Origin of the sequence: Streptomyces sp. NPDC008125 (assembly GCF_042957125.1) — a bacterium.
GTDB lineage: Bacteria > Actinomycetota > Actinomycetes > Streptomycetales > Streptomycetaceae > Streptomyces.
Genome location: NZ_JBIBHR010000011.1, coordinates 57,672 through 115,342 on the forward strand (window position 1 = coordinate 57,672; position 57,671 = coordinate 115,342).

43 protein-coding genes and 2 tRNA genes (2 of these 45 cut by a window edge) are annotated in these 57,671 nt (G+C 71.0%); 38 read left to right on the forward strand and 7 right to left on the reverse strand.

The genetic code is table 11. The features are described from left to right. On the reverse strand, positions 1-506 hold the beginning of the coding sequence (locus ACFZAX_RS19795; RefSeq protein WP_390963091.1) for an amino acid permease. The gene continues 916 nt to the left of window position 1, outside the view; 506 of the gene's 1,422 nt are visible here — the first part of the coding sequence; the start codon lies at positions 504-506; its stop codon lies beyond the left edge, outside the window. Between the two features lie 288 nt (positions 507-794). Here ACFZAX_RS19795 and ACFZAX_RS19800 point away from each other — a divergent pair, with 288 nt between their 5' ends. Beyond that, a complete protein-coding gene (locus tag ACFZAX_RS19800; protein WP_390963092.1) occupies positions 795-1,388 on the forward strand; it encodes a biotin transporter BioY in 594 nt (197 codons plus the stop codon). Positions 1,389-1,462: 74 nt separating this feature from the next. On the opposite strand, the gene ACFZAX_RS19805 is transcribed toward ACFZAX_RS19800, so the two are convergent. Continuing rightward, the gene (locus ACFZAX_RS19805) at positions 1,463-2,941 is read right to left on the reverse strand and encodes an amino acid permease (RefSeq protein ID WP_390963093.1); all 1,479 of its coding nucleotides are present in this window, start codon (positions 2,939-2,941) and stop codon (positions 1,463-1,465) included. Between the two features lie 145 nt (positions 2,942-3,086). Here ACFZAX_RS19805 and ACFZAX_RS19810 point away from each other — a divergent pair, with 145 nt between their 5' ends. The 3 genes from ACFZAX_RS19810 to ACFZAX_RS19820 all read left to right on the forward strand — a co-directional run bounded on the left by ACFZAX_RS19810 (position 3,087) and on the right by ACFZAX_RS19820 (position 5,987). After that, positions 3,087-3,575, forward strand: coding sequence for a ribose-5-phosphate isomerase (locus tag ACFZAX_RS19810; RefSeq protein WP_390963095.1), 489 nt, complete (start codon positions 3,087-3,089; stop codon positions 3,573-3,575). 207 nt (positions 3,576-3,782) lie between these two features. Continuing rightward, on the forward strand, positions 3,783-4,592 hold the full coding sequence (locus ACFZAX_RS19815) for a DNA-formamidopyrimidine glycosylase family protein (RefSeq protein ID WP_390963096.1): 810 nt from the start codon (positions 3,783-3,785) through the stop codon (positions 4,590-4,592). Between the two features lie 252 nt (positions 4,593-4,844). After that, positions 4,845-5,987 (forward strand): SpoIIE family protein phosphatase, encoded by a 1,143-nt coding sequence (locus ACFZAX_RS19820; RefSeq protein ID WP_390963097.1) that lies wholly within the window; start codon positions 4,845-4,847, stop codon positions 5,985-5,987. A gap of 552 nt (positions 5,988-6,539) precedes the next feature. Here the strand turns inward: ACFZAX_RS19820 and ACFZAX_RS19825 are convergent. After that, the gene (locus ACFZAX_RS19825) at positions 6,540-7,718 is read right to left on the reverse strand and encodes an acyltransferase family protein (protein ID WP_390963098.1); all 1,179 of its coding nucleotides are present in this window, start codon (positions 7,716-7,718) and stop codon (positions 6,540-6,542) included. Positions 7,719-8,243: 525 nt separating this feature from the next. Here ACFZAX_RS19825 and ACFZAX_RS19830 point away from each other — a divergent pair. Then, entirely contained in the window at positions 8,244-8,438 is a 195-nt protein-coding gene (locus ACFZAX_RS19830) for a hypothetical protein (protein ID WP_327175820.1), read from the forward strand. A 187-nt stretch (positions 8,439-8,625) separates the two neighbouring features. Here the strand turns inward: ACFZAX_RS19830 and ACFZAX_RS19835 are convergent. Beyond that, positions 8,626-8,699, reverse strand: a tRNA-Gly gene (locus ACFZAX_RS19835). A 224-nt stretch (positions 8,700-8,923) separates the two neighbouring features. Between ACFZAX_RS19835 and ACFZAX_RS19840 the strand changes: the two genes are divergently transcribed. The 5 genes from ACFZAX_RS19840 (at position 8,924) to clpX (ending at position 13,758) form a co-directional block, all read left to right on the forward strand. Then, positions 8,924-9,000 (forward strand) — tRNA-Pro (locus ACFZAX_RS19840). A gap of 148 nt (positions 9,001-9,148) precedes the next feature. Further along, positions 9,149-10,531: a trigger factor gene (tig, locus tag ACFZAX_RS19845; RefSeq protein ID WP_390963100.1), complete on the forward strand. Its 1,383-nt coding sequence runs from the start codon at positions 9,149-9,151 to the stop codon at positions 10,529-10,531. A gap of 390 nt (positions 10,532-10,921) precedes the next feature. Continuing rightward, the gene (locus ACFZAX_RS19850; protein ID WP_030077754.1) at positions 10,922-11,527 is read left to right on the forward strand and encodes an ATP-dependent Clp protease proteolytic subunit; all 606 of its coding nucleotides are present in this window, start codon (positions 10,922-10,924) and stop codon (positions 11,525-11,527) included. Between the two features lie 91 nt (positions 11,528-11,618). Then, positions 11,619-12,302 carry an ATP-dependent Clp protease proteolytic subunit gene (locus tag ACFZAX_RS19855; protein ID WP_390963309.1) on the forward strand — a complete coding sequence of 228 codons (684 nt, stop codon included), beginning with the start codon at positions 11,619-11,621 and terminating at the stop codon, positions 12,300-12,302. Between the two features lie 157 nt (positions 12,303-12,459). Beyond that, positions 12,460-13,758, forward strand: coding sequence for an ATP-dependent Clp protease ATP-binding subunit ClpX (clpX, locus tag ACFZAX_RS19860; RefSeq protein ID WP_327175817.1), 1,299 nt, complete (start codon positions 12,460-12,462; stop codon positions 13,756-13,758). 112 nt (positions 13,759-13,870) lie between these two features. On the opposite strand, the gene ACFZAX_RS19865 is transcribed toward clpX, so the two are convergent. Next, positions 13,871-14,956, reverse strand: coding sequence for a hypothetical protein (locus ACFZAX_RS19865; RefSeq protein ID WP_390963101.1), 1,086 nt, complete (start codon positions 14,954-14,956; stop codon positions 13,871-13,873). A gap of 136 nt (positions 14,957-15,092) precedes the next feature. On the opposite strand from ACFZAX_RS19865, the gene ACFZAX_RS19870 reads away from it, so the two are divergent. From ACFZAX_RS19870 to rfbD, 22 genes are all read left to right on the forward strand, one after another. Next, positions 15,093-17,714: a valine--tRNA ligase gene (locus ACFZAX_RS19870; protein WP_390963102.1), complete on the forward strand. Its 2,622-nt coding sequence runs from the start codon at positions 15,093-15,095 to the stop codon at positions 17,712-17,714. 122 nt (positions 17,715-17,836) lie between these two features. Further along, entirely contained in the window at positions 17,837-19,369 is a 1,533-nt protein-coding gene (locus tag ACFZAX_RS19875) for a glutamate ligase domain-containing protein (protein WP_390963103.1), read from the forward strand. A 6-nt stretch (positions 19,370-19,375) separates the two neighbouring features. Further along, positions 19,376-19,732, forward strand: a complete 357-nt coding sequence (locus ACFZAX_RS19880; RefSeq protein ID WP_390963104.1) for a DUF4233 domain-containing protein — start codon at positions 19,376-19,378, stop codon at positions 19,730-19,732. A 112-nt stretch (positions 19,733-19,844) separates the two neighbouring features. Continuing rightward, a complete protein-coding gene (gene ndk, locus ACFZAX_RS19885; protein ID WP_390963105.1) occupies positions 19,845-20,258 on the forward strand; it encodes a nucleoside-diphosphate kinase in 414 nt (137 codons plus the stop codon). A gap of 293 nt (positions 20,259-20,551) precedes the next feature. Continuing rightward, positions 20,552-21,571 carry a rod shape-determining protein gene (locus tag ACFZAX_RS19890; RefSeq protein WP_124268240.1) on the forward strand — a complete coding sequence of 340 codons (1,020 nt, stop codon included), beginning with the start codon at positions 20,552-20,554 and terminating at the stop codon, positions 21,569-21,571. Between the two features lie 122 nt (positions 21,572-21,693). Continuing rightward, positions 21,694-22,791 carry a rod shape-determining protein MreC gene (mreC, locus tag ACFZAX_RS19895; protein WP_390963106.1) on the forward strand — a complete coding sequence of 366 codons (1,098 nt, stop codon included), beginning with the start codon at positions 21,694-21,696 and terminating at the stop codon, positions 22,789-22,791. A gap of 11 nt (positions 22,792-22,802) precedes the next feature. After that, positions 22,803-23,462 carry a rod shape-determining protein MreD gene (gene mreD / locus ACFZAX_RS19900; RefSeq protein ID WP_390963107.1) on the forward strand — a complete coding sequence of 220 codons (660 nt, stop codon included), beginning with the start codon at positions 22,803-22,805 and terminating at the stop codon, positions 23,460-23,462. Between the two features lie 40 nt (positions 23,463-23,502). Further along, the gene (mrdA, locus tag ACFZAX_RS19905; RefSeq protein ID WP_390963108.1) at positions 23,503-25,674 is read left to right on the forward strand and encodes a penicillin-binding protein 2; all 2,172 of its coding nucleotides are present in this window, start codon (positions 23,503-23,505) and stop codon (positions 25,672-25,674) included. Next, on the forward strand, positions 25,674-26,867 hold the full coding sequence (rodA, locus tag ACFZAX_RS19910; RefSeq protein ID WP_390963109.1) for a rod shape-determining protein RodA: 1,194 nt from the start codon (positions 25,674-25,676) through the stop codon (positions 26,865-26,867). The genes mrdA and rodA overlap by 1 nt, the downstream gene beginning before the upstream one ends. Before the next feature lie 100 nt (positions 26,868-26,967). Continuing rightward, complete coding sequence (locus tag ACFZAX_RS19915) at positions 26,968-28,497, forward strand: CHAD domain-containing protein (protein WP_390963111.1); 1,530 nt, start codon at positions 26,968-26,970, stop codon at positions 28,495-28,497. A gap of 52 nt (positions 28,498-28,549) precedes the next feature. Continuing rightward, complete coding sequence (locus ACFZAX_RS19920; RefSeq protein WP_390963112.1) at positions 28,550-30,475, forward strand: TIGR03960 family B12-binding radical SAM protein; 1,926 nt, start codon at positions 28,550-28,552, stop codon at positions 30,473-30,475. Positions 30,476-31,345: 870 nt separating this feature from the next. Then, positions 31,346-32,125 carry a TIGR03936 family radical SAM-associated protein gene (locus tag ACFZAX_RS19925; RefSeq protein WP_390963113.1) on the forward strand — a complete coding sequence of 260 codons (780 nt, stop codon included), beginning with the start codon at positions 31,346-31,348 and terminating at the stop codon, positions 32,123-32,125. Between the two features lie 223 nt (positions 32,126-32,348). Next, complete coding sequence (locus tag ACFZAX_RS19930) at positions 32,349-36,620, forward strand: Rne/Rng family ribonuclease (RefSeq protein WP_390963114.1); 4,272 nt, start codon at positions 32,349-32,351, stop codon at positions 36,618-36,620. Positions 36,621-37,127: 507 nt separating this feature from the next. Beyond that, positions 37,128-37,448, forward strand: a complete 321-nt coding sequence (gene rplU, locus ACFZAX_RS19935; RefSeq protein ID WP_042812502.1) for a 50S ribosomal protein L21 — start codon at positions 37,128-37,130, stop codon at positions 37,446-37,448. A gap of 11 nt (positions 37,449-37,459) precedes the next feature. Then, positions 37,460-37,717, forward strand: coding sequence for a 50S ribosomal protein L27 (rpmA, locus tag ACFZAX_RS19940; RefSeq protein WP_014045902.1), 258 nt, complete (start codon positions 37,460-37,462; stop codon positions 37,715-37,717). A gap of 139 nt (positions 37,718-37,856) precedes the next feature. Then, positions 37,857-39,293 (forward strand): GTPase ObgE, encoded by a 1,437-nt coding sequence (obgE, locus tag ACFZAX_RS19945; protein ID WP_390963116.1) that lies wholly within the window; start codon positions 37,857-37,859, stop codon positions 39,291-39,293. 430 nt (positions 39,294-39,723) lie between these two features. Continuing rightward, the gene (locus ACFZAX_RS19950) at positions 39,724-41,223 is read left to right on the forward strand and encodes a D-ribitol-5-phosphate cytidylyltransferase (RefSeq protein WP_390963117.1); all 1,500 of its coding nucleotides are present in this window, start codon (positions 39,724-39,726) and stop codon (positions 41,221-41,223) included. Positions 41,224-41,356: 133 nt separating this feature from the next. Continuing rightward, on the forward strand, positions 41,357-43,402 hold the full coding sequence (locus ACFZAX_RS19955) for a hypothetical protein (RefSeq protein WP_390963118.1): 2,046 nt from the start codon (positions 41,357-41,359) through the stop codon (positions 43,400-43,402). 200 nt (positions 43,403-43,602) lie between these two features. Then, positions 43,603-44,781 carry a glycosyltransferase gene (locus ACFZAX_RS19960; RefSeq protein ID WP_390963311.1) on the forward strand — a complete coding sequence of 393 codons (1,179 nt, stop codon included), beginning with the start codon at positions 43,603-43,605 and terminating at the stop codon, positions 44,779-44,781. Between the two features lie 163 nt (positions 44,782-44,944). Continuing rightward, positions 44,945-46,015: a glucose-1-phosphate thymidylyltransferase gene (locus ACFZAX_RS19965; protein ID WP_390963119.1), complete on the forward strand. Its 1,071-nt coding sequence runs from the start codon at positions 44,945-44,947 to the stop codon at positions 46,013-46,015. Further along, complete coding sequence (gene rfbB / locus ACFZAX_RS19970; RefSeq protein WP_390963120.1) at positions 46,012-46,998, forward strand: dTDP-glucose 4,6-dehydratase; 987 nt, start codon at positions 46,012-46,014, stop codon at positions 46,996-46,998. The genes ACFZAX_RS19965 and rfbB overlap by 4 nt, the downstream gene beginning before the upstream one ends. Then, positions 46,995-47,879 carry a dTDP-4-dehydrorhamnose reductase gene (gene rfbD / locus ACFZAX_RS19975; protein ID WP_390963122.1) on the forward strand — a complete coding sequence of 295 codons (885 nt, stop codon included), beginning with the start codon at positions 46,995-46,997 and terminating at the stop codon, positions 47,877-47,879. The genes rfbB and rfbD overlap by 4 nt, the downstream gene beginning before the upstream one ends. Positions 47,880-48,062: 183 nt before the next feature. On the opposite strand, the gene rfbC is transcribed toward rfbD, so the two are convergent. Then, positions 48,063-48,662: a dTDP-4-dehydrorhamnose 3,5-epimerase gene (rfbC, locus tag ACFZAX_RS19980; protein ID WP_390963312.1), complete on the reverse strand. Its 600-nt coding sequence runs from the start codon at positions 48,660-48,662 to the stop codon at positions 48,063-48,065. A gap of 93 nt (positions 48,663-48,755) precedes the next feature. Continuing rightward, complete coding sequence (locus ACFZAX_RS19985; RefSeq protein WP_390963123.1) at positions 48,756-50,786, reverse strand: glycosyltransferase; 2,031 nt, start codon at positions 50,784-50,786, stop codon at positions 48,756-48,758. A 327-nt stretch (positions 50,787-51,113) separates the two neighbouring features. On the opposite strand from ACFZAX_RS19985, the gene ACFZAX_RS19990 reads away from it, so the two are divergent. From ACFZAX_RS19990 to ACFZAX_RS20015, 6 genes are all read left to right on the forward strand, one after another. Then, complete coding sequence (locus ACFZAX_RS19990) at positions 51,114-52,361, forward strand: acyltransferase family protein (RefSeq protein WP_390963124.1); 1,248 nt, start codon at positions 51,114-51,116, stop codon at positions 52,359-52,361. A 169-nt stretch (positions 52,362-52,530) separates the two neighbouring features. Beyond that, positions 52,531-53,658 (forward strand): glutamate 5-kinase, encoded by a 1,128-nt coding sequence (gene proB, locus ACFZAX_RS19995; RefSeq protein WP_390963313.1) that lies wholly within the window; start codon positions 52,531-52,533, stop codon positions 53,656-53,658. A gap of 122 nt (positions 53,659-53,780) precedes the next feature. Further along, positions 53,781-54,293 (forward strand): hypothetical protein, encoded by a 513-nt coding sequence (locus ACFZAX_RS20000; RefSeq protein ID WP_390963126.1) that lies wholly within the window; start codon positions 53,781-53,783, stop codon positions 54,291-54,293. Between the two features lie 159 nt (positions 54,294-54,452). Beyond that, a complete protein-coding gene (locus ACFZAX_RS20005; RefSeq protein ID WP_390963127.1) occupies positions 54,453-55,736 on the forward strand; it encodes a glutamate-5-semialdehyde dehydrogenase in 1,284 nt (427 codons plus the stop codon). A gap of 119 nt (positions 55,737-55,855) precedes the next feature. Continuing rightward, positions 55,856-56,455 carry a hypothetical protein gene (locus ACFZAX_RS20010; RefSeq protein WP_390963128.1) on the forward strand — a complete coding sequence of 200 codons (600 nt, stop codon included), beginning with the start codon at positions 55,856-55,858 and terminating at the stop codon, positions 56,453-56,455. Positions 56,456-56,706: 251 nt separating this feature from the next. Then, on the forward strand, positions 56,707-57,671 hold the 5' portion of the coding sequence (locus tag ACFZAX_RS20015; RefSeq protein WP_390963129.1) for a hypothetical protein. Its footprint extends 157 nt past the window's final position; 965 of the gene's 1,122 nt are visible here — the first part of the coding sequence; it begins with the start codon at positions 56,707-56,709; its stop codon lies beyond the right edge, outside the window.

Here is a 57,671-nt window from a genome sequence, read left to right on the forward strand (position 1 = left end):
AAGGCGACGATCGCGCAGACCTTCAGCGCGGCGAACCAGAACTCGAACTCGCCGAAGTTCCTCACCGCGGTGAGGTTGGCGGTGGTGAAGACCACCATGAAGAGCAGCACCCACGCCCACGGCTCGACCGCCGGCACCCAGCCGTGCGCGATCTGCCCCGCCGCCGTCGCCTCCACGGCCAGCACCACCACCAGCAGGAACCAGTAGAGCCAGCCCACGCTGAACCCGGCCCAGCGCCCGAGCGCGCGCTCCGCGTGGACGGAGAAGGAGCCCGAGGCGGGCATCGCCGCCGACATCTCCCCGAGCATCCGCATCACCAGCATCGCCAGGGCGCCCGCGATCAGGTAGGACACGATGATGGCCGGTCCCGCGACGGCGATCCCGGCGCCCGAACCGACGAACAGCCCCGCCCCGATCACCCCGCCGAGGCCGAGCATCGTCAGATGCCGTTGCTCGAGTCCGTGGGAGAGGGGCCCGGCGGGGGCGGGGGGTGGTGCGTCGCGCATGGGGGGTGAGGCCGCTCTGAGTCGATTTAGTGGGGAACCTACAGCGTCTCACGGAGCGAGACGCTGCCGGAAAACGTGTCTGTGCTGGACGTGCGGGAGTGATGAGGCTCACGCCGAGGCGCGGTTACCCTGGCGCCTTTGTGCGAACCTCACCACGTCATGGCCCGGCCCTTTGTGGGCGACACACGGTGATCAACGGCAGGCCCTTCGGCTAACGTCACCCGCAGGCTCGCCTTTTCGGCTCCAGCCCTCCCGTCCGTCCCGCCCACCCTCACCCGCGGAGTCCCGATGAGCACTGCTGCCGCCCCCGTCCGTACCGGAGTGGTCCTCGCCGACCTGCTGCCCGCGGTCCGGCACCGCGCCGCCGTCGACACGGCCCTCGTCATGGGCGGCGCGGCCCTCACCGGTCTCGCCGCGCAGATATCGGTCCCGATCCCCGGCTCCCCGGTCCCCGTCACCGGCCAGACCTTCGCCGCGCTCCTCATCGGCACCGCGCTGGGCGCCCGCCGCGGCTTCCTCTCGCTGGCGCTGTACGCGATCGTCGGCATGGCCGGTGTGCCGTGGTTCTCCGGCGGCACCTCCGGTGCGGGCGGCGCCACCTTCGGCTACGTCCTCGGCATGCTGCTCGCCGCCACCGTCGTCGGCGCCCTCGCCCGCCGGGGCGGGGACCGCTCCGTGCTGCGTACTGCAGGCACCATGGTGGTCGGCTCCGCCGTCACCTACGCCGTCGGCGTCCCGTACCTCGCCCTCTCCACCGGCATGTCGGCGAGCGCGGCCGTCGCGGCCGGTCTGACGCCCTTCCTCATCGGCGACGCCGTGAAGGCTCTGCTGGCGATGGGCGCGCTGCCCGCCTCCTGGAAGCTCCTCGGCCGCCGCGCCTGAGCCCTTCCCGTACGACCCCGAAAGGCCCGCCGGACGCGTTCCGGCGGGCCTTCCGCGCTGTCCGCGTACGGGCGTCAGTCCCGCACCGGCGCCCGGCGTCCGCGCCGGTCCCGTACCAGCGACACCGCGACCACCGCAGCCGCGACCAGCAGGGAGAGCAGCACCTGCTCGCGGCCCGCGTCGTCGGTCAGCATGTAGACCAGGACGAAAGAGATCATCGCGATCGTCGCCCAGGTCAGATACGGGAAGAGCCACATCCGCACGACCGGCTTCCCGGGCGACTCGCGCTCGATCATGGGGCGCATCCGCAGCTGGGTGAAGCAGATGACGAGCCAGACGAAGAGCGCCACCGCTCCCGAGGAGTTCAGCAGGAAGGCGAAGACGGTGTCCGGCCACCGGTAGTTGAAGAAGACCGCCACGAAGCCGAAGACCACCGAGGAGAGGATCGCCACCTGCGGGACGCCCCGCTTGTTCACCCGGGTGAAGGCGCGGGGCGCGTCGCCACGACCGCCGAGCGAGTAGGCCATCCGGGAGGCCGTGTAGAGGCCGGAGTTGAGGCAGGACAGCACGGCCGTCAGCACGATGACGTCCATCACCTGCCCGGCGTGCGGGATGCCGATGGAGTCGAGCGCGGCGACGTAACTGCCCTTGTCCACGATCGACGGGTCGTTCCACGGCAGCAGCGTCAGCACCACGAAGATCGAGCCCAGGTAGAAGACGGCGATCCGCCAGATGACGCTGTTGGTCGCCTTCGAGACGGCGCGCCGGGGGTCCGAGGACTCACCGGCGGCGAGCGTGACGATCTCGCTGCCCATGAAGGAGAAGACCACCATCAGCACCCCGGTCAGGATCGCCCCCGGCCCCTTCGGCAGGAAGCCGCCGCTGTCGGTGAGATGGGCGAACCCGGAACCCGGGTTGTCGGAACCGGGCAGTACCCCGAAGACCGCGAGCAGCCCGACGATCACGAAGGCGCCGATGGCGACGACCTTGATCCCGGCGAACCAGAACTCGAACTCGCCGTAACTGCCGACCGAGATCAGGTTCGTGGCGGTCAGCACGGACATCACGATCAGCGCCCACCCCCACTGCGGTACGGTCGGCACCCAGCTCTCCAGGATCGCGGCGCCCGCCGTGGCCTCCACGGCGAGCACGACCACCCAGAAGAACCAGTACAGCCAGCCGATGGAGAACCCCGCCCAGCGCCCGAGCGCCTGGTCGGCGTAGGCGGAGAAGGAACCCGAGCTGGGCCGCGCGGCCGCCATCTCGCCGAGCATCCGCATCACCAGCACCACCATCGTGCCGACCAGGGCGTACGAGACAAGGATCGCGGGACCGGCCGCGGCGATGCCCGCGCCGGAACCCACGAAGAGGCCCGCGCCGATCACCCCGCCGATGGCGATCATCGAGAGGTGCCGGTTCTTGAGCCCGGCCTTCAGCTCGCCGCCCGGTCCGCCCGCGCCACCGCTGCCGCCCGGTCCGCCCGCATCTCTGGTCCCGGCGGCTCCGCCTTCCGGCTCGCCGCCCGGCTCCGTCACCGTCGTCCCCGAGGTCATGGATGACTCCTCACGTGGTCCGGGCGGACCGCGAGGAACCGCCCCTGCCTCCGCGGCGGTTCCGGTGACGATCCGGCCGCCACCCCGCGAAGGGCTCCGACCCCGCTGACGGCTACCCTGCCGCGTCCGTGCCACACTTTCCGGCATGCGCGTGTACCTCGGATCGGACCATGCCGGCTACGAACTCAAGAACCACCTCGTCGAGTGGCTGACGGCCCACGGCCACGAGGCCGTGGACTGTGGACCCCACATCTATGACGCCCAGGACGACTACCCGCCGTTCTGCCTCCGCGCCGCCGAGAAGACGGCCGCGGACCCGGACAGCCTCGGCATCGTGATCGGCGGCTCCGGCAACGGCGAGCAGATCGCCGCCAACAAGGTCAAGGGCGTCCGTGCGGCGCTGGCCTGGAGCGAGCAGACCGCCGCCCTCGGTCGCGAGCACAACGACGCCAACGTGGTGGCCATCGGCGGCCGGATGCACTCCCAGGAGGAGTCCACCAAGTTCGTCGAGATCTTCCTGAACACGCCGTACTCGAACGAGGAGCGCCACACCCGGCGCATCGAGATGCTCGCGGCGTACGAGGACACCGGCGCGCTCCCGCCGATCCCCGCCCACCACCCGCAGCAGGGCTGACTCCCCGGGCCGCACCCGCCCGACCACCCACCGTGCCGCCAGGCCGCCAAGCCCTGGCGGCACGTCCGTTTCCGCCGCCTCCCGCGCGCCGCCCGTCCTGCGCGTCCGCCTTCCGCGCGCCGCCCGTCCTGCGCGTCCGTTTTCCGCGCCGCCCGTCCTGCGCGTCCGTTTTCCGTGCCCGTTTCCGCCCGTCAGGAGAAGCCGCCCGTGCCCGAGGGACACACCATCCACCGCCTCGCCGCCGACCACCGCGAGCGGTTCGCCGGGCGGCCCGTGCGCGTCAGCAGCCCGCAGGGCAAGTTCGCCGCCGGCGCCGCGCTCCTCGACGGCCAGGTGCTCGACGACGTCGACGCCCACGGCAAGCACCTCTTCCTCGGCTTCGGCGCCACCGGCTGGGTCCACATCCACCTCGGCCTCTTCGGGAAGCTCGGCTTCGGTACGGCCCCGGCCCCGCCGCCCTCCGGCACGGTCCGTCTCCGGCTGCTGGGCGAGGACCAGTACGCCGATCTGCGCGGCCCCACCACCTGCGCCCTGGTGACCGAGCCCGAGAAGCTGGCGATACACGAGCGCCTCGGCCCGGACCCGCTGCGCACCGACGAGGACGGCACCCGCGCCTGGCAGCGGATCTCCCGCAGCCGGATCACCGTCGCCGCCCTGTTGATGGACCAGAAGGTGGTCTCCGGCGTCGGCAACGTCTACCGCGCCGAGGTCCTCTTCCGCCACGGCATCGACCCGTACCGCCCCGGCAAGGACCTCACCCGCGCCGAGTGGGACACGATCTGGGCCGACCTCGTCCTGCTGATGCGCGAGGGCGTACGGAACAACCGGATCGACACCGTCCGTCCCGAGCACCTGCCCGAGGCGATGGGCCGCCCGCCCCGCGTCGACGACCACGGTGGCGAGGTCTACGTCTACCGGCGCGACCGGCGCCCCTGCCACATCTGCGGCACCGACGTCCGCACCGCCGAACTGGCGGCCCGCAACCTCTTCTGGTGCCCCACCTGCCAGCAGCGCTGACGCGCCGAACCAGCCCGGTGCCGGGCGTACGCCGGGGGCGCCGCGTACCCCGGTGCGCGCGCTTCCACCCCACCGAAAGCATGTTCCCGGAAGGCCGCACCGGGCGCCCGTCCCGGAGGCTCCGGCCCGCCCGGTTCCGGGGGCGTACGCCATGCCTACCAGCCTCTCCACCGGCGGGGCGACGCCATCTCGTACCGCCGCCGACCGGGGTCCCCCTGCACGGGGAGCCGTTCGGTCGATAAGGTCCCGACAATGGCCTCTCGTGACGGACTGAACGCGCACGTGGCCCGGTGGCGGCGAACGGCCCACCGGGCCCGCATCGCGCTGCGCCGGTCCGGGGTCGACTACTTCCGCGGTGACGGGTCCGACTGGATAGCCTTCGCGGGCCTGCTGCTGACGATCCCGGCCCTCACGGTGGCCACGGTGTGGAACCCGGAATGGTTCTCGCCCACCGCCCTGGTCCTGCCGATCGTCGCCGGCGGCCTGCTGCTCCGCCCCTCCAGCCTGCTCACCCTGTACGCGGTGGCGGCGGGCGCGTTGATCGTCGAGTCCTTCACCCTCGGCACCTCCCCGGCGGACGTCACCGTCACCCCCGGCAACGTGCTCGTGGTCGGCGCCTGCGGCTTCTTCGGGCTGGTGCTCGCCCAGTTCCGGGCCCGGGTCGGAGTGCCCTGGCGGCGCGGCGGCACCATGCTCTTCGACCTGCGCGAACGCATCCGGGTCCAGAGCGCGCTGCCCCGGCTGCCGAAGGGCTGGCACTGCGAGATGTCGCTGCGCCCCGCCGGCGGCCAGTCCTTCTCGGGCGACTTCGTCGTCGCGGCGCGTACCCACGGCGGAAGCACGCTGGAGGTCGTCCTCACCGACGTCTCGGGCAAGGGCATGGACGCCGGCTCCCGCGCCCTGCTGCTCTCCGGCGCCTTCGGCGGCCTCCTCGGCTCGCTGCCCCCGCACGGGTTCCTGCCCGCCGCCAACGGCTACCTGCTCCGCCAGGACTGGGACGAGGGGTTCGCCACCTCGATCCATCTGGTGCTGGACCTGGAGTCCGGCGACTACGAGATCCTCTCGGCGGGCCACCCGCCCGCCCTCCAGCTCAACGCCGCGACCGGACAGTGGGAGGAGAAGGCCGCCGAGGGCCCGCTGCTCGGTGTCTACGACGGAGCGGATTTCGACGCGGTCAAGGGCTCCCTGGCCTCGGGCGACGTGCTGATGCTCTTCACCGACGGCTTGGTCGAGGCGTCGGACCGGGACATCGCCGACGGCATCGACCGGCTGACCGGCGAGGCCGACCGGTACGTCACGACCGGCTTCGAGGGCGCGGCCTGGCATCTGATCGAGGCGTGCGCGAAGGACGTCAACGACGACCGCGCCCTGCTGCTGCTCTCACGCCGGGGCTGAGGCTCGCCCGCCGCGGAAGAGCAGCAGTACCAGGGCGAGCAGGGCGGCGGCCGGAATGGCGCCTCCCACGGCCATGAGCGTGTCGGCATGCCCGATGAGCCCGATCCTTCCAACAGGTCGACAAGTCGAGACAGAAGGTAAAGAAGAAGTCAAAATAATCTCCTGTGCCGGCGTCGCCGCTCGCGCCTCGGCGCGAGCGGCGCCCACGAGCGGACGGGCCTCCGACCGGGCCGGAAGCCGTCCGGACGGGGATGCGGAGGTGAGGGCCGGGCCTGGCTGCCGTACCGCCCCGGGAGGGGAGGGCCCGGGGGTACGGGGGCGGCCGACCGGGACATGGGCCCAGGTGCGGCGACGTGCGGGTCTCCATGTCGATCAATCGCCTCCGGACCGAATGAATTCGGCCAACCCTGGCCCGAACGTGGACCCGGCCGGCAGCACCGGGGCCCGGGCGGTCCACAGCTCCCGCCGCCCGCGAACGACGAAGACCGGCGCCGCCCGCCCGGAGGGGCGGTGGCACCGGTCTTCACCCTTCGGGGGGACGGCCCGACCGGATCAGCGGGTGGCGGGGCTCCGGCGGAAGGCCCAGCCCATGTCCGGCTCGGTCGCGAACCGCATCACCCTGCGCACCGGCGGGGTGCACAGCAGCGTGACGGCCGCAGCCGCGAGGACGGAGACGACGACCAGCCCCGCGGGGCCGGAGAGCCACGCATTCTCGTCGATCAGCCCCGCGTACTCGGCACCCCTGATCAGGAAGCCGTGCAGGAGGTAACCGCAGATGGTCCCGGCGCCCAGCGCCGTGAACCAGGTCGTCCGGGAAGGCACCCAGGACAGGAAGCCGACGGTGAGCAGCAGGGCGCAGCCGAACATCAGCAGGGTCATCATCACCCCGGACCACCAGGGCGCGCCCAGTTCCTGGGCGCTGTCGCTGCGGTAGAACCAGCCGAGCCGCATGTGCGGGGCCACTGCGTACGCGAACACCAGCGCCCCGGCGAACAGCGGCAGCGAGAGCAGCCGCACCCGGCGCCGGCGCACCCACACGAAGTGCTCGGGGCGGGCCATGACGCCCAGGACGAAGAACGGCAGGAACTGCAGGACGCGCTGGAGGTCCAGATCGTCCCCGATGCCGGGGCAGACCGAGGCGAGCGCGGCCATGGCGAGGGCGACCGGGAGCGGGTGGCGGAGCGTCCGCCAGAGCGGGGTGGTCAGCCGCCAGATCAGCAGGGCGGCCAGGAACCAGGTGAGGAAGAGCGGGTCCAGCAGGGTGATGGGAGCGTGCGGCTCTCCGCCCGCGTACCGCCTGAACAGCGAGTAGGCCGTCTCGAAGACCACATAGGGGACCGCGACCCCGGTGACGAGCCGCTTCATCCGGGCCGGGCTCGCGTCGAACGACCGGGAGAAGTAGCCGGACACGAGGATGAACGCGGGCATGTGGAACGTATAGATGACCATGTACAGCGCATGGGCCGCCCGGCTGCCGCCCATCACCGGTTCCCAGGAGTGCGCCACGGCGACGAGCACGATGGCCAGATACTTCGCGTTGTCGAAGTAGGGATCGCGCTTCTTGGCCGCCGGACCGGCCCCGCGGGAGGACGGCGAGGACGCCGGGGGAACTCCGGGCGTCGTCGCCGGGGGAGCTTCGGTCGCGGTCGCCGCGGATCTCCTGCCGGGCTCCGGGTCCAGGGTCGCCGGCGGGAGCGCGGTCCTCTGTGTGCGGCTCGGAGCAGGAAGCATTCGAAAAACCTAAGCCTGTCTTTCGCTTTTCGTGAAGCGCGTCGGAAGCCTCGCGTCTGCCCGCCAATTCGATGCCGAAACAGCTGAGTTATGTCCGCTATGCCGGTCAAATGACCGACTAAACAGGACAAAACGCACCGGGATGGAGGGGCGTGAATTACGGCACTCTTCCCGGCTCCCTCCCCGCCGTCGCCGCGCCGTCCGCCGGCTCGGTGACATGCGCGTGGCCCGTGGGGAGAAAGTGAATTCTTGCCGGCGGCGCGAGAGCCTGTTTCCCCGGCCGGGCGTGGCGGGCCGGGGCCGCCGTGCGCCGCTCCCGCGCGGCCGGGGGCGCGGACGCCGCCCCTCGGGGCACCCGGACGCCGCCGCGTGCGCGGGTGGCGTGAATGGCGAGAATCAGCCAGGTCACTCCGTCACCCGGCGGCGCCGCCGCGGGAGTTGATGGCACGATGGAGTGAACGGAGGGCGTGCGACGGAGCACGCCCCCGGGCCGGCAAGGCGGACCGACCGAGGGTGTGAGCAGTCGTGGCCATTTCACTGTCTGTGGTGCTGATGTTGGCGATCATCCTGGTGGTGCTGATCCGCGGCGGATCCATCAAGGCCGGGCCTGCGATCGTCGCGATCCTCTTCGGGTTCTTCCTGGCGTCGACGGGCATGGCGCCCGCCATCAACAGGTTCATGAACTCCATAGCCGACACGATCAACCAGATCAGCTTCTGAGCCGCGAGCGCTCCACCGCTCGCCCCGCGCTCGAAGACCGCCGCGCCGCCGACCGCCGTCCCCACGGCCGGCGGCGCGGCGCGAGCGCGCTCGGGGTGGCCGCGTCCGCGAGCCGCCCCCCCCGGGTACGCCGAAGGCCCGGTGCGACGTCCGTGGAATCACGGGACGCGGCATCGGGCCTTCGTCATGGAGCGGGCGACGGGAATCGAACCCGCGTAGCTAGTTTGGAAGACTAGGGCTCTACCATTGAGCTACGCCCGCATAGCCGCACCGGCGCCGTGAACGGCCCCGGGTACGAAGAGCATCGTAGCGGGTCGGAGCCCGTGCCCGCACACCCGTATCCGGGGGCGCACCGGGACGGAGCCGGCCGGACCGTGCCGCGCGCCCCGCCTCCTGACGGAGGCCGGGACGGGCCGTCCGCCGCTGGGCCGCCGGAAAGCGGCGGATGGGCGCCCTTTCTGCATGTACCCTCTGTGTCGCACCGACGGGGTGTGGCGCAGCTTGGTAGCGCGTCCGCTTTGGGAGCGGAAGGTCGTCGGTTCGAATCCGGCCACCCCGACCACCAGGAAGATCGCATTGGGGGAGTCCTCCCCCTTGCCGTTACTATGCAAATTGCGTGCCCGTGTGTCTGATGAGCCGGGCCGATCCGCGAAGCCGCCGACAGGCGGCGGGCGGGACCCCCCGAAGTCAGCCACCAAGGAGACCGAACCGTGAAGAGCGCCGTGGAGACCCTGAACCCGACCCGGGTTCGGCTCAGCATCGAGGTGCCCTTCGAGGAGCTCAAGGACAGCCTCGACGCGGCGTACAAGAAGATCAACCAGCAGGTCACGGTGAAGGGCTTCCGCAAGGGCAAGATCCCGGCCCGCGTCATCGACCAGCGGTTCGGCCGCGGTGCGGTTCTGGAGGAGGCCGTCAACGACGCCCTCCCGAAGTTCTACACCGAGGCGGTCAACGAGGGTGAGCTGAACGTTCTCGGCCAGCCCGACGTCGACATCACCGAGCTGAAGGACGGCGAGCTGCTCTCCTTCACCGCCGAGGTGGACGTGCGCCCCGAGATCGAGATCCCGGACTACTCCGGTATCGAGGTCACCGTGGACGCCCTCGAGGTCTCCGACGAGGACATCGAGAAGGCCGTGGAGCAGCTCCGTGAGCGCTTCGCCTCCACCAACCCGGTCGAGCGCGCCGCCGCCGAGGGCGACGTCGTGACGATCGACCTGCAGGCCAAGGTCGAGGGCGAGGTCCTGGAGGACGGCGTGGCCGACGGTGTCTCGTACACCATCGGTTCCGGCGAGCTCCTCGACGGCATCGACGAGGCCGTCAAGGGCCTGGAGGCCGGTGGCGAGACCACCTTCACCTCCGAGCTGAAGGGCGGCTCGGCCGAGGGCAAGGAAGCGGAGGTCACCGTCAAGGTCACCGCCGTCGCCGCCCGCGAACTGCCCGAGCTGGACGACGAGTTCGCCCAGATGGCGAGCGAGTTCGACACGCTGGAGGAGCTGCGCGCCGACAGCCGCAAGCGTCTGGAGAACACCAAGCAGTACGACCAGGCCACCCAGGCCCAGGAGCGCGTCCTCGAGGAGCTGCTGAAGCTCGCCGAGGTCCCGATCCCGGAGAAGCTGCTCGCGGACGAGATCAACACCCGCAAGCACAACCTGGAGCACCACCAGCTCGGCCAGATGGGCCTCGACCTGGCGAAGTTCCTGGAGATCCAGGGCAAGACCGTCGAGGAGTTCGAGGCCGAGACCTCGGAGCAGGCCGTCAAGGGCATCAAGACCCAGTTCCTGCTGGACGAGATCGTCAACAAGGAGAAGCTGAACGTCAACCAGGAGGAGCTCACCGAGCACCTCATGCGGCGCGCTGCTTCCTCCGGCATGAGCCCCGACCAGTTCGCCCAGGCCGTCGTCGAGGGTGGCCAGGTGCCGATGCTCGTCGGCGAGGTCGCCCGCGGCAAGGCGCTCGCGCTGGTCGTCGAGGCCGCGAAGGTCACCGACACCAACGGTGAGATCGTCGACCTGGAAGACGACGAGGAGGAGACGGCCGAGGCCGCCACCGCCGACTCCGACGAGGCTGCCGCCGAGGAGAAGCCGGAGGCCTGAGCCTCCCCCTGATCCGCACGACGGGCCCCGGACGCCGCACGCTGTCCGGGGCCCGTCGTCGTACCGCGGCCGGGACGACGACGGGCCGGCAGCTCCCCCGGAGCGCCCTCACGGACCCCCCGGCCGTCCGGCCCCCGCCGGGGGCCCGTAGGCTCCCGCACGAGGGTCCGCGGGCCGCTCCGGCGCGTCCGCGACGAACCCTCAGAACCCTTGTGCGCACTGCGTACCTTGCGCTCCCAGCGAACAGTTGTGGAAGCGGGATGGTCTTGTTCAACCTGCGCGTTAGGGTCCATGAAGAGGAAGGGTCGGGGAGTCCCGGCCCACCCGGTACGAAGACGCTGAGACGGCCGGAGCCGTCAGAGACGAGCAGGTGGATACGTGACGAATCTGATGCCCTACGCCGCCGGAGAGCCGTCCCTCGGTGGTGGCCTCGGCGACCAGGTCTACAGCCGACTGCTCGGCGAGCGCATCATCTTCCTCGGTCAGCAGGTCGACGATGACATCGCCAACAAGATCACCGCACAGCTGCTGCTCCTTGCCGCCGACCCGGACAAGGACATCTACCTCTACATCAACAGCCCCGGTGGCTCCGTGACGGCCGGCATGGCCGTCTACGACACCATGCAGTACATCCCGAACGACGTCGTCACCATCGGCATGGGCATGGCGGCCTCGATGGGCCAGTTCCTGCTCACCGGCGGCGCCGCGGGCAAGCGCTTCGCGCTCCCCAACACCGACATCCTCATGCACCAGGGTTCGGCCGGCATCGGCGGTACCGCCTCGGACATCAAGATCCAGGCCGAGTACCTGCTCCGCACCAAGACGCGGATGGCGGAGATCACCGCCCGCCACTCCGGCCAGACCGTGGAGACGATCATCCGCGACGGCGACCGCGACCGCTGGTACACCGCGGAGGAGGCCAAGGAGTACGGCCTCATCGACGAGATCATCACGTTCGCGTCGGGCATCCCGGGCGGCGGCGGCACCGGCGCCTGATCCGGCTCACGCCGGACGGCCCCGCTTCCGCACACACCTCTCGTACGCCAAGAACGTGCGCCGAGAAACCAGCCCACAGAACGCCACCAGGATGGTGAACACCCACATGAACAACTTCCCCGGCGCCTCCGCGAGCGGCCTCTACACCGGCCCGCAGGTGGACAACCGCTACATCGTGCCGCGCTTCGTGGAGCGCACCTCGCAGGGCGTGCGCGAGTACGACCCGTACGCGAAGCTCTTCGAGGAGCGCATCATCTTCCTCGGCGTGCAGATCGACGACGCCTCGGCCAACGACGTCATGGCGCAGCTGATGTGCCTGGAGTCGATGGACCCGGACCGCGACATCTCGATCTACATCAACAGCCCCGGCGGCTCGTTCACCGCGCTCACCGCGATCTACGACACGATGCAGTTCGTGAAGCCGGACATCCAGACGGTCTGCATGGGCCAGGCCGCCTCCGCCGCCGCCGTCCTGCTGGCCGCCGGCACCCCCGGCAAGCGCATGGCGCTGCCGCACGCGCGGGTGCTCATCCACCAGCCGTCCTCGCAGACCGGCCGTGAGCAGCTCTCCGACCTGGAGATCGCCGCCAACGAGATCCTGCGCATGCGCACCCAGCTCGAACAGATGCTGGCCAAGCACTCGACGACGCCGCTGGAGAAGATCAGCGAGGACATCGAGCGCGACAAGATCCTTACCGCCGAGGAAGCTCTGGCGTACGGTCTGGTGGACCAGATCGTCTCCACCCGCAAGACCTCGGCCGGAGCCGCGGTCTGACGTCGGTCTTTTCCCCTTGGCACGCACATCCGACCGGTCTCCGGCCGTGTGAACCGTGCCAAGGGGGGCCCGAACGGGGGGCCAGGCAAGGTACCGTCGAAGAGAGGCACCAGGAGTCGCTGAACCAGGCGTCTCCCAGGCGAAGGGGAAGCACCTCGTGGCACGCATCGGTGATGGCGGCGACCTGCTCAAGTGCTCGTTCTGCGGAAAGAGCCAGAAGCAGGTGAAGAAGCTCATCGCGGGACCCGGTGTGTACATCTGCGACGAGTGCATCGATCTCTGCAACGAGATCATCGAGGAGGAGCTCGCCGAGACCTCGGAAGTGCGCTGGGAAGAACTTCCCAAGCCGCGCGAGATCTACGAGTTCCTGGAGGGGTACGTCGTCGGGCAGGAGCCCGCGAAGAAGGCCCTCTCCGTCGCGGTGTACAACCACTACAAGCGGGTCCAGGCCGGGGAGAACGGCGGTGGCTCGGGTCGCGACGACGCGATCGAGCTGGCCAAGTCGAACATCCTCCTGCTGGGCCCCACGGGCTCCGGCAAGACGCTGCTGGCGCAGACGCTGGCCCGCATGCTCAACGTCCCGTTCGCCATCGCCGACGCGACGGCGTTGACGGAGGCCGGCTATGTCGGCGAGGACGTCGAGAACATCCTGCTCAAGCTGATCCAGGCGGCCGACTACGACGTCAAGAAGGCCGAGACCGGGATCATCTACATCGACGAGATCGACAAGGTCGCCCGCAAGAGCGAGAACCCGTCGATCACGCGAGACGTCTCGGGCGAGGGCGTGCAGCAGGCGCTGCTGAAGATCCTGGAAGGCACCACCGCCTCGGTGCCGCCGCAGGGCGGCCGCAAGCACCCGCACCAGGAGTTCATCCAGATCGACACGACGAACGTCCTGTTCATCGTGGGCGGCGCCTTCTCCGGGCTGGAGAAGATCATCGAGTCCCGGTCCGGCGCCAAGGGCATCGGCTTCGGTGCGACGATCCGGTCCAAGCTGGAGATCCAGGCGAGCGACCAGTTCCAGGAGGTCATGCCGGAGGACCTGGTCAAGTTCGGCATGATCCCCGAGTTCATCGGCCGCCTCCCCGTCCTCACCTCGGTCCACAACCTGGACCGCGAGGCGCTGCTCCAGATCCTCATCGAGCCGCGCAACGCCCTGGTGAAGCAGTACCAGCGGCTGTTCGAACTCGACGGCGTGGAGCTCGACTTCGAGCGCGAGGCGCTGGAGGCCATCGCCGACCAGGCGATCCTGCGGCAGACCGGAGCCCGCGGCCTGCGCGCCATCATGGAGGAAGTCCTCCAGTCCGTGATGTACGAGGTCCCGTCCCGCAAGGACGTGGCCCGTGTGGTCATCACCCCGGACGTGGTCCGCAACAACGTGAACCCCACGCTGGTCCCGCGCGAGCCCCGCGCGATCGGCAAGAACGACGGCGGCCGGCACGAGAAGTCCGCGTAACTCCCGCCCGCAGCAACGCCCGAGGGGCCCGTCCGCACAGCATGTGCGAGCGGGCCCCTCGGGCGTCGTGCGGACCGGGTCTCTCCGTGCGGCCCGGAACTCTCCGATGCGATCAGATCTTGGTGCGGCCGGTGTTGTAGAGCTTCGCCGCGAGGGCCGCCGCCTCGTCCTGGCTCATCGGCTTGTTGGTCATGGCGCCGCCGACGTCGAAGCCGATGACGATGCCCACCGTGCTGTAGTCGGCCCAGACGCAGACCGGCATGGTCATTTCCTTGGGGCCGTTCGCGGCGGTGCCGTCGGCCTTGTCGTTGATCATCTTGGCGTTCTGGCACTTCATCAGGGCGCCCTTGAAACCGGCCGGCTTGACCTCCTCGGGACTGCCGACCAGCGACCCCCCGTTCGAGCTGCCGAGCTCCGCCTTCTTCGCGGCGCTCGCGAACGACGCGTCGATGACCTTCGCGGGATCGGCGATCTCGCCCCAGCTGCCCTCCAGGAGGAGCATCTTCGTGGTGAGCGGGTTCTTCTCCAGGTCGCCGCTCACGTACGTGGTGCTGACCTGGCTGGGGTTCTTGATGCCGATGGCCTCGGCGTCGCTCTTGTCCTTGCCGGTCATCGGGGCGCCCGGCTTGGCGTCCGTGGTGTCCTGTTCGTAGTCGTCCACCGAGGCCGGCGGCGTGATCTTGTACCCCTTGGTGGAGTCCGCGACGTCGCTGTTGGACCCCGAGGTCAGCAGGTAGGCGCCGCCCGCGACGACGGCCAGCACCACGACGACGGCCGTCACGATCAGGCCGGTCCGCTTCTTCTTGGGCTGTTCGAACGGGGGCACCCCCGGCTGCCCGGGGACGCCAGGCCCGCCGTACGGGGGAGCGGGCGGCTGCTGGCCGTACGGGCCCGGCTGCTGGCCGTACGGTCCGGGCTGCTGGCCGTACGGTCCGGGCTGCTGGCCGTACGGTCCGGGCTGCTGGCCGTACGGACCGGGCTGCTGGCCGTACGGACCGGCTTGCTGGCCCTGCGGGTAGCCGTAGCCCTGCGCGGGCGGAGCCGGGGGCTGCTGCGGCGGGACACCCTGGGGAGCCTGCTGGGGGTAGCCGTAGCCGGGCTGTGCGCCCTGCGGCGGCTGCTGTTGTCCGTACGGGTTCGGCTGCTGCCCGCACGGTCCGGGCTGATGGCCGTACGGCCCCGGCTGGTCGTTGCTCATGACGCTGTCCCCTCCAGAATGCTTATGCGTTCCGAACATCCTGGCGGACGCGGCTCCGGAGCAGGACACCCGCAGGCACACCGTTACGGAACAAACCCGTTTCGGGGCACGACGGTGACAGCCCTAAACTGTCCCCGTGACCGAGAACTCAACGCACGCGACCGCCAGCAACCCCGAACTGCCGACCCAGTACGCGCCGGCCGAGGTAGAGGGGAAGCTGTACGAGCGCTGGGTGGAGCGCGGTTACTTCACGGCGGACGCCACGAGCGAGAAGCCCCCGTACACCATCGTCATCCCGCCGCCGAACGTCACCGGCGCCCTCCACCTCGGCCACGCCTTCCAGGTCACGCTGATGGACGCGCTGACCCGGCGCAAGCGGATGCAGGGCTTCGAGACCCTCTGGCTGCCCGGCATGGACCACGCCGGCATCGCCACCCAGAACAAGGTCGAGCAGCAGCTCGGCGAAGAGGGCAAGTCGCGCCACGACATCGGCCGCGAGGCGTTCACCGAGCGCGTCTGGCAGTGGAAGGAAGAGTACGGCGGCCGCATCCTCGGCCAGCTCCGCCGCCTGGGCGCCGGTCTCGACTGGTCGCGCGAGCGGTTCACCATGGACGAGGGCCTCTCCCGTGCCGTCCAGACGATCTTCAAGCGGCTCTACGACGACGAGCTGATCTACCGCGCCGAACGCATCATCAACTGGTGCCCGCGCTGTCTGACGGCCATCTCGGACATCGAGGTCGACTACCAGGACGACGACGGCGAGCTCGTCTCCCTGAAGTACGGCGAGGGCGACGAGACCCTCGTCGTGGCCACCACCCGGGTCGAGACGATGCTCGGCGACACCGCCGTCGCCGTCCACCCCGACGACGAGCGCTACGCCCACCTCATCGGCAAGCGCGTCAAACTCCCGCTCACCGACCGCACCATCCCGGTCGTCGCGGACACCCACGTCGACCCCGGGTTCGGCACCGGCGCGGTCAAGGTGACCCCGGCGCACGACCCGAACGACTTCGCCATCGGCCAGCGCCACGGCCTGGAGTCGCTCACGGTCATGGACGAGCGCGGTGTCATCACCGTGCCCGGCCCCTTCCAGGGCCTCGACCGCTTCGAGGCGCGCTCCGCCATCGTCGCCGCCCTGCGCGAGCAGGGCCGCGTCGTCGCCGAGAAGCGCCCGTACGTCCACTCCGTCGGCCACTGCTCCCGGTGCAAGACGACCATCGAGCCGCGGCTCTCCCTCCAGTGGTGGGTCAAGGTCGAGACGCTCGCCGGGGCCGCCGGCGACGCGGTCCGCGACGACCGGGTCACGCTGCACCCCAAGGAGATGGAGAAGCGGTACTTCGACTGGGTCGACAACCTCAACGACTGGTGCATCTCGCGCCAGCTCTGGTGGGGCCACCGCATCCCCGTCTGGTACGGCCCCGAGGGCCAGGTCGTCTGCCTCGGCCCCGACGACGAGGCGCCCACCGGCGAGGGCTGGACGCAGGACGAGGACGTCCTCGACACCTGGTTCTCCTCCGGTCTGTGGCCGTTCTCCACGCTCGGCTGGCCGGAGCGGACCCCGGACCTCGAGAAGTTCTATCCGACCGACGTCCTGCTCACCGGCCACGACATCATCTTCTTCTGGGTCGTCCGGATGATGATGTTCGGCCTCTACGCCATGGACGGCGAGATCCCGTTCAAGACCGTCGCCCTCACCGGCCTGGTCCGCGACGAGTTCGGCAAGAAGATGTCGAAGTCGAACCCGAACGCCGTCGACCCGCTGACCTGGATGGACGCCTACGGCTCCGACGCCGTCCGCTTCACCCTGGCCAACGGTGCCAACCCCGGCGCCGACGTGCCGATCGGCGAGGACTGGGTCAAGGCGTCCCGCAACTTCGCCAACAAGATCTGGAACGCCACCCGCTTCGCCCTGATGAACGGCGCGACGGTCGACGGCCCGCTGCCGGACGCCGCCGCGATGACCGCCACCGACCGCTGGGTCCTGTCCCGCCTCAACAAGACCGTCGCCGAAGTCGACCGGTTCTACGAGGACTTCGAGTTCGCCAAGGTCTCCGACGCCCTCTACCACTTCGCGTGGGACGAGGTCTTCGACTGGTACGTCGAGCTGAGCAAGACCACGTTCTTCGCGGGCGGCGAGCAGGCCAAGGTCTCCGGCCGGGTCCTCGGCGAGGTCCTCGACGTCACGCTGCGGCTGCTCCACCCGATCGTGCCGTTCGTCACCGAGACGCTCTGGACCACCCTCACCGGTGGCGAGTCCGTCGTCGTCGCCGACTGGCCGAAGGACTCCGGCTTCCGCGACGAGGCCGCCGAGGCCGAGATCGAGCTGGTCCAGCAGGTCGTCACCGAAGTCCGCCGCTTCAAGGGCGACCAGGGCCTCAAGGCCGGCCAGAAGGTCCCGGCCCGGCTGACCCTCGACGGTACGGCGCTGGCCCCGCACGAGGCGGCCATCCGCCAGCTGCTCCGCCTCCAGCCGGCGGAGGAGGGCTTCCACGCCACCGCCACCCTGCCGGTGGCCGGTGCGCAGGTCGCCCTCGACCTCTCCGGGACCATCGACGTCGAGGCCGAGCGCAAGCGCCTCACGAAGGACCTGGGCGCCGCCGAGAAGGAGAAGGCCCAGGCCAACGCCAAGCTCGGCAACGAGGCCTTCCTCGCCAAGGCACCGGACGAGGTGGTCGGGAAGATCCACGCCCGGCTCGCCAAGGCGAACGCCGACATCGAGCGGATCACCGCCCAGCTGGCCGACCTGCCGCAGGGCTGACGGCCCGGACGAGGTCCCGCACCCCGTACGACCCGGGTGCGGGGCTTCGCCGTACACCAGCGGTCCGGCCCCCGGTACGGGCGCTGCGCGCGATGTCCGCGGCGATCCGTAGACTGGGCCCCGTGAGTGAGCCCCGCCCTTCAGACCGGCACGACGCGTCAGAGTCCGACGACACCTTCTCGGAGATCGTGGACGAAGCAACCCAGCGCGACCCCGACCTGGCGGTGATCGAGGCCGGGAGCCGCACCCTGCGCACCCGGTCCGGGCCGCCCGTGTCCGACGCGCCCCCGGCCACGCCCGAGGACCCCGAGACCGCCGAGGCGCTGCGCGCCGTGGAGCAGGAGCTGGCCGGGCGCTGGGGTGAGACCAAACTCGAACCCTCCGTCACCCGGATCGCCGCCCTGATGGACGTGCTCGGCGAGCCCCAGCGCGCGTACCCCTCGGTCCACATCACCGGGACGAACGGCAAGACCAGCACGGCCCGCATGATCGAGGCCCTGTTCAACGCCTTCGACCTGCGCACCGGCCGCTACACCTCGCCGCACGTCCAGTCGATCACCGAGCGGATCAGCCTGGACGGTTCCCCGATCGCCCCCGAGCGGTTCGTGGAGACGTACCAGGACGTCAAGCCGTACGTCGAGATGGTCGACGCCCAGCAGCCGTACCGCCTCTCCTTCTTCGAGGTGCTGACGGGCATGGCGTACGCGGCCTTCGCCGACGCGCCGGTCGACGTCGCCGTGGTCGAGGTCGGCATGGGCGGCACCTGGGACGCCACCAACGTGATCGACGCAGGCGTCGCGGTCGTCACCCCGATCTCGCTCGACCACACCGACCGGCTCGGCAACACGCCCGCCGAGATCGCCGGGGAGAAGTCCGGGATCATCAAGCAGGGCGCGACGGTCGTGCTGGCCCAGCAGCCGGTGGACGCCGCGCAGGTGATGCTCAAGAAGGCCGTCGAGGCCGACGCGACGGTGGCCCGCGAGGGCATGGAGTTCGGCGTCGTCTCCCGGGAGATCGCGGTCGGCGGCCAGCTGCTGACCCTGCGCGGACTCGGCGGCCCGGCCGCCGAGTACACCGACATCTTTCTCCCGCTGTACGGCGCCCACCAGGCGCACAACGCGGCGGTGGCGCTCGCCGCGGTGGAGGCGTTCTTCGGCATCGGCGGCGAGCAGACCCGCTCGCTCGACATCGACGCGATCCGCACCGCCTTCGCCTCGGTCCGCTCGCCGGGCCGTCTGGAGGTCGTCCGCTCCAGCCCGACCGTCGTCCTGGACGCCGCCCACAACCCGGCCGGCGCCGCGGCCACCGCCGAGGGCATCTCCGAGGCCTTCAGCTTCTCCCGGCTCATCGGGGTCGTCGGCGCCAGCGACGACAAGGACGTGCGCGGGCTCCTCGAAGCCTTCGAGCCGATCTTCGCCGAGATCGTCGTCACCCAGAACTCCAGCGCCCGGGCGATGGACGCCGACGCCCTGGCCGCCGTCGCGGTCGAGGTCTTCGGCGACGACCGCGTCCAGGTGGAGCCCCGCCTCGACGACGCGCTGGAGGCGGCGATCACCCTCGCCGAGGAAGAGGACGAATACGCGGGCGCCGGCGTGCTGGTGACCGGTTCCGTGATCACGGTCGGCGAGGCCCGGCTGCTCCTGGGAAGGGGCTGACCCCCTGTGCGTACCCTCTGCGCGTCGACACTGATCGGCGAGTTCTTCGTGATCGGCTTCGCCGGGCTCGTCGCGATGAAGTCCAACGACCTGACCGCGGCGACCGTCTGGACCGTGTGCGGCATCGGCATGCTGCTCTCCGTGCTGCTCTGCGGCATGCTCACCCGCCCCGGTGGTGTCGCACTGGGCTGGGCGCTCCAGATCGCGCTCGTGGTGAGCGGCTTCTTCGTCCCGGTGATGTACATCCTCGGTGTCGCCTTCGCCGCCCTGTGGTGGGCGTCGGTGCACTACGGCCGGAAGATCGACGAGGCGAAGGCCCGCTGGGCGGCCCTGGAGGCCGACGCGGCCCCGGCCGCCAACTGACCCTTCACTCAGCCCCGAGCTTGACGCAGCGTAACCCCCGCTCGTCGGGGTCCGGGCCTGCCCCTGTAATCTCGCTCTCCCGCACCCCGCCACCCTCAAGGAGCCGCACGACATGACCCAGCGCACCCTCGTTCTCCTCAAGCCGGACGCGGTCCGGCGTGGGCTGATCGGTGAGATCGTCGGCCGCATCGAGCGCAAGGCGGGCTGGCGGATCACCGCCCTGGAGATGCGTACGCTCGACGGGGACACGCTGGAAGCCCACTACGGCGAGCACAAGGGCCGCCCGTTCTACGAGCCGCTCGTGGAGTTCATGGCCTCCGGCCCCGTCGTGGCCCTGGTCGCCGAGGGCGAGCGGGTCATCGAAGGTGTCCGCGCCCTGGCCGGCCCGACCGACCCGATCGCCGCCGCGCCCGGTTCCGTCCGCGGCGACTTCGGGACGATCACCCGGGAGAACCTCATCCACGCCTCGGACTCCGAGGAGTCCGCGCAGCGGGAACTGAAGCTGTTCTTTCCGGGTCTGTCCTGACGGTCGATCGGCCAAACAGCGCTGGTGACCCTGGGCGACCGAAGTAATTCGGTCGCCCTTCGGTATACGTACACCGTTCGCGGGAACGCATCCCACCGACGTAACGTCACCATGGGTGGGACGGGTAGTCGTTCCACCCGGTAAGGCGAATGACCCTCGCGCCGCGTGCGTGCACCCGGCACTACGATGGAAGCTTCCACACCCGCAGCGCGCCGGATTCGCCGAGCAGAACCAGCCATCATGCTTTCTCGGGAAGGCACCGCCGCATCCTCATGGGGAACAAGGGGAACTCAATGTCGTTCATCGGTCGTGACATGGCTATCGACCTCGGGACTGCCAACACGCTGGTGTACGTCAGGGGGCGCGGCATCGTCCTCAACGAGCCGTCCGTCGTGGCCATCAACACCAACACCGGCGGCATTCTCGCGGTCGGCTCCGAGGCCAAGAAAATGATCGGCCGTACGCCGGGCAACATCGTTGCCGTGCGGCCGCTGAAGGACGGCGTCATCGCCGACTTCGAGATCACCGAGCGGATGCTCCGCTACTTCATTCTCAAGATCCACAAGCGCCGCTACCTGGCCCGCCCGCGCGTCGTCGTCTGCGTGCCCTCCGGTATCACCGGGGTCGAGCGCCGCGCCGTCATCGAGGCGTCGACGCAGGCCGGTGCCCGCCAGGTGCACATCATCGAGGAGCCCATGGCGGCGGCCATCGGTTCCGGCCTCCCCGTCCACGAGGCCACCGGCAACATGGTCGTCGACATCGGCGGCGGCACCACCGAGGTCGCGGTGATCTCCCTCGGCGGAATCGTCACTGCCCAGTCGATCCGGGTCGCCGGGGACGAACTGGACAACGCGATCATCCAGCACATCAAGAAGGAGTACTCCCTCCTCCTCGGTGAGCGCACCGCCGAACAGATCAAGATCACGATCGGTTCCGCGTACGACATGGACAAGGACGAGCACACCGAGATCCGCGGCCGGGACCTCGTCTCCGGACTGCCCAAGACGGTCGTCATCTCGGCCGCCGAGGTGCGCAAGGCCATCGAGGAGCCGGTCAACGCGATCGTCGACGCCGTGAAGACGACGCTCGACAAGTGCCCGCCCGAGCTCTCCGGCGACGTGATGGACCGCGGCATCGTCCTCACCGGCGGCGGCGCGCTGCTGCGCGGGCTGGACGAGCGGCTGCGCCGCGAGACGGGCATGCCGATCCACATCGCCGAGGACCCGCTGGACTCGGTGGCGCTCGGATCGGGCAAGTGCGTCGAGGAGTTCGAGGCGCTCCAGCAGGTCCTGGACGCGCAGCCCCGCCGCTGAGCGGTGCGGCCGACAGGCCCCTGACACACCTTCGGTCTGCCGTGCGGGCGCTGCCGCCCCGTACGGCAGATCGTTGATATACAGGCACGAACATTCCTACGAGGAAGGCACGGCCGCCGCACGTGAGGGACACACGAGAGAGCCGGCTGCTCCTGGTGCTGCTGATCGTCATCGCGTTCGCACTGATCACGGTGGACATCCGCGGCGGCGAGGACTCGCCGGTGGACGGCGCCCGGCAGGCCGCCGCGACGGCCTTCGGGCCCGTCGAGAACGGCGTGGCGGCGGCGGTGGACCCGGTGGGCAACGCCATCGGCGCCGTCCGGGACTCCGGGGACCGGCACGACAAGATCGCTGCCCTGGAGAAGGAGAACGCCGAGCTCAAGACGGAGCTCGGCAGCGACGCCCGCACCAACAGCCGGGTCCGCCAGCTCGACGCGATCCTCAAGAACGCGAACGCCGGCCAGTACGGCATCAAGGGCGCCCAGGTCATCGCCATAGGAGCGGCCCAGGGCTTCTCCTGGACGATCACCATCGACGCCGGCTCCAAGGACGGCATCGCCCGCGACATGACCGTGCTCAACGGTGAAGGACTCGTCGGCCGGGTCACCACCGTCGGCCCGAACACCGCGACCGTACTCCTCGCCAACGACCCGGACTTCACCGTCGGCACCCGGATGGAGAAGACCGACGAACTCGGCTTCGCCACCGGCCAGGGCGCCAGCCCGCTCTCGGTGCAGTTCCTCAACGGCAAGGCCAAGGTGGCCAAGGGCGACCGGCTCGTCACCTTCGGGTCCAGCAAGGGCAAGCCGTTCGTGCCCGGCGTCCCGGTCGGTGAGGTCGTCCGCGTCGACCCGTCCAACGGCGATCTCACCCGGACCGTCTACGTCAAGCCGTTCGTCGGCTTCACCAAGCTCGACATCGTCGGCATCGTCGTGCAGGCCCCCCGCACGGACCCGCGCGACGCGGTCCTGCCGAAGAAGGCCGCCAAGCCGGCCAAGCCGAAGCCCACCCCGACCGTCACCGTGACCGTCCAGCCCAACGGCGACCTCGTCGACGGCAGCGGCAAGGTCGTCGGCAACATCCACCAGACGCCCGGCGCGACCGCCTCGGGCGAGGCGGCGGCCGGAGCCACCGACGTCGCCGCGCTCCCCGACGCGAACACCGACGCAGACACCGATGCCGCCGCCGACCCCGACGGCCAGGCAGACGACCAGGAGTAGGGCTGAACCCCATGCGCTTGAACCGGACGCTGCTCTCCGTCGCCCTCGTCGTGGTCGCCCTCGTGGTCCAGGTATCCGTGCTCGCACGGCTCCAGCTCCCCGGAGCCGTCCCCGACCTGCTGCTGCTCACCGTCCTCGGACTCGCCTTCGTGTACGGGCACGTCAGCGGCGCCCTGATCGGGTTCGGCGCGGGCATCCTCGCCGACCTGGCCCCGCCCGCCGACCACGCCGCCGGGCGCTACGCCCTGGTGCTCTGCGTCATCGGCTACCTCGCGGGGCTGTTCCGGCCGGAGAACGGGCAGCTCAAGTCGGCTTTCGGCCCCATGGCGTTCGTCGTCGTGGCTGCCGTCGGCACCACCCTGCTGTACGCGCTGGTGGGCGCGCTCGTCGGCGACACCGCGGCCCGGCACGTCGGCCTCACCAGCCTGGTGGCCACGGCCGCCGTCTACGACCTGCTGCTCGCGCCGTTCGTCGTACCGCTGATCATGGGCATCGCCAGACGTACCGAGAACGACCCGGTCTCCGAGTCGGCCGGCGGCGACGTCTCCGCCGGCTGGCTCTCCTCGGGCACCGGCCTGACGATCGGCAACCAGCGCGGCGGACTCCGCGTCAGGGCCGCCCGCAATCGCGCCGCGCGCGCGGGAAGGATCAAGGGAGTCAAGCGACTGTGAGGCCGGACCAGCACCCGAGCACCCTGTACGGGGGCGCACCGTGAGCAACATCCCCGAGACCGGCCGGACCCAGCGCGTCCAGATCCGCCTCGTCGTCATCCAGATCCTCGTCTTCTCCCTCCTGCTGACGCTCGGCGGCCGGCTCTGGTACCTCCAGATCCGCAACGGCCAGGAGTACACCGACGAGGCCAAGAACAACCACGTCCAGCAGGTCGTGCAGCCCGCCGTCCGGGGCGACATCCTCGACGCGCGCGGCGTACCGCTCGCCGACAACGAGACCCGCCTCGTCGTCTCCGCCAGCCGCACCGAGCTGCTGAAGATGGAGGACGACGGCGACGCCGTTCTCACCCGCCTCGCCGACGTCCTCGACATGAAGCCGACGGACGTGAAGGACAAGGTCAGGCTCTGCGACGCGAAGACCCCCCAGCCCTGCTGGAACGGCTCGCCCTACCAGCCGATCCCGGTCACCGACGAGGCCACCACCCAGCAGGCCCTCCAGATCCGCGAGCGCGCCGAGGACTTCCCCGGCATCACGGCCGAACCCACCGCCGTACGCCGGTACGCGGCCCCCGGCGGCGCCAACACCGCGCAGGTCCTCGGCTACCTCTCCCCGGTCACCGACGAGGAGATCACCAAGGCCCAGGACACCGAGTCGCCGTACCTCCGCTCCGACCAGGTCGGCCGCTCCGGCCTGGAGCGCACGTACGACAAGGAGCTGCGCGGCAAGGCCGGCGTCACCCGCTACGAGGTCGACAACCTCGGCCGGGTCATCGGGCAGGCCGCGAACGACCCGGCCGAGCCCGGATCGTCCGTCGTCACGTCGATAGACGCACGCGTGCAGTCCGTCGCCGAGTACGAGCTCGACAAGGCGATGAAGACGGCCCGCAAGGAGTTCGACAAGAACACCAACGAGAACTACAAGGCCGACTCCGGGGCCGTCGTCGTGATGGAGGCGAAGACCGGCCGGGTCGTGGCGATGGCCTCGCTGCCGGACTACGACCCCAACGCCTGGGTCGGCGGTATCTCCGCCAAGGACTACACGAAGCTCACCACCAAGAAGTCCAACTACCCGCTGCTGAACCGCGCGATCCAGGGCCAGGCGGCCCCCGGCTCCATCTTCAAGGTCGTCTCCTCCACGGCGGCGGTCAACGCCGGGTACCCGTTCGACGGCAACTACCCGTGCCCCAGCTCGTACTCCATCGGCGGCCAGACCTTCAAGAACTTCGAATCCCAGGGGTACGGCTCCATCACCATCGGCCGCGCCCTGGAGGTCTCCTGCGACACCGTCTACTACGGCATCGCGCACAAGGAGTGGCTGAAGGACGGCGGTACCTCGCCGAAGAAGAACCCCGGCGACTGGTTCTACAAGACCGCGCACCAGTTCGGCCTCGGCAAGGAGACCGGCATCGACCTCCCCAACGAGGTCAGCGGCCGCGTCCCCGACCGCCAGTGGAAGGAGAACTTCTTCCAGGCCAACAAGGCCTTCTGGTGCAAGGACGGCAAGAAGGACGGCACGTACGCCCAGCAGATCGAGTACGAGAACTGCCGCGAGGGCGACAAGATGCGCGCCGGTGACTCCGTCAACTACTCGATCGGCCAGGGCGACACCCTCGTCACCCCGATCCAGATGGCCACCATCTACGCCGCGATCTCCAACGGCGGCACCCTCTACGACCCCACCGTCGGCAAGGCCATCGTCAGCGGCGACGGGAAGACGGTCCAGGAGATCAAGCCCGTCTCGCACGGCAAGCTGCCCTTCACCGGGACCACGCGCGACGACATAGACGAAGCCCTCGCGGGTGTCGCGACCCGGGGCAGCGCCGCCTGGCGGTTCGGCGGCTGGCCCCAGGACAAGATCCCGATGCACGCCAAGACGGGTACGGCCGAGGTCTACGGCAAGCAGACGACCTCGTGGTTCGCCACGTACACCAAGGACTACTCGATCGTCATGACGATCTCCCAGGGCGGTACCGGCTCCGGTGCCTCCGGCCCCGCCGTGCGCAACATCTACAACTCCCTCTACGGCCTCGACGCCGAAGGCAAGCAGGACCTCAAGAAGGCGCTGCTGCCCACGCCGCAGAAGACCCTGCCGAAGATCCAGCCCGACGGCACGATCAACGCTCCGAAGGTCAGGCCGTACGACCCCGACGCCAACAAGCCCCTCGGCGAAGGGCAGCAGGCGCTCGCCGCGACACTCGGGAGGCGGGACTGATGGCCGGTGGCTTCTCCGTCTCCGGGTACGGCCCCGAGCGGTCGTCCTGGGCCTGGCTCACCGCACGCGACTCCGTCGTTCGGCGGCTCGACTGGCCGCTGCTCGGCTCGGCGCTCGCGCTCTCCTTCATCGGGTCGATGCTCGTCTACTCCGCGACCCGGGGGCGCGACAGCCTCACCCACGGCGACCCGTACTACTTCCTCTTCCGCCACGCCCTCAACACCGGCATCGGCTTCGGCCTGATGATCGGCACGATCTGGCTCGGCCACCGCACCTTGCGCGGAGCCGTACCGATCCTCTACGCGTTCTCCGTCGTCCTGGTGCTGGCGGTCCTCAGCCCGCTCGGCGCCACGGTCAACGGCGCGCACGCGTGGATCATCATCGGCGGCGGATTCTCGCTCCAGCCCTCCGAGTTCACCAAGATCACCATCATCCTCGGCATGGCGATGCTGCTCGCCTCCCGCGTCGACGCCGGTGACCAGCTCCACCCCGACCACCGGACCGTCGCCAAGGCGCTCGGGGTCGCCGCGATCCCGATGGGCATCGTCATGCTCATGCCCGACCTGGGGTCGGTCATGGTGATGGCCTTCATCGTCCTCGGCGTCCTGCTCGCCTCCGGCGCCTCCAACCGCTGGGTCTTCGGACTCCTCGGCGCGGGCGCCCTCGGCGCCGTCTCGGTCTGGCAGCTGGGACTGCTGGACGACTACCAGATCGCCCGGTTCGCCGCCTTCGCCAACCCCGCCCTGGACCCGGCGGGCGTCGGCTACAACACCAACCAGGCACGCATCGCCATCGGTTCCGGCGGCCTCACCGGAACCGGGCTCTTCCACGGCACCCAGACCACCGGCCAGTTCGTCCCCGAGCAGCAGACCGACTTCGTCTTCACCGTCGCCGGCGAGGAGCTGGGCTTCGTGGGCGCCGGGCTGATCATCGTCCTGCTCGGCGTCGTCCTCTGGCGCGCCTGCCGCATCGCCCGGGAGACCACCGAGCTGTACGGCACGATCGTGGCCGCCGGGATCATCGCCTGGTTCGCCTTCCAGGCGTTCGAGAACATCGGGATGACCCTCGGCATCATGCCGGTCGCCGGTCTGCCGCTGCCCTTCGTCTCGTACGGAGGGTCGTCGATGTTCGCCGTCTGGGTGGCGATCGGGCTGCTCCAGTCGATCCGGGTGCAGCGGCCGATGACCGCCTGAGCATCTGCGCGGCACCCGTTCTCCCGGCCCGGTGGCAGCTGCCACCGGGCCGGAGTGCTGTCGGGGCCCGTTCGTACGGGACAACCCTTAGATTCGGAACATGGCCGACGTCACGCGCGAGATCGAACGGAAGTACGAAGCGGTTGCCGGCATCCGGCTGCCCGACCTCACCGGGGTGGCCGGAACGGCCGCGTCCGTGCCCCGTGGGGTCGTGGAACTCGACGCCGTCTACTACGACACCGAGGACTTCCGGCTGGCGGCGGGCTCCGTCACCCTGCGCCGCAGGACCGGCGGCGACGACGAGGGCTGGCACGTGAAGTTCCCCGTCGTCCCCGGCGTACGCGACGAGATCCGCGCGCCGCTCTCCGACACCCTGCCCGACGCGCTCGCCGGACTGATCCGCTCCCGGGTCCGCGGCCGGCCCGTGGTCCCGGTCGTCCGGCTGCTCTCCTCGCGCGAGGTCCACCACCTCGCCGACGCCGGGGGCCGGCTGCTCGCCGAGCTGAGCGTCGACACGGTCCTCGCCGAGCGGCTCACCGTGGACGGCGCCGGAGCCACCGCCGGGTGGACCGAGATCGAGGTCGAGCTGGCCGACGACGGCGACCCCGCCTTCCTGGACGCGGTGGAGGAGCGGTTCGCCGGTGCGGGCGTACATGCCTCGGCCTTCGCCTCCAAGGTGGGCCGGGCGCTCGCCGGGACGGCACCGGGGAAGCAGACCGGGTCCGGGACACGGGCGGGCGGGGAGCCAGGCACCGCGGGCGAGCAGGTCCTCGCCCACGTACGCCGTCAGGCCGAGGCGATCGTCACCCTCGACCCGGCGGTCCGCCGCGACCTGCCCGACGCGGTGCACCGGATGCGGGTCGCCACCCGACGGCTGCGCAGCGCCTTCAAGACGTACCGGAAGGTCCTCGACCGGGCCGTCACCGACCAGCTGGGCGCCGAGCTGAAGTGGCTCGCCTCCGAACTGGGTACCGGCCGGGACCACGAGGTCCTGGAGGCGCGGCTGTCGGGCCGCGTCGACGGGGTGGAACCCACCCTCCTGCTGGGGCCGGTGCGGGGCAGGCTGGAGCGGTGGGGGGCGGCGGAACGCGCCGACGCCCGCCGCCGGATCCTCGCGGCGCTCGACAGCGAGCGGTACCTCGCGCTGCTCGACAGCCTCGACGCGCTGCTCGCCGGCCCGCCCCTGCTGCCCGCGGCCGGCGAGGACGCCGCGACGCTCGCCCGTGCGGTGCTGAAGGACCACCACCGGCTCGCCGCCCGGGTCCACCATGCCCTGGACCTGCCGCCGGGCCACGACCGCGACCTCGCGATGCACGAGGCCCGCAAGGCGGCCAAGCGCACCCGGTACGCGGCCGAGGCCGCGCGCCCCGCCCTCGGCAAGCCCGCCAAGCGGCTCGGCAAACGGGTCAAGGCCGTGCAGAGCCTGCTCGGTGACCACCAGGACGGCGTGGTCGCCCGCGACACCCTGCGCTCCATGGCCGTGCACGCCCACGGAGCCGGCGAGTCCGCTTTCACCTGGGGGCTTCTGTACGGCCGCGAGGAAGCAGCGGCGGCCCGGCTGGAGGACGAACTGCCGCGGGTCTGGGCCCGCGCGTCCGGGGCGCGGCTGCGGGCGGCGCTGAAGAGCTGAGCGGCGGGGTACGCTGGATGGTCACCCCTGCCAGCTCACGAAGGTTCGCGAGATGTCTGCCGAGTCGGTCTTCCCACAGCTCGAAGCTCTGCTCCCGCATGTGCAGAAGCCCATCCAGTACGTCGGCGGTGAGCTGAACTCCACCGTCAAGCCGTGGGACGAATGCGACGTCCGCTGGGCGCTCATGTACCCCGACGCGTACGAGGTCGGTCTGCCCAATCAGGGCGTCATGATCCTCTACGAGGTGCTCAACGAGCGCGAAGGGGTCCTCGCCGAGCGCACGTACAGCGTCTGGCCGGACCTCGAAGAGCTGATGCGCGAGCACAAGGTGCCCCAGTTCACCGTGGACAGCCACCGGCCCGTCGGCGCGTTCGACGTCTTCGGGCTGAGCTTCTCCACCGAGCTCGGTTACACCAACATGCTCACCGCCCTGGACCTCGCGGGCATCCCGCTGGAGTCCAAGGACCGCACGACGGACGACCCGATCGTGCTCGCGGGCGGCCACGCCGCGTTCAACCCCGAGCCCATCGCCGACTTCATCGACTGCGCGGTCATCGGCGACGGTGAGCAGGCGGTCCTGGAGATCACCGAGATCATCCGCGCCTGGAAGGCCGAGGGACGGCCCGGCGGCCGGGACGAGGTGCTGTTCCGCCTCGCCCGTACCGGCGGCGTCTACGTCCCGCGCTTCTACGACGTCGAGTACCTCCCGGACGGCCGCATCGCCCGTGTCGTGCCCAACAAGTCGGGCGTGCCGTGGCGTGTGTCCAAGCACACGGTCATGGACCTCGACGAGTGGCCCTACCCGAAGCAGCCGCTGGTCCCGCTCGCCGAGACCGTCCACGAGCGGATGTCCGTCGAGATCTTCCGCGGCTGCACCCGCGGCTGCCGTTTCTGCCAGGCCGGCATGATCACGCGCCCCGTGCGGGAGCGAAGCATCACCGGCATCGGCGAGATGGTCGACCGCGGCCTGAAGGCCACCGGCTTCGAGGAGGTCGGCCTGCTCTCGCTCTCCTCCGCCGACCACAGCGAGATCGGCGAGATCGCCAAGGGCCTCGCCGACCGGTACACCGAGGACAAGATCGGCCTCTCGCTGCCGTCCACCCGCGTCGACGCGTTCAACGTGGACCTCGCCAACGAACTGACCCGCAACGGCCGCCGGTCCGGTCTCACCTTCGCCCCCGAGGGCGGCTCCGAGCGCATGCGCAAGGTCATCAACAAAATGGTCTCGGAGGAGGACCTGATCCGCACGGTCGCCACCGCGTACGGCAACGGCTGGCGCCAGGTGAAGCTGTACTTCATGTGCGGCCTGCCCACCGAGACCGACGAGGACGTCCTCCAGATCGGCGACATGGCCGTCAACGTCATCGCCAAGGGCCGCGAGGTGTCCGGCCAGAACGACATCCGCTGCACCGTCTCCATCGGCGGCTTCGTCCCCAAGCCGCACACGCCGTTCCAGTGGGCGCCGCAGCTGAGCGCCGAGGAGACCGACGCGCGGCTCGCCAAGCTCCGCGACAAGATCCGCGGCGACAAGAAGTACGGCCGGTCCATCGGCTTCCGCTACCACGACGGCAAGCCCGGCATCGTCGAAGGCCTGCTCTCGCGCGGTGACCGCCGCGTCGGCTCGGTCATCCGCGCGGTGTACGAGGACGGCGGGCGGTTCGACGGCTGGCGCGAGCACTTCAGCTACGACCGCTGGATGGCCTGCGCCGACAAGACGCTCCCCGGCTTCGGCCTGGACGTCGACTGGTACACCACCCGCGAGCGCACCTACGAGGAGGTCCTGCCCTGGGACCACCTCGACTCCGGCCTGGACAAGGACTGGCTCTGGGAGGACTGGCAGGACTCGCTCGACGAGACCGAGGTGGAGGACTGCCGCTGGACCCCCTGCTTCGACTGCGGCGTCTGCCCGCAGCTCGACCTGGACATCCAGATCGGCCCCACCGGCAAGAAGCTGCTGCCGCTCACCGTGGTGAAGTGACCGGCGCGCCGGTCGGCGTACCGAGCGTGTGACAAAGGCCCGTCCCGGGGATCTCGGCGGTTTCCAGGGGCGGGCCTTCCGCATGATGGGCCCCATGGAGAGCGAACAGGCGCCCACGCGGCATACCGGCCCCCGGGGTGCCGGGGCAGCGGCCCGGGAACGGCCGGCACCGGGTGCCGGCGGGGTACGGGTCCGGCGACGGCTGCGTGGTCGACATCGTCCCGTTCCCGGTCCGGATCGTCGCGGTGATCGTCGTGCTCCCGGTGCGCGTCGTCCGGGACCTGCTCGTACTCATGTCACGGGCCTTGGACCGGGTGGTGCTGCGGCTGCTGGGCCGAGGCGCCGCCCGGGTGTGGCGCTGCTTGGTGGTTCTCCCGGTCGTCTGGGCGTGGCGCCACCCGGTCGTTCTCCCGGTCGTCCGGGCGTGGACGTACCTGCCGGCGGACCCTCTGCACCCCGGTCGGGCACGCCGTGCGCGACTGGGTGCGGAAGTCCGCCCGTGTCGTCGCCGCGGCGACCGGACATGCCCTGCGCGTCACGCTGCGCACGGCACGCGACGCCGTCCGCCAGGCCCGCCGCGACGTAGGGCACGCGTTCACCGGCCGACCGGCGAACCCGGAGGTCGGCGGACTCAGGAGGGTTACTGCGCGTACTCTGGGTGAGGAGCACCATGCGACACCCGTGCACGGCGTGGCGCCCGCACCCGAGATCTCCCCGCCCGGCGGAACCACAGGCCGGAGGGGGTGAGCCGGAGCGGGTTCCCCGTGACGACCTGTACTTCGTGGGCGGCGCGCCACCGCGCCCGCCCCGCACCGAGGAGAAGAACCACTGGGCAAGCGACAGCCCGAAGGCCCGCCGCCCGCACCGGCGGTGCAGCGCATCCGACTGCGCTACACCAAGCGCGGCCGCCTCCGGTTCACCAGCCACCGCGACTTCCAGCGTGCCTTCGAGCGGGCCCTGCGCCGCTCCGAGGTCCCCATGGCCTACTCGGCGGGCTTCACCCCGCACCCCAAGGTCTCGTACGCCAACGCGGCCCCGACCGGCACCGGCAGTGAGGCCGAGTTCCTGGAGATCGCGCTCACCGAGCACCGCGACCCGAAGGTCCTGCAGGACCTGCTCAACGAATCCCTGCCGGACGGCCTCGACATCACCGACGCCGTGGAAGCCCGGACCTCCGGGCTCGCCGACCGGCTGACCGCCTCCGTCTGGGAGATGCGTCTGGACGGCGTCACCGTCCAGGACGCCGAACAGGCCGTGGCCGCCTTCCTCGCCGCCGAAACGGTCGAGGTCCAGCGCCGGGCGAAGAACGGTATGCGTACCTTCGACGCCCGCGAGGCCGTGGTCGGTCTGCAGGCCCTCGATCCACGGGCCGATGGGTCCGTGGACACCGCCTGTGCGATACTGCGCCTGGTAGTGCGGCACATGACACCCGCCGTACGACCCGACGACGTCCTGTCCGGTCTCCGAGCTGTGGCCGACCTGGCGCCGCCGGTCCCCGTAGCGGTGACCAGGCTGGCGCAGGGGCTCTTCGACGAGGAGTCCGGCACGGTGACCGACCCGCTCGCGCCCGACCGCGACGCACCCCCGGCCGTCCCCACGGCGGCCCCCGGGAGTGTCGCGACGGCGCCTGAAGGTTCGGGTTCCGCGTAAGGCGGTCGTTGTAGCGCGGCCCCCGGGAAGGCACCGGGGTCGGGCCGCGCACTGACCAGAAGACTTTCGCCAGGCCGTACGCACACCGCGTACGGAACCGGCGAGCCAGACATCAGCTCCCGTGCGGCGCCCGCGCCCCGGACAGCGGGGTCGCGTGCCACGCGACCATCCCGCCGGACCGGACCAGCGCGGCGCCCGGGAGCGCGACGGGAGAACCGCCCGCATGCTTGAGCCGACCGAACCCGGCACGACCGGGAACAACGAAGAGAACACCCCCGGGGACAAGCTGCCGCCGCGCCGCAGGCGCCGCGCCGCTTCCCGCCCCGCCGGCCCGCCGGCCGGCGGAGCCGCGAAGACCAAGGACGAGACGCCGGCCGTGGAGGCCGCTCCGGTGGCCGAGGCCGTCGTGGAGCAGGCCGTACCCGAGGAGGCCGTGGCCGAGGCGCCGCGCGGTCGTCGTCGGGCCGTCCGTAAGGCGACGTCCCCGGCGGGTGCGCCGAAGGGCGCTGTCGAGGAGGCTCCGGTGGCCGAGGCCGTCGTGGAGCCGGTCGAGGAGAAGGCCGTGGAGGAGTCGGTGGAGGCTCCGGCGCCGCGGGCCCGTCGTCGGGCCGTCCGCAAGGCGACCGCTCCGGCCGGTGCGCCGCAGGCCGCCGATGCCACCGCCGTCGCCGAGGAGATCGTGGTCGAGGCCGCTCCGGTGGCCGAGGCCGTCGTGGAGCAGGCCGTACCCGAGGAGGCCGTGGCCGAGGCGCCGCGCGGTCGTCGTCGGGCCGTCCGTAAGGCGACGTCCCCGGCGGGTGCGCCGAAGGGCGCTGTCGAGGAGGCTCCGGTGGCCGAGGCCGTCGTGGAGCCGGTCGAGGAGAAGGCCGTGGAGGAGTCGGTGGAGGCTCCGGCGCCGCGGGCCCGTCGTCGGGCCGTCCGCAAGGCGACCGCTCCGGCCGGTGCGCCGCAGGCCGCCGATGCCACCGCCGTCGCCGAGGAGATCGTGGTCGAGGCCGCTCCGGTGGCCGAGGCCGTCGTGGAGCAGGCCGTACCCGAGGAGACCGTGGCCGAGGCGCCGCGCGGCCGTCGTCGCGCCTCGCGCAAGGCGACCTCGCCCGCCGGTGCGCCGCAGGCCGCCGCACCCGCACCCGCTGCCGAACCGGCCGAGCCGGTCGGCGAAGCCCTTCCCGAGGCCGTCGTCGAGGAGCTCGCCGCCGAGCCCGAGGAGGTGGAGGAGTCCGCGCCGCGCGGCCGTCAGCGCCGCCGCGCCACCGCCCCCGCGGGCCAGCCGGCCACTCCCGCCACCCGCCCGGCCACTCCCGCCACCCGCCCGGCGTTCACGGCGACCGAGGAGCCCGTTCGCCGCGGCCGCCGCGCCACGCGCCCGGCCGTGGCCGTCTTCCAGGCGCCGGTCTTCTCCGAGCCGATGTTCCAGACCCCGGAGACGGCGGCCGCCGCTGCCGCCGCCGCTCCGCCGTACGTGGAGCCGGAGGACGAGGAGGAGACCGAGGACACACAGCAGGCCGTCGAGGCGCCCGCGCCCGCCGAGCCCGCCGGGCAGACCCCGCGTCGCCGTCGCCGCCGCCGCGGGGAGGCCCCCGAGGCCGAGCAGACCGTCGCGCCCGTCGAGCCGGAGCCGGAGGCGGAGCCCGAGACCGAGGACGTGACCGAGTCCGAGACGGAGCACGAGGCCGCCGACGACAGCGAGTACGGCGACCGCCCGTCGCGCCGCCGCCGTCGCGGTGGCCGGCGTCGCCGTCGCGGTGACGCGGGCGACGGCGACGAGGGTGACGAGACGGAGCACTCCGCCCCGTCCGACTCCGCCGCCGACCGTGCCGACGAGCAGCAGCCCGCCGTGGCGCACGCCGACGACAACGACGGCGACCACGACGAGGACGACGAGCGCCACGACTCCGCCGCCGGCGGCTCCAGCAGCAGCCGTCGTCGCCGCCGCCGTCGCCGCCGCAGCGGGGACGCGGTCGACAACGGCACCGACAACGGATCCCACGGCTCCGGCTCCGACGACCCGGAGCGCACGGTCGTCAAGGTCCGCGAGCCGCGGGAGCGCCGCAGCCGCGAGACGGCCGACCGCGAGCCCGGCACCGGCTTCGACGAGGTCCAGTCCATCAAGGGCTCGACCCGTATGGAGGCGAAGAAGCAGCGCCGCCGCGAGGGCCGCGAGCAGGGCCGCCGCCGCGTCCCGATCATCACCGAGGCCGAGTTCCTGGCCCGCCGCGAGGCCGTCGAGCGGGTCATGGTCGTCCGTCAGAGCGGCGAGCGCACCCAGATCGGCGTCCTCGAGGACAACGTGCTCGTCGAGCACTACGTCAACAAGGAGCAGGCCACCAGCTACGTCGGCAACGTCTACCTGGGCAAGGTCCAGAACGTGCTGCCGTCGATGGAGGCGGCGTTCGTCGACATCGGCAAGGGCCGCAACGCCGTGCTGTACGCCGGTGAGGTCAACTTCGAGGCGCTCGGCATGGCCCACGGGCCGCGCCGCATCGAGACCGCCCTCAAGTCCGGCCAGTCGGTGCTCGTGCAGGTGACGAAGGACCCGATCGGCCACAAGGGTGCCCGTCTGACCAGCCAGGTCTCCCTGCCCGGCCGCTACCTCGTCTACGTGCCCGAAGGCTCGATGACCGGGATCAGCCGCAAGCTCCCCGACACCGAGCGCGCCCGGCTGAAGACCATCCTCAAGAAGATCGTGCCCGAGGACGCGGGCGTCATCGTGCGCACCGCGGCCGAGGGCGCGAGCGAGGACGAGCTCCGCCGTGACGTCGAGCGTCTCCAGGGCCAGTGGGAGGAGATCCAGCAGAAGTCGCGTGCCACCGGCAGCTCCAACGCGCCGACGCTGCTCTACGGCGAGCCGGACATGACCGTCCGGGTCGTCCGCGACATCTTCAACGAGGACTTCTCGAAGGTCATCGTGAGCGGCGGCGACGCCTGGGAGACGATCCACGGATACGTCTCGCAGGTCGCCCCCGACCTGACGGACCGGCTGTCGCGGTGGACCTCCGAGGTCGACATCTTCGCGACGTACCGCATCGACGAGCAGCTGATGAAGGCGCTGGACCGCAAGGTCTACCTGCCCAGCGGCGGCTCGCTGGTGATCGACAAGACCGAGGCGATGGTCGTCGTCGACGTCAACACCGGCAAGTTCACCGGTCAGGGCGGCAACCTCGAAGAGACCGTCACCAAGAACAACCTGGAGGCGGCCGAGGAGATCGTGCGTCAGCTGCGGCTGCGCGACCTCGGTGGCATCGTGGTCGTCGACTTCATCGACATGGTGCTGGAGTCCAACCGCGACCTGGTGCTCCGGCGCCTGCTGGAGTGCCTGGGACGCGACCGTACGAAGCACCAGGTCGCCGAGGTGACCTCGCTGGGGCTCGTCCAGATGACCCGTAAGCGGGTCGGCCAGGGCCTGCTGGAGTCGTTCTCCGAGACCTGCGTCCACTGCAACGGGCGCGGCGTGATCGTGCACATGGAGCAGCCGACGACGTCCGGCGGCGGGGGCGGCGGCAAGCGGTCCAAGAAGCGCCGCGGCGGCGCGGACCAGGACCACGGTCACGAGCACGAGCACGAGCAGGAACAGGAGTCCCTGGCGGAGGTCGCCGCCGAGGTGGCCGAGCCGGTGGCGCTGCCGGAGCCCGAGTTCGTCCCGGACGAGGAGCTGTACAGCAGCCCCGCCGAGGCGGAGGCGGCGGCATCGCGCGGCCGTGGGCGCCGCAGGGCGACCCGCAAGGTGTCGGCCCCGGCCGGCGCTCCCCGGGCCGCCGCCCCGGCGCCGGTCGTCGAGAGGCCGGTCGTCGAGGAGAAGCCGGTCGTCGAGGAGGAGCCGGCCGAGGCCGTGGAGCCGGTCGCGGAGCCCGCGCCGGTCGCGGAGCCCGTCGTGGAGCCGGAGTCCGTCCTGGAGCAGGCGGCCCCCGAGGCCGCGCCCCAGGGCCGTACGCGCCGCAGGGCGACCCGTAAGGCGACGTCTCCGGCGGGCTCGCCGCAGCAGGCCGCCCCGGCGGAGCCGGTGACCCCCGTCGAGCCCACCGCCGATCCGGTGGCCGTCGAGGACCCGGTCGTCGAGGCGCCCGCGCCGGTCGCCGAGGCGCCGGTGGAGGCCCCCGAGGCAGCGGCTCCGCCTCGGGCCCGCCGCCGGGCGACCCGGAAGGCGACCGCTCCGGCGGGCTCGCCGTCCGGTGCCGGTGAGGCGGAGATCGTCGTCGTGACGGGTACGCCCGCCGCGGCCGACGAGATCGCCGAGGCGCCCGTCGCCGATGCCGGTGACGCCGAAGAGGCCGCGCCCGCCAAGAAGACGGCGGCGCGCAAGACCGCCAAGAAGGCTCCGGCCAAGAAGGCGGCTCCGGCCAAGAAGGCGGCGGCCCCGGCCAAGAAGGCGGCTGCCGTGAAGAAGACGACGACCGCGAAGAAGACGACGACGGCCAAGAAGGCGCCGGCGAAGCGGGCGACCAAGAAGGCCGTCACCGCCGAGCAGTCGCCCTCGGGCGGTTCGTCCGAGGAGTGACCGCGGGCTGATCCCGCACGCGCCACCACCGGTGGGCCGTTTCCCCGATGCGGGGGAGCGGCCCACCGGCGCGTACTCGGGCAGGGGGGCGGCGTACCCGGCCTCCCTACGTCAGGAGTCCGCGAGCGGCCCGTCCGGACCGCTCGCGGACCCGTGGAGCTCTCCGGGAGTACGTGCGCCGGGCGGGAGACCCCGTACGCCGCACGGGGCGACGTGCGCGCCGGGTGGGACGCCCCGTACGCCGCACGGGACGACGTGCGCGCCGGGTGGGACGCCCCGTACGCCGCACGGGGCGGATGGGCTCGCGGGGGGCGGTTTGACCCGTCGGGCGGTGGCCCCGTAGCCTTGCCCCTCGGCGTGTTTGTCTGTGCGCCTGCCCCTGAGCACATCCCTCCCGGTGCGGTTCCGCGCCAGGAGAGGCCGCTCATCCTTCCGGATCGTCCCGGGCTCCGGCCCGTGCGAGCGGCTGGCATCAGGGGATCCGTTCCGAGCGAGAGAGAGATCCGCGTGTACGCCATCGTGCGCAGCGGTGGCCGCCAGCACAAGGTTGCTGTCGGTGACATCGTTGAGGTTGACAAGATTTCCACTGCCAAGGTTGGCGACACGGTCGAGCTCTCGACCCTGCTCGTTGTCGACGGCGACGCCGTGACCAGCGACCCGTGGGTCCTGGCCGGCATCAAGGTCCAGGCCGAGGTCGTGGACCACCACAAGGGCGCGAAGATCGACATCCTTCGCTACAAGAACAAGACCGGCTACCGCCGTCGCCAGGGTCACCGCCAGCAGTACACGGCGATCAAGGTCACCGGTATCCCCGCGGCTGCGAAGTAAGGGACTGAGACATGGCACACAAGAAGGGCGCATCGTCCACTCGGAACGGGCGCGACTCCAATGCTCAGCGGCTCGGCGTGAAGCGCTTCGGCGGTCAGGCCGTCAACGCCGGTGAGATCCTGGTCCGCCAGCGCGGCACCCACTTCCACCCGGGCACGGGCGTCGGCCGTGGCGGCGACGACACGCTGTTCGCGCTGACCGCCGGTGCGGTGGAGTTCGGTACGCACCGCGGCCGCAAGGTCGTCAACATCGTTCCCGTCGCCGCCTGATCTTCCGGCGAGCACGGTAACGACGCAACACCTTCCGAGGGCGGATCTCAGCTTTCCCGGTCGACGGGGAAGCGGGTCCGCCCTCGGCGTGTTACATCAGAGACAGATCCGTAGATAGCAGTACCTGGAGGCACCCACCATGACCACCTTCGTGGACCGCGTCGAGCTCCATGCCGCCGCGGGTAACGGAGGCCACGGCTGTGCCTCCGTCCACCGTGAGAAGTTCAAGCCCCTCGGCGGACCCGACGGCGGCAACGGCGGACGCGGCGGCGACGTGATCCTCGTCGTCGAGCAGGCCGTGACCACGCTGCTGGACTACCACCACCACCCCCACCGCAAGGCCACCAACGGCCAGCCCGGCGCGGGCGACAACCGTTCGGGCAAGGACGGCCAGGACCTGGTCCTGCCCGTGCCGGACGGCACCGTCGTCCTCGACAGGGACGGCAACGTCCTCGCCGACCTCGTCGGCCAGGGCACCACGTTCGTCGCCGGACAGGGTGGCCGCGGCGGCCTCGGCAACGCCGCGCTCTCCTCGGCCCGCCGCAAGGCCCCCGGCTTCGCGCTGCTCGGCGAGCCGGGCGAGGACCGTGACATCGTCCTGGAGCTCAAGACCGTCGCCGACGTGGCGCTGGTCGGTTACCCGAGCGCGGGCAAGTCCTCGCTGATCTCGGTGCTTTCGGCGGCCAAGCCGAAGATCGCGGACTACCCGTTCACGACGCTCGTCCCGAACCTCGGTGTCGTCACCGCCGGTGAGACCGTCTACACCATCGCCGACGTCCCGGGCCTCATCCCCGGCGCCAGCCAGGGCCGCGGCCTCGGCCTGGAGTTCCTCCGTCACGTCGAGCGCTGCTCGGTGCTCGTGCACGTGCTGGACACGGCGACGCTGGAGTCCGACCGTGACCCGGTGTCCGACCTCGACATCATCGAGGAGGAGCTGCGCCAGTACGGCGGTCTGGAGAACCGGCCCCGCATCGTCGCCCTCAACAAGGTCGACATCCCGGACGGCCAGGACCTGGCCGACATGATCCGCCCGGAGCTGGAGGCGCGCGGCTACCGCGTCTTCGAGGTCTCCGCGATCGCCCACAAGGGCCTCAACGACCTCTCGTACGCGCTGGCCGGGATCGTCGCCGAGGCGCGTGCCACCAAGCCGGTGGAGGAGGCGACCCGGGTCGTCATCCGCCCGAAGGCCGTCGACGACACCGGGTTCACCGTGACCGTCGACGAAGAGGGCATCTACCGGGTGCGCGGCGACAAGCCCGAGCGCTGGGTGCGTCAGACCGACTTCAACAACGACGAGGCCGTCGGCTACCTCGCGGACCGGCTGAACCGCCTCGGCGTCGAGACCGCCCTGATGAAGGCCGGCGCCCGCGCGGGCGACGGCGTGGCCATCGGTGCCGAGGAGAACGCGGTCGTCTTCGACTGGGAGCCGACGATGATGGCCGGTGCCGAGATGCTCGGCCGCCGTGGCGAGGACCACCGCCTGGAGGCCCCGCGCCCCGCCGCGCAGCGTCGCCGGGACCGCGACGCCGAGCGGGACGACGCGCAGAAGGAGTACGACGAGTTCGACCCCTTCTAGAGGGAGCCGTCCCGAGAGCCGTGAGGAATACCGGGCACGTGGAACCCGGTACGGGCCTCTCCGCCGGCACCGCAGCAGGGCCTCCGGCCCCGCGCGGTCGCCGGGGGAGGGGCCTTCGGGCGTTCCGGGGCGGGCGGTGCGGCGCCGCGGAATCCAGGAGAACGACCCCCGAACGGGTGAGGCAGGGCGGTGCGTGTCGCCCGGTCGGGTGAAACGAACAGGCCGTCCGCCGTGCTCAGGCGGGACATCGGCCGCTCAACCGTGTGGTGTCGGTCACCTGCTCGCGCGGCACTTTCGCAGGTAACGGCCCTGCTCACACGGGAACGGCAGGTGTCGTGGGGGCGGCCCGCACTCGACGTCCACCTTGCGAGATGGTAACGGAGAGTGCAACCATCGGGGGGTTCCCGAGCCCTCGCAAGGTAGGTCGTCTGTGTCTGTGCAGCACATAGCCCAAGCCCGTACCACAGCAGTCGTGCTCGCCGGGGGTACCGGTCAGCGCGTGGGACTGTCCATCCCCAAGCAGCTGCTGAAGATCGCAGGCAAGGCTGTCATCGAGCACACCCTGTCGATCTTCCAGCAGTCCGAGTCAATCGACGACATCATCGTGCTGATGGCGCCCGGCTATGTCGCCGACGTCGAGAAGATCGTCACGAAGGCCGGCCTGACCAAGGTGGTCAAGGTCATCGAGGGCGGGACGACGCGCAACGAGACCACCGAGCGGGCCATCTCCGTACTCGGCGAGGGCCTGGCGGAGGGTGAGGACCGCAACGTCCTCTTCCACGACGCCGTGCGCCCCCTGCTGTCGCAGCGCGTCATCACGGACTGCGTGGACGCCCTCGGGCGGTACCAGGCGGTGGACGTCGCCATCCCGTCCGCGGACACGATCATCGTGACCCGTACGCACGGCGGCGACGGCGAGTTCATCACCGAGGTCCCCGACCGCTCCCGCCTGCGCCGGGGCCAGACGCCGCAGGCGTTCAAGCTCTCCACCATCCGCCGGGCCTACGAGGTCGCGGCCGGCGACCCGAACTTCCAGGCGACCGACGACTGCTCGGTGGTCCTGAAGTACCTGCCCGACGTGCCGATCTACGTCGTCGCGGGCGACGAGTACAACATGAAGGTGACCCAGCCGGTCGACGTCTTCATCGCGGACAAGCTCTTCCAGCTGGCCTCCACGGCCGTGCCGTCGCCCGCCGACGACGCGGCCTACCGGGAAGCGCTGACCGGGAAGACCATGGTCGTCTTCGGCGGCTCCTACGGGATCGGCGCGGACATCGCCGCCCTCGCCGAGTCGTTCGGTGCCAAGGTCTACGCGCTCGGCCGGTCCACCACCGGCACGCACGTGGAGAACCCGGAGCACATCGACGACGCGCTCTCCACGGCCTACGCCGAGACCGGCCGGGTCGACTACGTCGTCAACACCGCCGGGGTGCTGCGGATCGGCAAGCTCGCCGAGACGGACAACGCGACGATCCAGGAAGCCCTGAACGTCAACTACCTCGCGCCGGTCCAGATCGCCCGGGCCTCGCACAAGTTCCTCGCCGAGACCAAGGGTCAGCTGCTCCTCTACACCTCCAGCAGCTACACCCGGGGCCGGGCCGAGTACAGCCTGTACTCCTCCACCAAGGCCGCCATGGTCAATCTCACCCAGGCGCTCTCGGACGAGTGGGCCGGTGACGGAGTGCGTGTGAACTGCGTGAACCCGGAGCGCACCGCCACCCCGATGCGTACGAAGGCCTTCGGTGACGAGCCCGCGGGGTCGCTGCTCTCCTCCGAGGCGGTCGCCCGGACCTCCCTCGACGTGCTGCTCTCCGAGATGACCGGGCACGTCATCGACGTCCGCCAGCAGGACCCGACCCGGGGCGCCTCCGAGGCGTCGGGCTTCGAGCAGGCGCTGGCCGCCGTCCTGGACCGACAGGCCGATGTGTAATACTGCTCGACAATCCACCATTCGGACCCCTGTCGTTCACCTTCGCGTGAACGGCAGGGGTCCGAATTCGTGAAGCTATTTCATCACAATTCCCCCGCAAGGTATTAGTCGGAACCCTCGGGAGCGGTACTTCGTGTTTTCGAAAGCCATTCGCGTGGCGAGAGTGGGCAGTGGTTCTGAGCTCGCCGCCGCAATTCTCCTGGTCCTGGGATTCCCGTGCGTCATGCTCGCGGCGATACTCCCCAATATCTGGCTGTTCTCCGCGGCGGTCCTTGTCACATATCTGGCCGACCGGTATCTGCATCACTGCGGCAGTTATCTCGTCAATCGCCTCGCCGCCGTCCGGGCCGGCCTGTCGATCCGTTTCCTCGTACGTGAGCTGCTGCTGATCCTGCTCATGTCGCGCATGGGATACGGCGAGGGGGCGTTCTTCTACACGACGGTCGCCTGTCTCCTGGCGTTCTACGGCCTCCAGGCACCGCAGAGCGCGATGGTGACCCTCATCCGGCTCCGCCGCAAGCTGCCGGTGGTCACCCGGAACATCGATCTCGGCCCCGTCGGGATAGGGGACGCGCCGCCGCGCCTGCTGATGAGCCGCCCCGCCGAGAAGATGCTCCACTTCGACGTGTTCGCCGTGGTGGGCGTGGTCGCCGCGATCGAGACCGGCACCGACGCGCTCGCCTACGCGGGCCTCGGCCTGACGCTCGTCCTCGCGGTGTTCTACATCCTCGCGCTGCTGCCGTACGTGCGGCCCAGCCGCCTCGTCCCGCCGGAGACCAAGGTCCTGGCGGCCGTCGACGCGTGGCTGCAGGAGTACAAGCCGACCGTCATCCTCTACTTCTCCGGTTCCAGGGACTCCGCCTACCAGGTCAACATGTGGCTGGAGACCATGGGCCGGCTGAGCGGCCGCCCGATGATCGTGCTCCGCGAGCGCGCCATCGTCCCGCAGCTCGCCGGGACGTCCGTGCCGGTCCTCTGCGTCCCCGGCGGCGTGCACCTGATGAACATGGACCTCTCGACGGTGCGGGTCGCGCTCTACGCGGCCAACGTCGGCAAGAACATCCACATGCTGCGCGTGCCGACCATGAAGCACGTCTTCATCGGCCACGGCGACAGCGACAAGCTGGCCAGCGTCAACCCGTACAGCAAGGCGTACGACGAGGTCTGGACCGCAGGCCGGGCCGGCCGCGACCGCTACGCGCTGGCCGACGTCGGCGTCCGCGACGAGGACATCGTGGAGGTGGGACGGCCGCAGCTGGCCTCCATCACCTCCTGGACCGGCACGCCAAAGAACCCCGTCCCGACCGTGCTGTACGCGCCCACCTGGGAGGGCTGGGACGACAACCCGGGCAACACCTCGCTGCTGCTCGCCGGGGAGAACATCGTCCGCCGGCTGCTGGAGTCCGAGAAGCCCGTCCGGGTGCTCTACAAGCCGCACCCGTTCACCGGCACCCGCAGCCGCAAGGCCGCCGCCGCCCACCTGCGGATCACCGCGATGATCGAGGACGCGGCCGCCCGCCGCGCCACCGACCCGCGCTGGGCCGGGGAGAGCACGGCGCTCGCGAGCGAGCAGGCCGAGGCCCGCGCCGAGCTGGCCCGTATCGAGGCGCGGCTGGCCGAGCTGGCCGGCGGCACTGGCGAGAAGGCCCGCGACGAGGCCGAGCTCTCGCGCAACTCGCTGGCCGACCCGGCGCGCGAGGCCGAGACCGCGAAGCTGCGGGACGACTGGAACACCGCCTACTGGCGCTCCCAGGGCTGGTGGCAGCACCAGGTCATCTCCGGATCGACCATGCGCCTGTACGACTGCTTCAACGAGTCGGACGCGATGGTGTCGGACATCTCCAGCGTGGTCTCCGACTTCATCGCCAGCGGCAAGCCGTACGCGGTGACCGACTCGGCCGAGCTGGGCGAGGAGGAGTTCAAGCGCCAGAACACGGCCGTCCGTGCCGCGGTGATCCTCTCCAACGACGCGAGCGAGCTGGACCGCCTGCTCGCGGCCGTGTCCGACCCCGCCGCGGACGACCGGGCGGAGGGCCGGCGCGAGCTCAAGGAGTACCTCCTCGGACCCGACGAGCCGTCCTCGCTCGTCCAGTTCGACCGTGCCGTCCAGGCGCTGGCCGCCCGGGCGGAGGCGCGCAATGTCGGGGTCGCTCATCTCGGCGAACACGTGAGTGGCTGAATCTCACCAGAGATGACCGAAATGCATCGCCCAATGGCCCGTTCCCGCCTCCGAAGAGGCCAGAACGGGCCATTGTGACGCAAGTCACCTATCGCACTTGCTGTGCGTGCACAACCAATTCTGTGCGTCCGCTGTCATCTCTATTCGTGAACGACACTCGAATTCCAGACGTCAGCGTGATCATCGGCGCTTACGAAGCCATGCCCTACCTCATCCGCTGCCTCCAGTCCGTGGAGGCGCAGACCCTTCCCGCCGACCGCTTCGAGCTCATCGCGGTCGACGACGGGTCGAAGGACGGCACCGGTGCGTACCTGGACGAGTTCGCCGCACGTACGGCCGTCCCCACCACCGTGATCCACCAGGCCAACTCCGGCGGCCCGAGCGGCCCGCGCAACGTGGGCCTCGCCCGCGCCCGCGGCCGGTACGTCTTCTTCCTCGACGCCGACGACTTCCTCGGCTTCGAGGCACTGGAACGCATGGTCGCCATCGCCGACAAGGCCGGCACCGACGTGGTGCTCGGCAAGATGGTGGGGGTCAACCGGGGCGCCGCCGGATCCATGTGGGGGCGCCACGACGAAGAGCGCGTCGACATCTTCGACTCCCGCGTCATCTACACCCTCAGCGCCCAGAAGCTCTTCCGCCGCGAGCTGCTGACCCGTCACGGGATCACCTTCGACGAGAAGATGCGCAACGGCGAGGACGCCATCTTCACCATGGAGGCCTACCTCCGGGGCGCCGGTGTCTCCGTCGTCTCCGAGTACGTCTGCTACTACCTGGTGGGCCGCGACGACGGCCTGCACGTCACCCGCAGCGGCAGCTACGAGCCCCGGTTCGAGGCGCTGGAGGCGCTGGTCGAGCTCATCGCCGAACTCGTGCCCGAGGGGCCGAAGCGCGACTTCATGATGGCCCGCCCGTTCACCGTGGGGCTCATCCAGCAGTTCGGGCCGGGCGTCCTCAAGGAGAGCGAGGAGGTCCGCGCCCACAAGCTGGAGCTGGCCGCCCCGATCACCAAGTACTGGACGCCGGGCGTGGCGAAGCTGATCAAGGTGAACGAGCGCCTCCGGCTCGAATGCGTCGCCCGCGGCCGGCTGGACCTGCTCGCCGACATCCACCGGTACATCGCCGCCCGGCACACCCCGAAGGTGGTCCGGGCCGAGCAGGGGGACGCCGCCTACCTCGTCTACCCGCACTTCCGGAAGCCCGAGGCGGGCCTTCCCGACTCGGCGTTCGAGATGACGGTGCCGGAGTGGGCACCGAGCAAGCGGCTGCAGGCGCCCGCGCGGTCGAAGCCGGGTCAGTCCAAGCCCACGCCGACCCTGGCCCGCAGGGTGGTCCGCCGGGTTCGTCGTGACATGAAGCGGTGGAAGTCCTCGGTCTGACCCGACGGCCCGGAGCGGACGGCCGGGGCCGGGACGGTGGCAGAGTTACTCATCGGGAAACCTCACGGGAACTCGAAGTAATATCCCATGGAATGAAAGCGGCCTCGGGAACGCCTGCCATCCGGCTTCCGGCCACCGACCACGCAGCTTGGGGACAGCACACGTGAAGGCACTCGTACTCTCCGGCGGGGCGGGCACCCGCCTGCGCCCGATCACCCACACGTCCGCGAAGCAATTGGTACCGGTCGCCAACAAGCCGGTTCTCTTCTACGGTCTCGAAGCGATCGCCGACGCCGGTATCACCGAGGTCGGCATCATCGTGGGCGACACCGCCGCCGAGATCCGCGAAGCGGTCGGCGACGGCTCCGCGCTCGGCATCAAGGTCACCTACATCCCCCAGGAGGAGCCGCTCGGCCTGGCGCACGCGGTGCTCATCGCGCGCGACTTCCTGGGTGACGACGACTTCGTCATGTACCTCGGCGACAACTTCATCGTGGGCGGCATCACCGGCCTCGTCGAGGGCTTCCGCGGGGACCGCCCCGACGCGCAGATCCTGCTGACCCGGGTTCCCAACCCGACCTCGTTCGGCGTCGCCGAACTGGACGGCGAGGGGCGCGTCGTCGCGCTGGAGGAGAAGCCGAAGGAGCCCAAGAGCGACCTCGCCCTCGTCGGCGTCTACCTCTTCACCCCGGCGATCCACGAGGCCGTCCGCTCGATCGAGCCGTCCTGGCGAGGCGAGCTGGAGATCACCCACGCCATCCAGTGGCTGATCGACCAGCAGCGCAACGTCCGCTCCACCACCATCTCCGGCTACTGGAAGGACACCGGCAACGTCACCGACATGCTGGAGGTCAACCGGTCCGTCCTGGAGACCGTCGAGCCGGCCACGGACGGCGCCGAGGTGGACGAGCACAGCGAGATCATCGGCCGTGTGCGGATCGAGCCGGGCGCGAAGGTCACCGGCAGCCGCATCGTCGGCCCCGCGATCATCGGCGCCGGCTCGGTCATCAGCGACGCGTACGTCGGTCCCTTCACCTCGGTCTCCGAGGGCTGCCGGATCGAGGACAGCGAGATCGAGTACTCCATCGTGCTCCGGGGGGCCTCCATCACCGGCGTCCGACGCGTGGAGGCGTCGCTCATCGGCCGCGACGTCGAGGTCACCCCGGCGCCCCGCAACCCGTCCGCACACCGACTCGTCCTCGGCGACCACAGCAAGGTGCAGATCTCCTCATGACGACCAACATCCTGGTGACCGGCGGAGCCGGCTTCATCGGCTCGCACTACGTCCGTACCGTCCTCGGCCCCCAGGGCCCCGGCGACATCACCGTCACGGTGCTGGACAAGCTCACCTACGCGGGCAACCCCGCCAACCTCGACGAGGTCCGTGACCACCCGGGCTTCTCCTTCGTCCAGGGCGACATCTGCGACGCCGAACTCGTCGGCAAGCTCATGGCCGAGCACGACCAGGTGGTGCACTTCGCCGCCGAGTCGCACGTGGACCGCTCCATCGACGGGGGCGCCGAGTTCGTCCGTACGAACGTCGTGGGCACCCACACCCTGATCCACGCCGCGCACCTGGCCGGGATCAGGACCTTCGTGCACATCTCCACCGACGAGGTCTACGGCTCGATCGACGAGGGCTCCTGGCCCGAGACGCACCCGCTGGAGCCCAACTCGCCGTACTCCTCGGCGAAGGCGTCCAGCGACCTCATCGCGCTCTCGTACCACCGCACCCACGGCCTCGACGTGCGGGTGACCCGCTGCTCCAACAACTACGGGCACCACCACTTCCCCGAGAAGGTCATCCCGCTCTTCGTCACCAACCTGCTCGACGGCAAGACCGTCCCGCTCTACGGCGACGGCGCCAACGTCCGCGACTGGCTGCACATCGACGACCACGTCCAGGGCATCGAGCTGGTCCGCACGAAGGGCCGCGCCGGCGAGGTCTACAACATCGGCGGCGGCACCGAGCTCTCCAACAAGGAGCTCACCGGCCTGCTGCTGGAAGCCTGCGGCGCCGACTGGGAGACCAGCGTCACCTACGTCGAGGACCGCAAGGGCCACGACCGCCGCTACTCCGTGGACTGCACCAAGATCCGCGAGGAGCTCGGCTACGTCCCGCGCAAGGACTTCAAGCAGGGCCTCGCCGAGACCGTGCAGTGGTACCGCGACAACCGCGCCTGGTGGGAGCCGCTGAAGGACCGGGCCGCCCTGTGAGCCCCGTCTGGCTGGTGACCGGAGCGGGCGGCATGCTGGGCCGGGACGTCCTGGCGAAGCTGGCGGCCGAGGGCGGCGACGCCGTCGCCGCCGACCGCGCGGCACTCGACATCGCCGACCCGGCCGCCGTCGCCGCCGCGTTCGCGGAGCACCGCCCCGCGGTCGTCGTCAACTGCGCCGCCTGGACCGCCGTGGACGACGCGGAGAGCCAGGAGGAGGCCGCGCTGCGCGTCAACGGCACCGGCCCGGCGGTCCTCGCCGAGGCGTGCCGCGAGCACGGCGCCGTGCTGCTCCAGGTCTCCACGGACTACGTCTTCGCCGGCGACGCCGACAAGCCGTACGCCGAGGACGAGGCCACCGCCCCCCGCAGCGCCTACGGGCGGACCAAGCTCGCCGGCGAGCGCGCGGTCCTGGAAACCCTCCCGGAGACCGGCTACGTGGTCCGTACGGCCTGGCTGTACGGAGCGGGCGGCGGCAACTTCGTCCGCACCATGATCAAGCTGGAAGGCGTCAAGGAGACCCTGGACGTCGTCGACGACCAGCGGGGCCAGCCGACCTGGACCGTCGACCTGGCGGACCGTCTGGTCGCCCTCGGCCGGGCCGCCCTCGCGGGCGACGCCCCGGCGGGTGTCTACCACGGCACCAGCGGCGGCGAGACGACCTGGTTCGGCTTCACCCGGGAGATCTTCCGGCTGCTGGGCGCGGACCCCGAGCGGGTCCGTCCGACCACCAGCGAGGCCTTCGTCCGGCCCGCTCCCCGCCCGGCGTACAGCGTGCTCGGACACGACCGCTGGTCCGCCGCCGGGATCGCGCCGGTCCGCGACTGGCACGAGGCGCTGGCGGAGGCGTTCCCCGCCCTCGTCGCCGCCGAGCGCGGCTGACGCCCGACGCGCCGCCACCACGGCCGGACCCCCGACCGCCCGGGCGGGGGTCCGGCCGTCGGTGTTCCCGGCCCCGTCCCCCTTCCCGGCCCCGTCCCCCTTCCGGGGCCCGCCGCCGCCCGGGAACGCCGAACGCCCGGCCGGTGAACCCGGCCGGGCGTTCTCGTACGGGCCGTCGCCGGGTCAGCCCCGGGCGCGCAGCTGCTCGTAGTAGGCCTGGCAGTCCTCGAAGGAGGGCAGCAGACCCTGTGCCTCGGCCTCGGCCAGCGTGGGGGCGGCGGCGTCCTTGTCGGAGAGCAGTGGGGTGATGCCCTCGGGCCACTCGATGCCCAGCTCCGGGTCGAGCGGGTTGATCCCGTGCTCGCGGCCGGGGGCGTACCCCTCGGAGCAGAGGTACACCACGGTGGCGTCGTCGGTCAGCGCCATGAAGGCGTGGCCGAGGCCCTCGGAGAGGTACACCGCGTGGTGGTCCACGTCGTCGAGGCGGACGGCCTCCCACTGCTTGTACGTGGGGGAGCCGACCCGGATGTCCACGATCACGTCCAGCACGGCGCCGCGCACGCACTTGACGTACTTGGCCTGGCTCGGCGGGACGTCGGCGAAGTGGATGCCCCGCAGGGTGCCCCGGCTCGACACCGAGCAGTTGGCCTGGGCCAGCTGGAGCCCGTGGCCGGCCGCCTCGGTGAAGTCGGCCGCCTTGAACCACTCGTGGAAGCTACCCCGGCTGTCGGGGAAGACCTTGGGCTCCTGGACCCAGGCTCCGGCGATGTCGAGCTGCCGCATCTGATTCACGTTCCTGTTCTTTTCGCTTCTCGTGCACTTCAGTTTCTCCGGCCAGGCTGTGTCCCGGCCGTCCGGTACCGGGAGGGCCGGATGTCAGCCGGCCACCTTCGCGGCGAGCCCGCGCGCCTTCTTGCGGGCCTTCGCGGGGAGCCGGCGGACGATCGGTCCGCCCACGGTCCGCAGCGCGCTGCGGACGGTCGCCTTGCGGCGGGCGGAGGCCATCGCGCTCAGCATGGCGGGGCTCACCACGGGCAGGTCCGAGACGAGGACGATCTTCCCGCCCCGCTCCACCCGCACGTCGGCGAGGGGCACGGCGGCGCTCTTGGCGCCGTCGAGGCGGACCGAGAGCTTCCACTCGCCCGGCGGAATGTCCGCGGCCTTGGCGGGCACCGACAGGTGGGCGCGGCCCTGGACGGGGCGGAGCGTCGTCGGGAGCACCCGGTCGGTGCCGCCGGCCGCGGTCAGCACCAGATCGGCCTTGGAGGGCGCCGTGGCGGTCGTGGTGACGATGTCGAGGCGCAGTTCCGTCTTGCTGCCGGGGGTGCGCAGGACCGGGCGGCCCTCCAGGTACACGGCCAGCTTCTTGGCCCGGCGCGCCACGTCCAGCGTGAGGTTGCCGTGCGGGTCGGTGAAGTACGGGATGACCGCGCGGGCGGGCGAGCCCAGCGAGGCGGGCAGGCATTCGGCGTCGACCGCCGGGTCGCGGTCGGCGCCGAGCCGGGCCTTGCGGACCACGCCGAGGCCACGCAGCGGCACCCAGATGTCCCAGAAGCCCCGCGAGACGCGGCCCCGGTTCTTGACGCCCTCCGAGGTGACGTGGCCGTGGCCGGTCAGGACGACCTCGAAGACACCGTCGGAGATCTCCTTGACCTCCGAGGTGAACTTGGCGGGGCAGGGCCACTCGACGGCCGTCTCGCGGTTGCGCAGCGAGATCTCCGCCATGTAGCCGTCGAGGTCGTCCTCGACGTCCAGCAGCTCTCCGGCCGGCAGCAGGTCCGCCGTGAGGTCGGGGTGCAGGTGGAGGCGGCCGTCCCGGCGCACCAGGGTCACGGGCGCCTGGTCGTCGCCGTGCACGAGCCGGCCGGTGATGTCGACGCGGATGCGGCCGTCCGGCTGCCACTCGAACTTCTCCAGGCGGGCGGCCGCCTTGATGGAGCCGGCGAACTGGGCGATGCGGACCAGCCCCTCGCGGTCGTCGTTGCGCAGCAGCGTGGAGCGGAGCCGCTGGACCGGGCCGAGCCCGTCGTGCACGCCGTCGTGCATGAAGTCACGTGCCAGGGGCTGGACGGCGTCGATCATCTCGTCGCGGTACTCCGGCGCGTACTTCTGCACGGCGGGTTCACTGAGGCGCGACAACATCTCCACACGGTAGAAGCGGCGCAGCAGAAGGTCGCGGAATTCGCCCGGCTCGGTGTTCTCCACGACGACGTCGAGGACCTCGCGGAGATTTCCGTAGTAGCCCGAAGGGATGAGTTTCGCGGAGCCCGCGTTCTGTCCGTCGTCGCGCCGCGAGTAGTAGTAGCAGGTGTAGTTCCCGAGAATGGAGACGACCTTCGCCGGGAAGTACGCCTGCATCATGTAGAGCTGGTCCTCCAGGCGTCGCTTGCCCTCGGGGTAGGCGATGTTGTTCTCGCGGAGGAATTCCGTCCGGAACATCTTGTGCGGCGTCAGGGAGTCGTAGAGCGGTGCGTCGCGCAGGGTGCACTTTTCCCGGTTGACCTTGAAAACGCCGTGCGGAACGCCGCGGAAGTTGCTGGCCACCTTGCCGATGACGATGTCGGAGCCGTTGCGGTGCCCCATGTTGTAGAGGCGCAGCAGGGCCTCGGAGGCCAGATAGTCGTCCTGGTCGAGGAACTGTACGTATTCACCCTTGGCCTCCGCCACGCCGATATTGCGAGGCTTGCCCGGCCACCCGGAATTGGGGATGGTGATCACACGGAAGTGCGGGTGCACGGTGGCGAGCTTTTCGAGGCGCTCGCGTGTGTCGTCGGTCGAGCCGTCATTGACGAACAGCACTTCGAATTCGCTCGCGGGCAGGGTCTGACGCAGCAACGAGTCGATGGCGGGATCGATGTACTTCCCCGGGTTGTACACCGGAATGATGACGCTGACTTTGACTGACACAACTGTGTCCCATCTCTTGTGGGAACCCTGAACGCGAAGGCGGTGTCGGGATCGGAGACCGAATGAGGGCGAGGGCCGCCGCCCGGAAGCACCATAGCGGTTGTGGCGCATCGAACAGTTCGGACCGGGTAGGAGGCCGTGTACGGTGCAACGGAGGTTTCCGGCGGCGCGAGCCCCATGTGAGCCCAAGTGCCTTACGTATCACCTGCCTTGGGATCTTCGACGGTCGTGCGGGAAGCTGGCCCCGCCACCCGGTCCAGTGAGAGAGGTGTCATCATCAGTCGTGCCCATAACGAGGCCGGCCGGCTCCGGTGGTCGCACGGTTCCGTGGCGGACTGTTTTCAAGGACGGAACAACAGTCTCGGGTTCATCCGGCTCTGCCTGGCCTCCGCCGTCGTCGTCAGCCACGCGAGCGTCCTCGGCTTCGGGGAGAAGGAGTTCGGCCACGGCTTCAGCCACGGCCAGACGGACCTGGGAAAGCTCTCCGTCTACGGGTTCTTCGTCCTGTCCGGCATCCTCGTCACCCGCAGCGGCAAACGGCTCCCGCTGGGCCGCTTCCTCTGGCACCGCGCCCTGCGTCTGCTGCCCGGTCTGTGGGTCTGCCTCGCCGTTACGGCCTTCGTCGTCGCCCCCTTCCTGTACTGGGCGCAACAGGGGGACCTGGGCGGTTTCTGGGGCCACTCCAGGGGCCCCTTCGACTACATGAGCGCGAACTGGGCGGTCGCCCCGCTCCAGAACGACGTCTCCGGCGTCATGGCGCACTCCCGGGGAGACGGCTTCGGCCACAGCCCCAGCATCGACGCCGCTCTCTGGTCCCTGCGCTACGAGGTGTTCTGCTACTTCGGTGTCGCCCTGCTCGCCGTGACCGGGGCCCTCACCCGGGCCCGCAGGGTCGTGCTCCTCGTGGCCGTCGTGCTCGGCTGCTACGCGATCGCTCCCGCCCTGGACTCCCGCTGGTGGTCCGGCTTCTCGGACTCCTCGTACGCGGTGAGCTTCGAGATCTTCCCGGTCATGGGCAAGTTCGACCCGGACATCCTGATCTACCTCGCCTTCGCGTTCGCCGTCGGCGCCGTCATCGAGTCCTACCGCGAGCGCATCCCCGTCAGCGACCCGCTCGCCGCCCTCGCGCTGCTGACGTTCCTCGGCGGCATCTTCTTCGGATACTTCTTCGTCGTCGGCATCCCCGCCTTCGCCTACCTGCTGCTCTGGCTCGCGATCCGGCTCCCCGGGCCGTTCCGCCGCGTCGGAGCCCGCAACGACCTCTCGTACGGCGTCTACATCTACGGGTTCGTCGTCCAGCAGGCACTGACCTCCCTCGATTTCGCCCGCTGGGGGTTCTGGCCCTACCTCGCCATGTCGCTGTCCGGCTCGCTGGCGGCCGCGGCGCTCTCCTGGCACCTGGTCGAGAAGCCCGCGATGCGGCTGAAGGACCTGGGCCGTGCGCGCACCGCCCGTACCGCCCCGCAGTCCGCCCAGCCCGCTCCCCCCGGCAGGACGGAGGCCGCCGGGGCCGCGGCCGGGGCGGACGCCGGCCGGGACAGGACGCTCGCGGAGAGCGGCAGCCTCACCGCCTGAGCGCCGGCGCTCCCGGAGGCCCTTCCGGCGCCCGCACGCGTGCCGGAGGGGCCGCAGGGCGCCTCCACCGCTCCGCGTCCACGAAACGGAACAGCGGTGCGGCCGGCGTACGGACTGGCATACATTCGCCCCTGTGACATCGGTAGCGGAGACAGTGGCAAGACAACAGGTGACCGAGGCCCGCAGGATCGTCGTCAAGGTGGGCTCCTCCTCGCTCACCACCGCGGTGGGCGGACTCGACGCCGACCGGGTCGACGCCCTCGTGGACGTCCTCGCCAAGGTCCGCAGCGGCGGCGAGCGGGAGATCGTCCTCGTCTCCAGCGGCGCCATCGCCGCCGGGCTCGCCCCGCTGGGCCTGCACCGCAGACCGAAGGACCTCGCCCGCCAGCAGGCGGCGGCCAGCGTCGGCCAGGGGCTGCTGGTGGCCCGCTACACGGCCTCCTTCGCCCGCTACGGCGTACGCGTCGGCCAGGTCCTGCTGACGACCGACGACACCAGCCGCCGCGCCCACTACCGCAACGCCTACCGCACCCTCGACCAGCTCCTGGAGATGGGCGCCCTGCCCGTCGTCAACGAGAACGACACCGTCGCCACGGACGAGATCCGCTTCGGCGACAACGACCGCCTGGCCGCCCTCGTCGCCCACCTCGTCCACGCCGACCTGCTGGTCCTCCTCTCCGACGTGGACGGGGTCTACGACGGCGACCCCAGCACGCCGGGCACCTCGCGGATCGCCGAGGTCACCGGCCCGCAGGACCTGGCCGGCGTCACGATCGGCAGCGCGGGCAAGGCCGGCGTCGGCACCGGCGGCATGGTCACCAAGGTGGAGGCGGCCCGGATCGCCACCGCCGCCGGTATCCCCGTCGTCCTCACCTCCGCCTGGCACGCCGCCGACGCCCTCGCCGGACGGGACACCGGGACCTGGTTCCACCCCACCGGCCGCCGCTCCGCCGACCGCCTCCTCTGGCTGGCCCACGCCTCCGCCCCGCAGGGCGCGCTCCTCCTCGACGAAGGGGCCGTACGGGCCGTCGTCGAACGCCGCACCTCCCTGCTGCCCGCGGGCATCTCGGGCGTGGACGGCGACTTCACCGCCGGAGACCCGGTCGAGCTCCGCGACCCCGCGGGACGGGCGGTCGCACGCGGCCTCGTCAACTTCGACGCCAGGGAGATCCCCCAGCTGCTCGGCCGCTCCACGCACGACCTGGCCCGCGAGCTCGGACCCGCCTACGAACGCGAGGTCGTACACAGGGACGACCTCGTCGTTCTCATGCCCCCCTCGACGCCCCGGATCGGCTGAAACCACGCGCTCCCGACGGAGACCTTCACCAAAACCGCCCCACGCCCGCCCTCGGGCTGGTCAACTTTGTAGCGGGGATACGCAGGAGAACAGCACAGCAACACATCCACAGGAGGCCGCCGGTGAGACGAGCGCGCCCGGGGGCGCCGCCCCGAGGGACGGGCACCCGCGCACTGACCAGCGTGGGAGCGGGAACCGGCTTCGACCGGAGCCCGCCCGCCGACCGCACGTCCGACCGGGCCGAGGACCGCACCACCGGCCATGACCCGGTGGCCGCCAAGGGGGAGGCCACGCAGTCGCGGCTGTGGCACATCACGCTCTGCGTGGCCGGGGCCGAGACACCGCTGGGGGAGATCAGACGAGGCCTGGAGCAACTCGCCCACGACCACCCCTTCCTGCTGACCAGCCGGTACGCGAACGACCACGCGGAGGTCCGGTACTGGGAAGAGGCCCGGGACCTGCACGACGCGGCGGCCGTCGCCCTGAGACTCTGGGGCGAGCACCGCTCCACCGCCCAGCTGCCGCCGTGGGAGATCGTCGGCCTCGAAGTCATCGACCGCGAGACCTACCACCAGCGCGTCGCCGAGGGATACGGCCCGCCGCCCGCCGCACCCGTGGGCGTGCACCCCTACTGACCCCGGCAGCGGGAGCGCGCGTCCGTTCGCTCCCGCCACCGGGCGGTCCCCGGGCGTCTCGCACCACGGAACCCGCTGCCGCCTCCCGGGCGGTCCCCGGGCGTCTCGCATCACGAAATACGGGCCGGACGACCACAGCCCGCGCACTACCCTGCGAGCATGACCACGCTCACCCCGTACGACAACATGTCCCCGGTCGCGCAGGCCGCCTACCGGGCGCGCGCTGCCGCCGCCGACATCGCGCCGCTCCCGCGAGCCGCCAAGGACGACGCCCTGCTCGCCGTGGCCGACGCGCTGGAGGTGCGCGCGGGAGAAATCATCGAGGCCAACGCCGAGGACGTCGACCGCGCCCGGGCCGCAGGCACCGCCGATTCGGTCGTCGACCGGCTCACGTTGACGTCCGAGCGCATCCGCGCCATCGCCGCCGACGTGCGCCAGGTCGCCTCCCTGCCCGACCCGGTCGGCGAGGTCGTGCGCGGCTCCACCCTCCCCAACGGCATCGACCTGCGCCAGGTCCGGGTGCCGCTCGGCGTGGTCGGCATCATCTACGAGGCCCGCCCCAACGTCACCGTCGACGCCGCCGTCCTCTGCCTCAAGTCCGGAAACGCCGTACTGCTGCGTGGCTCTTCGTCCGCGTACGCCTCCAACACCGCCCTCGTGCGCGTGCTGCGCGACGCGGTCGGCGGCGCCGGGCTCCCGGCCGACGCCGTGCAGCTGGTCCCGGGCGAGACCCACGACTCGGTCCGCGAACTCATGCGGGCCCGGGGCCTCGTGGACGTCCTCATCCCGCGCGGTGGCGCGGGGCTGATCCGCCGGGTCGTGGAGGAGTCCACCGTCCCCGTCATCGAGACCGGCACCGGCAACTGCCACGTGTACGTGGACGCGCACACCGACCTGGCCATGGCCGTCGACATCCTGGTCAACTCCAAGGCGCAGCGCCCGAGCGTCTGCAACTCCGCCGAGACGCTCCTCGTCCACCGAGACGTGGCCGACCAGTTCCTCCCCCTGGCGCTGGACGCGCTGGCCGAGGCCGGAGTCACCGTGCACGGCGACGAGCGCGTCCTGACGTACGCCGAGGGGTCCAAGGCGACCGTCGTGCCGGCCACCCCGGAGGACTGGGAGACGGAGTACCTCTCCTACGACATCGCCGCCGCCGTGGTGGACTCGCTGGACGCCGCCGTGGCGCACATCCGACTCTGGTCCTCCGGCCACACCGAGGCGATCGTCACCACCTCCCAGGCCGCCGCGCGCCGGTTCACCCAGCTGGTCGATGCGACGACGGTCGCCGTCAACGCCTCGACCCGCTTCACCGACGGCGGCCAGTTCGGATTCGGCGCGGAGATCGGCATCTCCACGCAGAAGCTGCACGCCCGTGGCCCGATGGGGCTTCCGGAGCTGACCAGCACGAAGTACATCGTCACCGGCGACGGTCACACCCGGTAGCCGAGCCGAGCCGAGGCCGAACCGGTCCGGACGGGCAGCACGGTCACACCCGGTCGCCCGGTCGGGGAGACTTCTCCGTCTCCCTGACCGGACCACCCCTCCACGGCTACGCTGAATCCGTGGACGACGCGGGGGGCAGGCCGTTCCCGGACGGCTCGGAGCCCGACGACGACCGCGGGGGCGCGGACGAGGACTTCGCCACCGTGGTCTTCGACGAGGACTTCGTGCGGGCCGCGAGGATCCACGAGCCCACCGCGGTGGAGCGGCTGGTCGCCGCCGCCGAGGCACGCGCGGAGGCCGAGGCCACCCGGTCGCGTGCGGCGGGCGCCCGCGACGGCGACGCGTACGACCACTACGGACCCGGATACACGGGCGGGCGCGGCGGTGCACCCGACCCCGACGACCTCGACTACGACCCCGAGCACGGCATCGGCCAAGGCCCCTACGGCCCCCACGGCGGCTCGCTGCGCCCCTACCGGGGCTCCGCACGCTGGCACAGGCCCGTCGCGTGGCTCCTGGCGCTGGTGATGGGGATCGGGATGGTCGCGCTCGCCTTCAGCGCCGTCTACCGCGCCGCCTCGGCCGAGAGCCAGGACCACGTCCCGCCCGCCACCAGCGGCGTGGACACCACCGCGGACCCGGCCGGCCCGGCGGGCCGGCTGCCGTCCGCGCCGGCGGGCCGGCACGCCCCGGCCGCCGCCGTCCCGCACACGCCCTGAGCGGGCTCCCGGCCGTGGTTCCCCCGCCCGGAACGCGCGCCGGTTCACCCGTCCGGCCGTGTCGCCCCGTAGCGCCCAGTCGTGCGAACTGTGCGGTTGGCCCCGGCCACCGCGTTTACGCGAGGGGCATTCGACCTACTCTCACTGTGTGACCCCTCTTCCGGAGGGGGCTTCTCGCTGCCCTCGGCCGCCTGGCCGGGCAGACCGTTGCGCACCGACCTCGGCCGGTGGTGTGGAGATCGGGAGAAGTCATGGCAGGCCGCGGAGATCCACCGGAAGAGCAGCCCGAGAGCCCCGCCGACGGCGAGGACGAATACCGCGCGCTCGTCTTCGACGAGTCCTTCGTCCGGGCTGCCCGACTCCAGGAGTTCTCCGCCCAGGAACGCATGGGCGAACACGCCCGCGCCGTCCGCTCCCTGCCCCGGCGCTCCTCGCGCAGGAGCCCCGGCCTCGCCACCACGATGGTGGTGCTCGTCGCGCTCGCCTTCGCCACCGCCGTGTACATCGGCTTCCGCCAGCCGCTGCCCGCCCCCGTGCCCGGCCGCGCGGAACCGCTCCAGGCCACCGTCGTACCGCTCGCCCCGCGCGGAGCCGTACCGGGAGGGACTCCCGGCTCGCTCATCGAGCGCGGCCCCGCCGCGCACTTCCGCGTCGGCGCGGCCGGGATCAACCTCCCGGCGGTCCGGCGCACCGACAACTTCTCCGTCAGCCAGGTCATGGCCGCCCTGGCCACCGCCAAGGACTTCCTGGTGGAGTCCTCGCTCAACCCCGACGTCCTCGACGGGCAGGAGACCGGGACGGTCAGGGCTCTGCTCGACCCGGACCAGGCCGCCGAGTTCGACCTGAGCATGGAAAGCCCGGCCGGGGACGGCAGGCATCCGGCAGCCGGCTGGCTGGTGCGCTTCGACCCGGCGCACGCCGAACTCGCCGACCCCGCCATCCGGGTCTTCGGGACCCTCGCCTACTCCGAGGCGGACGCGAGCCGGCTGGAGGTGGTCGCTGACCACACCTTCACCTACGCCGTGCGCCCGGCCGTCAACGGCCCCCGGCAGCCGGACGGCGCCTCCCTGTTCACCGTGCACCGGCTGCTGCATTTCCGCTTCGACCGGGACGACCTGAGGCTGCACCGGCTGGAACTGCGCACCGCGTACGTACAGGCGGGACCCGAGTCCTGTTCCTCGGGGACCGCCCCGGCGCTCCGCCCGCTGCTCGCCGG

Coding starts and splice junctions, on each gene's coding strand:
- ACFZAX_RS19800 (WP_390963092.1), top strand. CDS start 795: ATGAGCACTGCTGCCGCCCCCGTCCGTACCGGAGTGGTCCTCGCCGAC.
- ACFZAX_RS19805 (WP_390963093.1), bottom strand. CDS start 2,941: ATGACCTCGGGGACGACGGTGACGGAGCCGGGCGGCGAGCCGGAAGGC.
- ACFZAX_RS19810 (WP_390963095.1), top strand. CDS start 3,087: ATGCGCGTGTACCTCGGATCGGACCATGCCGGCTACGAACTCAAGAAC.
- ACFZAX_RS19820 (WP_390963097.1), top strand. CDS start 4,845: ATGGCCTCTCGTGACGGACTGAACGCGCACGTGGCCCGGTGGCGGCGA.
- ACFZAX_RS19825 (WP_390963098.1), bottom strand. CDS start 7,718: ATGCTTCCTGCTCCGAGCCGCACACAGAGGACCGCGCTCCCGCCGGCG.
- ACFZAX_RS19850 (WP_030077754.1), top strand. CDS start 10,922: ATGCCCTACGCCGCCGGAGAGCCGTCCCTCGGTGGTGGCCTCGGCGAC.
- ACFZAX_RS19855 (WP_390963309.1), top strand. CDS start 11,619: ATGGTGAACACCCACATGAACAACTTCCCCGGCGCCTCCGCGAGCGGC.
- ACFZAX_RS19865 (WP_390963101.1), bottom strand. CDS start 14,956: ATGAGCAACGACCAGCCGGGGCCGTACGGCCATCAGCCCGGACCGTGC.
- ndk (WP_390963105.1), top strand. CDS start 19,845: ATGACCCAGCGCACCCTCGTTCTCCTCAAGCCGGACGCGGTCCGGCGT.
- ACFZAX_RS19890 (WP_124268240.1), top strand. CDS start 20,552: ATGTCGTTCATCGGTCGTGACATGGCTATCGACCTCGGGACTGCCAAC.
- mreD (WP_390963107.1), top strand. CDS start 22,803: ATGCGCTTGAACCGGACGCTGCTCTCCGTCGCCCTCGTCGTGGTCGCC.
- rodA (WP_390963109.1), top strand. CDS start 25,674: ATGGCCGGTGGCTTCTCCGTCTCCGGGTACGGCCCCGAGCGGTCGTCC.
- ACFZAX_RS19915 (WP_390963111.1), top strand. CDS start 26,968: ATGGCCGACGTCACGCGCGAGATCGAACGGAAGTACGAAGCGGTTGCC.
- ACFZAX_RS19920 (WP_390963112.1), top strand. CDS start 28,550: ATGTCTGCCGAGTCGGTCTTCCCACAGCTCGAAGCTCTGCTCCCGCAT.
- ACFZAX_RS19930 (WP_390963114.1), top strand. CDS start 32,349: ATGCTTGAGCCGACCGAACCCGGCACGACCGGGAACAACGAAGAGAAC.
- rpmA (WP_014045902.1), top strand. CDS start 37,460: ATGGCACACAAGAAGGGCGCATCGTCCACTCGGAACGGGCGCGACTCC.
- obgE (WP_390963116.1), top strand. CDS start 37,857: ATGACCACCTTCGTGGACCGCGTCGAGCTCCATGCCGCCGCGGGTAAC.
- ACFZAX_RS19960 (WP_390963311.1), top strand. CDS start 43,603: ATGCCCTACCTCATCCGCTGCCTCCAGTCCGTGGAGGCGCAGACCCTT.
- rfbB (WP_390963120.1), top strand. CDS start 46,012: ATGACGACCAACATCCTGGTGACCGGCGGAGCCGGCTTCATCGGCTCG.
- rfbC (WP_390963312.1), bottom strand. CDS start 48,662: ATGCGGCAGCTCGACATCGCCGGAGCCTGGGTCCAGGAGCCCAAGGTC.
- ACFZAX_RS20005 (WP_390963127.1), top strand. CDS start 54,453: ATGACCACGCTCACCCCGTACGACAACATGTCCCCGGTCGCGCAGGCC.